The organism is Ruegeria sp. BB7, from assembly GCF_056539365.1.
In genome coordinates, this window is the sequence record NZ_JBQFUV010000008.1 from 1 (window position 1) to 57096 (window position 57096).

The 57096-nt window shown below is 57.7% G+C and carries 53 protein-coding genes and 1 tRNA gene; 16 read left to right on the forward strand and 38 right to left on the reverse strand.

Translation table 11 applies throughout. The annotated features are described in order from the left end of the window. A partial coding sequence (locus ACR0D7_RS13030) for a calcium-binding protein (RefSeq protein ID WP_480679393.1) occupies positions 1-1475 on the forward strand: 1475 nt, incomplete at its 5' end. Positions 1476-1917: 442 nt separating this feature from the next. Here the strand turns inward: ACR0D7_RS13030 and ACR0D7_RS13035 are convergent. The 10 genes from ACR0D7_RS13035 to ACR0D7_RS13080 form a co-directional block, all read right to left on the reverse strand. Beyond that, entirely contained in the window at positions 1918-2088 is a 171-nt protein-coding gene (locus ACR0D7_RS13035) for a hypothetical protein (protein ID WP_480679394.1), read from the reverse strand. 89 nt (positions 2089-2177) lie between these two features. Next, positions 2178-5270 (reverse strand): efflux RND transporter permease subunit, encoded by a 3093-nt coding sequence (locus ACR0D7_RS13040; RefSeq protein ID WP_480679395.1) that lies wholly within the window; start codon positions 5268-5270, stop codon positions 2178-2180. Continuing rightward, positions 5270-6367 (reverse strand): efflux RND transporter periplasmic adaptor subunit, encoded by a 1098-nt coding sequence (locus ACR0D7_RS13045; RefSeq protein WP_480679396.1) that lies wholly within the window; start codon positions 6365-6367, stop codon positions 5270-5272. Before ACR0D7_RS13045 ends, ACR0D7_RS13040 begins: the two co-directional genes overlap by 1 nt. A 301-nt stretch (positions 6368-6668) precedes the next feature. After that, positions 6669-7811, reverse strand: coding sequence for an NnrS family protein (locus ACR0D7_RS13050; RefSeq protein ID WP_480679397.1), 1143 nt, complete (start codon positions 7809-7811; stop codon positions 6669-6671). Positions 7812-7831: 20 nt separating this feature from the next. Next, complete coding sequence (gene ubiV / locus ACR0D7_RS13055; RefSeq protein WP_480679398.1) at positions 7832-8743, reverse strand: ubiquinone anaerobic biosynthesis protein UbiV; 912 nt, start codon at positions 8741-8743, stop codon at positions 7832-7834. Between the two features lie 5 nt (positions 8744-8748). After that, a complete protein-coding gene (gene ubiU / locus ACR0D7_RS13060) occupies positions 8749-9747 on the reverse strand; it encodes a ubiquinone anaerobic biosynthesis protein UbiU (protein WP_480679399.1) in 999 nt (332 codons plus the stop codon). A gap of 17 nt (positions 9748-9764) precedes the next feature. Beyond that, positions 9765-10274, reverse strand: a complete 510-nt coding sequence (gene ubiT / locus ACR0D7_RS13065; protein ID WP_480679400.1) for a ubiquinone anaerobic biosynthesis accessory factor UbiT — start codon at positions 10272-10274, stop codon at positions 9765-9767. Positions 10275-10277: 3 nt separating this feature from the next. Then, positions 10278-10466: a hypothetical protein gene (locus tag ACR0D7_RS13070; protein WP_480679401.1), complete on the reverse strand. Its 189-nt coding sequence runs from the start codon at positions 10464-10466 to the stop codon at positions 10278-10280. Beyond that, positions 10463-10939, reverse strand: a complete 477-nt coding sequence (locus ACR0D7_RS13075; protein WP_480679402.1) for a hemerythrin domain-containing protein — start codon at positions 10937-10939, stop codon at positions 10463-10465. Before ACR0D7_RS13075 ends, ACR0D7_RS13070 begins: the two co-directional genes overlap by 4 nt. Next, on the reverse strand, positions 10940-11476 hold the full coding sequence (locus ACR0D7_RS13080; protein ID WP_480679403.1) for a DUF2478 domain-containing protein: 537 nt from the start codon (positions 11474-11476) through the stop codon (positions 10940-10942). A 250-nt stretch (positions 11477-11726) separates the two neighbouring features. On the opposite strand from ACR0D7_RS13080, the gene ACR0D7_RS13085 reads away from it, so the two are divergent. Together ACR0D7_RS13085 and ACR0D7_RS13090 are read left to right on the forward strand one after the other, a co-directional pair. Further along, positions 11727-12140, forward strand: coding sequence for an Rrf2 family transcriptional regulator (locus ACR0D7_RS13085; protein WP_480679514.1), 414 nt, complete (start codon positions 11727-11729; stop codon positions 12138-12140). A 161-nt stretch (positions 12141-12301) separates the two neighbouring features. Further along, a complete protein-coding gene (locus tag ACR0D7_RS13090; protein WP_480679404.1) occupies positions 12302-13120 on the forward strand; it encodes a DUF2189 domain-containing protein in 819 nt (272 codons plus the stop codon). A gap of 143 nt (positions 13121-13263) precedes the next feature. On the opposite strand, the gene ACR0D7_RS13095 is transcribed toward ACR0D7_RS13090, so the two are convergent. Continuing rightward, positions 13264-14274 (reverse strand): AbrB family transcriptional regulator, encoded by a 1011-nt coding sequence (locus ACR0D7_RS13095; RefSeq protein ID WP_480679405.1) that lies wholly within the window; start codon positions 14272-14274, stop codon positions 13264-13266. 123 nt (positions 14275-14397) lie between these two features. Here ACR0D7_RS13095 and ACR0D7_RS13100 point away from each other — a divergent pair, with 123 nt between their 5' ends. Next, positions 14398-15081 (forward strand): GntR family transcriptional regulator, encoded by a 684-nt coding sequence (locus tag ACR0D7_RS13100; RefSeq protein WP_480679406.1) that lies wholly within the window; start codon positions 14398-14400, stop codon positions 15079-15081. 18 nt (positions 15082-15099) lie between these two features. Here ACR0D7_RS13100 and ACR0D7_RS13105 read toward each other — a convergent pair whose 3' ends face one another. From ACR0D7_RS13105 to pdxR, 4 genes are all read right to left on the reverse strand, one after another. Next, complete coding sequence (locus ACR0D7_RS13105) at positions 15100-16101, reverse strand: HupE/UreJ family protein (protein ID WP_480679407.1); 1002 nt, start codon at positions 16099-16101, stop codon at positions 15100-15102. After that, positions 16098-16919 carry a peptidyl-prolyl cis-trans isomerase gene (locus ACR0D7_RS13110; RefSeq protein ID WP_480679408.1) on the reverse strand — a complete coding sequence of 274 codons (822 nt, stop codon included), beginning with the start codon at positions 16917-16919 and terminating at the stop codon, positions 16098-16100. Before ACR0D7_RS13110 ends, ACR0D7_RS13105 begins: the two co-directional genes overlap by 4 nt. 144 nt (positions 16920-17063) lie before the next feature. Next, positions 17064-18989, reverse strand: a complete 1926-nt coding sequence (locus ACR0D7_RS13115) for a DUF3604 domain-containing protein (protein ID WP_480679409.1) — start codon at positions 18987-18989, stop codon at positions 17064-17066. A 132-nt stretch (positions 18990-19121) separates the two neighbouring features. Then, positions 19122-20525 carry a MocR-like pyridoxine biosynthesis transcription factor PdxR gene (gene pdxR, locus ACR0D7_RS13120; RefSeq protein WP_480679410.1) on the reverse strand — a complete coding sequence of 468 codons (1404 nt, stop codon included), beginning with the start codon at positions 20523-20525 and terminating at the stop codon, positions 19122-19124. Between the two features lie 93 nt (positions 20526-20618). Between pdxR and ACR0D7_RS13125 the strand changes: the two genes are divergently transcribed. Both ACR0D7_RS13125 and ACR0D7_RS13130 read left to right on the forward strand, forming a co-directional pair. Continuing rightward, on the forward strand, positions 20619-21269 hold the full coding sequence (locus ACR0D7_RS13125) for a pyridoxamine 5'-phosphate oxidase family protein (RefSeq protein ID WP_480679411.1): 651 nt from the start codon (positions 20619-20621) through the stop codon (positions 21267-21269). 9 nt (positions 21270-21278) lie between these two features. Beyond that, the gene (locus tag ACR0D7_RS13130) at positions 21279-22037 is read left to right on the forward strand and encodes a pyridoxine 5'-phosphate synthase (RefSeq protein WP_480679412.1); all 759 of its coding nucleotides are present in this window, start codon (positions 21279-21281) and stop codon (positions 22035-22037) included. A 58-nt stretch (positions 22038-22095) separates the two neighbouring features. On the opposite strand, the gene ACR0D7_RS13135 is transcribed toward ACR0D7_RS13130, so the two are convergent. Then, positions 22096-24330, reverse strand: a complete 2235-nt coding sequence (locus ACR0D7_RS13135) for a CHASE2 domain-containing protein (RefSeq protein ID WP_480679413.1) — start codon at positions 24328-24330, stop codon at positions 22096-22098. 106 nt (positions 24331-24436) lie between these two features. Beyond that, positions 24437-25426, reverse strand: a complete 990-nt coding sequence (locus ACR0D7_RS13140) for a FecR family protein (RefSeq protein ID WP_480679414.1) — start codon at positions 25424-25426, stop codon at positions 24437-24439. Between the two features lie 315 nt (positions 25427-25741). Between ACR0D7_RS13140 and ACR0D7_RS13145 the strand changes: the two genes are divergently transcribed. Further along, positions 25742-25831, forward strand: a tRNA-Ser gene (locus ACR0D7_RS13145). Between the two features lie 289 nt (positions 25832-26120). On the opposite strand, the gene ACR0D7_RS13150 is transcribed toward ACR0D7_RS13145, so the two are convergent. Continuing rightward, positions 26121-26750 (reverse strand): response regulator transcription factor, encoded by a 630-nt coding sequence (locus ACR0D7_RS13150; protein WP_480679415.1) that lies wholly within the window; start codon positions 26748-26750, stop codon positions 26121-26123. Positions 26751-26969: 219 nt separating this feature from the next. Between ACR0D7_RS13150 and ACR0D7_RS13155 the strand changes: the two genes are divergently transcribed. From ACR0D7_RS13155 to ACR0D7_RS13175, 5 genes are read left to right on the forward strand one after another with little or no spacing between them, the layout of a single operon-like run. After that, positions 26970-28211: a pyridoxal-phosphate-dependent aminotransferase family protein gene (locus ACR0D7_RS13155; RefSeq protein WP_480679416.1), complete on the forward strand. Its 1242-nt coding sequence runs from the start codon at positions 26970-26972 to the stop codon at positions 28209-28211. Positions 28212-28239: 28 nt separating this feature from the next. After that, positions 28240-29436, forward strand: a complete 1197-nt coding sequence (locus ACR0D7_RS13160) for a malate--CoA ligase subunit beta (RefSeq protein WP_480679417.1) — start codon at positions 28240-28242, stop codon at positions 29434-29436. Then, positions 29436-30323, forward strand: coding sequence for a succinate--CoA ligase subunit alpha (gene sucD / locus ACR0D7_RS13165; protein WP_209508187.1), 888 nt, complete (start codon positions 29436-29438; stop codon positions 30321-30323). Before ACR0D7_RS13160 ends, sucD begins: the two co-directional genes overlap by 1 nt. After that, positions 30323-31294, forward strand: a complete 972-nt coding sequence (locus ACR0D7_RS13170; protein WP_480679418.1) for a 2-hydroxyacid dehydrogenase — start codon at positions 30323-30325, stop codon at positions 31292-31294. The genes sucD and ACR0D7_RS13170 overlap by 1 nt, the downstream gene beginning before the upstream one ends. Positions 31295-31332: 38 nt before the next feature. Continuing rightward, entirely contained in the window at positions 31333-32310 is a 978-nt protein-coding gene (locus tag ACR0D7_RS13175) for an HpcH/HpaI aldolase/citrate lyase family protein (RefSeq protein WP_480679419.1), read from the forward strand. A 67-nt stretch (positions 32311-32377) separates the two neighbouring features. Here the strand turns inward: ACR0D7_RS13175 and ACR0D7_RS13180 are convergent, their stop codons facing one another. From ACR0D7_RS13180 to ACR0D7_RS13275, 20 genes are all read right to left on the reverse strand, one after another. Next, positions 32378-33280: an FAD:protein FMN transferase gene (locus tag ACR0D7_RS13180; RefSeq protein WP_480679420.1), complete on the reverse strand. Its 903-nt coding sequence runs from the start codon at positions 33278-33280 to the stop codon at positions 32378-32380. Further along, complete coding sequence (locus ACR0D7_RS13185; RefSeq protein ID WP_170575101.1) at positions 33277-33792, reverse strand: nitrous oxide reductase accessory protein NosL; 516 nt, start codon at positions 33790-33792, stop codon at positions 33277-33279. Before ACR0D7_RS13185 ends, ACR0D7_RS13180 begins: the two co-directional genes overlap by 4 nt. Next, the gene (locus tag ACR0D7_RS13190) at positions 33789-34610 is read right to left on the reverse strand and encodes an ABC transporter permease (RefSeq protein WP_480679421.1); all 822 of its coding nucleotides are present in this window, start codon (positions 34608-34610) and stop codon (positions 33789-33791) included. Before ACR0D7_RS13190 ends, ACR0D7_RS13185 begins: the two co-directional genes overlap by 4 nt. 8 nt (positions 34611-34618) lie before the next feature. After that, positions 34619-35500: an ABC transporter ATP-binding protein gene (locus ACR0D7_RS13195; RefSeq protein ID WP_480679422.1), complete on the reverse strand. Its 882-nt coding sequence runs from the start codon at positions 35498-35500 to the stop codon at positions 34619-34621. Then, entirely contained in the window at positions 35490-36746 is a 1257-nt protein-coding gene (locus ACR0D7_RS13200) for a nitrous oxide reductase family maturation protein NosD (RefSeq protein ID WP_480679423.1), read from the reverse strand. The genes ACR0D7_RS13195 and ACR0D7_RS13200 overlap by 11 nt, the downstream gene beginning before the upstream one ends. Positions 36747-36748: 2 nt before the next feature. Further along, positions 36749-38656, reverse strand: a complete 1908-nt coding sequence (gene nosZ, locus ACR0D7_RS13205) for a TAT-dependent nitrous-oxide reductase (RefSeq protein ID WP_170381874.1) — start codon at positions 38654-38656, stop codon at positions 36749-36751. 15 nt (positions 38657-38671) lie between these two features. Beyond that, entirely contained in the window at positions 38672-40795 is a 2124-nt protein-coding gene (locus ACR0D7_RS13210) for a 4Fe-4S binding protein (protein WP_480679515.1), read from the reverse strand. A gap of 44 nt (positions 40796-40839) precedes the next feature. Then, positions 40840-41178, reverse strand: coding sequence for a hypothetical protein (locus tag ACR0D7_RS13215; RefSeq protein WP_480679424.1), 339 nt, complete (start codon positions 41176-41178; stop codon positions 40840-40842). Between the two features lie 255 nt (positions 41179-41433). Next, positions 41434-41697 carry a hypothetical protein gene (locus ACR0D7_RS13220; RefSeq protein WP_480679425.1) on the reverse strand — a complete coding sequence of 88 codons (264 nt, stop codon included), beginning with the start codon at positions 41695-41697 and terminating at the stop codon, positions 41434-41436. Continuing rightward, positions 41654-43177 carry a cytochrome D1 domain-containing protein gene (locus ACR0D7_RS13225; protein WP_480679426.1) on the reverse strand — a complete coding sequence of 508 codons (1524 nt, stop codon included), beginning with the start codon at positions 43175-43177 and terminating at the stop codon, positions 41654-41656. The genes ACR0D7_RS13220 and ACR0D7_RS13225 overlap by 44 nt, the downstream gene beginning before the upstream one ends. A gap of 76 nt (positions 43178-43253) precedes the next feature. Next, complete coding sequence (gene nirJ / locus ACR0D7_RS13230; protein WP_480679427.1) at positions 43254-44468, reverse strand: heme d1 biosynthesis radical SAM protein NirJ; 1215 nt, start codon at positions 44466-44468, stop codon at positions 43254-43256. A gap of 4 nt (positions 44469-44472) precedes the next feature. Next, positions 44473-44955: a siroheme decarboxylase subunit beta gene (gene ahbB, locus ACR0D7_RS13235; RefSeq protein ID WP_170575111.1), complete on the reverse strand. Its 483-nt coding sequence runs from the start codon at positions 44953-44955 to the stop codon at positions 44473-44475. Next, complete coding sequence (locus ACR0D7_RS13240) at positions 44952-45401, reverse strand: Lrp/AsnC family transcriptional regulator (protein WP_480679428.1); 450 nt, start codon at positions 45399-45401, stop codon at positions 44952-44954. Before ACR0D7_RS13240 ends, ahbB (ACR0D7_RS13235) begins: the two co-directional genes overlap by 4 nt. Continuing rightward, a complete protein-coding gene (gene ahbB, locus ACR0D7_RS13245; RefSeq protein WP_480679429.1) occupies positions 45398-46387 on the reverse strand; it encodes a siroheme decarboxylase subunit beta in 990 nt (329 codons plus the stop codon). The genes ACR0D7_RS13240 and ahbB (ACR0D7_RS13245) overlap by 4 nt, the downstream gene beginning before the upstream one ends. A 3-nt stretch (positions 46388-46390) precedes the next feature. Then, entirely contained in the window at positions 46391-47536 is a 1146-nt protein-coding gene (locus ACR0D7_RS13250; protein WP_480679430.1) for a cytochrome D1 domain-containing protein, read from the reverse strand. After that, on the reverse strand, positions 47533-47856 hold the full coding sequence (locus tag ACR0D7_RS13255) for a c-type cytochrome (protein ID WP_170381882.1): 324 nt from the start codon (positions 47854-47856) through the stop codon (positions 47533-47535). The genes ACR0D7_RS13250 and ACR0D7_RS13255 overlap by 4 nt, the downstream gene beginning before the upstream one ends. 49 nt (positions 47857-47905) lie before the next feature. Continuing rightward, positions 47906-48667, reverse strand: a complete 762-nt coding sequence (cobA, locus tag ACR0D7_RS13260) for a uroporphyrinogen-III C-methyltransferase (protein WP_480679431.1) — start codon at positions 48665-48667, stop codon at positions 47906-47908. 190 nt (positions 48668-48857) lie between these two features. Next, positions 48858-49259: a cupredoxin domain-containing protein gene (locus ACR0D7_RS13265; protein WP_170575117.1), complete on the reverse strand. Its 402-nt coding sequence runs from the start codon at positions 49257-49259 to the stop codon at positions 48858-48860. A 53-nt stretch (positions 49260-49312) separates the two neighbouring features. Beyond that, the gene (locus tag ACR0D7_RS13270; protein ID WP_480679432.1) at positions 49313-51100 is read right to left on the reverse strand and encodes a NapC/NirT family cytochrome c; all 1788 of its coding nucleotides are present in this window, start codon (positions 51098-51100) and stop codon (positions 49313-49315) included. A 122-nt stretch (positions 51101-51222) separates the two neighbouring features. Continuing rightward, on the reverse strand, positions 51223-52899 hold the full coding sequence (locus tag ACR0D7_RS13275) for a cytochrome D1 domain-containing protein (protein ID WP_480679433.1): 1677 nt from the start codon (positions 52897-52899) through the stop codon (positions 51223-51225). A 234-nt stretch (positions 52900-53133) separates the two neighbouring features. Here ACR0D7_RS13275 and ACR0D7_RS13280 point away from each other — a divergent pair, with 234 nt between their 5' ends. From ACR0D7_RS13280 to ACR0D7_RS13295, 4 genes are all read left to right on the forward strand, one after another. After that, positions 53134-54315 carry an NnrS family protein gene (locus tag ACR0D7_RS13280; RefSeq protein WP_480679434.1) on the forward strand — a complete coding sequence of 394 codons (1182 nt, stop codon included), beginning with the start codon at positions 53134-53136 and terminating at the stop codon, positions 54313-54315. A 99-nt stretch (positions 54316-54414) separates the two neighbouring features. Beyond that, positions 54415-54864, forward strand: coding sequence for a c-type cytochrome (locus tag ACR0D7_RS13285; RefSeq protein WP_170381888.1), 450 nt, complete (start codon positions 54415-54417; stop codon positions 54862-54864). 16 nt (positions 54865-54880) lie between these two features. Next, a complete protein-coding gene (locus ACR0D7_RS13290) occupies positions 54881-56281 on the forward strand; it encodes a cbb3-type cytochrome c oxidase subunit I (RefSeq protein ID WP_170575123.1) in 1401 nt (466 codons plus the stop codon). Between the two features lie 2 nt (positions 56282-56283). After that, a complete protein-coding gene (locus ACR0D7_RS13295; protein ID WP_170381890.1) occupies positions 56284-57093 on the forward strand; it encodes a CbbQ/NirQ/NorQ/GpvN family protein in 810 nt (269 codons plus the stop codon). The last annotated feature ends 3 nt before the right edge of the window (positions 57094-57096 follow it).

Here is a 57096-nt window from a genome sequence, read left to right on the forward strand (position 1 = left end):
CCTACATCTACAGCCTCGGTGACGGCAATGATGTGATCTCGGACTTCAGCTATCAGAACGTCAACGACCGGCTGGTCTTCACGGACCAGAACGCTGATGATGTGACCTTCTCGCGGAATGCGGGTGCGGACCTGGTGATCACGTTGAGCGATGGCGCGACGGTCACGGTGACCAACCACTTTGACAACACCCGGGAAGATCTGGAGCTCATCGAGTTTGCCGACGGCACCGTGCTGGACTTGCAGGGCATCGCTCAGAAATCGATCAGCGACCAGAACGGTGCTGGCGATGACGTGGTGCTTGGCTCTATCGGCAACGACACATTCCAGGGCGGAGTTGGCAACGACACGCTGAAGGGCGGTGATGGTGCGGATACCTACATCTACAGCCTCGGTGACGGCAATGATGTGATCTCGGACTTCAGCTATCAGAACGTCAACGACCGGCTGGTCTTCACGGACCAGAACGCTGATGATGTCACTTTCTCTCAGAACGCTGGCGCGGACCTGGTGATCACGTTGAGCGATGGCGCGACGGTCACGGTGACCAACCACTTTGACAACACCCGGGAAGATCTGGAGCTCATCGAGTTTGCCGACGGGACCGTGCTAGGGGTGCAAGGTATTCGGTTAAAGGCCCTAGACGGCGGGTCAGGAAATGACTCTCTGACCGGGTTTAGTAGTGACGATATCATGCATGGAAATCTGGGAGATGACTATCTCTTTGGCTCTTCCGGAAATGATACGATCCACGGAGGTGACGGCAACGATGAAGTTCGTGGAGGGGTCGGTAACGACACACACTACGGCGGTGCAGGTGATGATTTAATCGTTGCGTGGGACGGTGATGACCTTGCTTGGGGCGGCACCGGAAATGATGAACTGTTTGGCAACAATGGCAACGACAATCTCCACGGCGACGAAGGAAATGATCGCATTGACGGCGGAGACGGCGACGATAACCACTATGGCGGGACCGGTGACGATGTTCTGGTCGGCAACGTTGGCGCGGACTTGTTCGACGGAGGCGATGGCGTGGATACCCTTGAGTTCTCCTACACGAGCGATGACGTTACCCTGGACCTAATGCAAGGCACGGCAACGTTTGAGAGCGGCTTTGTTGAACAACTCCTGAACATAGAGAATGTGATCGCTGGGTCCGGCGACAATGAAATTATAGGGACGGATTCAAAGAACAGTCTGGATGGTGGCGCTGGCAATGATACTCTGACTGGCGGCGGCCATGCAGACAATTTCGTTTTCAAATCGAATTTTGGAAATGACACGGTTACCGACTTTGAAGATGATGTCGACCTGATACAAATTGACATTGCCGGTGTTGGTATAGAAGACCTGACTGTATCTCAGGATGGGACGGACACCAGAATTGATGTGAGTGGCCATGGTTCCGTCAGATTGACAGAAATCGACAGCGCTTTGATCACATCAGATGATTTCCTGTTCCAAATTGCTTGAACTAAGTATGCGATTTTCAAAAACACGACGAGGAGCCTAACGGCTCCTCTTTTTGCGTTTCGGGTATCAAGTTGGGTCAGAAATGCTTGGCGTTTGGGTTGGAAATGAATGACGGGATTGGCCTGTTTATTGAGGTTTTGGCTGTCGATTGAGTCAAATATCAGTGACGTTCCTCAGTAATTTCCAAAATTTCAGCGAATGGCGTTTGACAGGTCAAACCCTTGCGATTTTGGGTTCATGTCACGTTGGAGGGTCTCATTGGATTTGAATCGGTACCACCGGTATACGCTCCATAGACGTACCACCAGTATACGCTCCATAGACCAGGTATTCATCTTTTCGATCGAATAACAATTCGCTAGCGCATCCAAGGAGCTTTGCTCAGGGTTCAACTGGCGTTTTGCGTCATTGGCAACACAACTCAAAAATTAACTTTCCGTCCTCACTTTGGAGTTTCGCCAAAGTAGCCTCCAAAGAACGCGATCATTGCGAGCAACACACCAACCAGTATCGCGATGACTAGAAGCGCTCCACTGCCTTTGGCGAAATATCCCAGCGAAATCAAACCAACCACGAAAATGCCAACTAAAAAGTACAGTACTGTATTGTTCAACTTAACCCCCCGGAATTAGCTGTCTAAGTTAAAGAACTACCTGTTTCGCGAACGCAAAATCCGACACAAAGACCGTTTTAATGGCGACGTCAAACGATCTTGGCTGGTTGTCGAATGCCATTCAGTGTGGCGAACAAGACCGGTACCAGTATCATTGTGAGCATCGTACCCACGGTCAATCCGCCCATGATCGTGACGGCAAGACCAACCCAGAATACGTCCGGCAGCAACGGTATGACGCCCAGAACTGTCGTCGCTGCGGCCAGTACGACGGGACGCAATCTTGAAGCGCCGGCATTCAAAACGGCGTCGTAACCCAGCTGGCCTTCGGCCAAGTTATCGTTGATCTGATCAATCAGAACGATCGCATTTTTGATCATCATACCCGCCAAACTCATGCCTCCAAGTAGCGCAACAAACCCAAACGGTGTGTTCGTGAGGAGCAAGCTTGGAACGATCCCTATGAGTACAAATGGCACTGTCAAGAAAATGGTCAGCGGCCTGCGGTACGAGTTGAAAAGCCCGACCACGATAAGGGCCATAATCGAAAACGCGGGTATCATTCCCGGGATCAATGACGCTTGCGCTGACATTGTGTCCTCGTACTCTCCACCCCATTCCATGCTGTAGCCCTGCGGCAGGTCTGCTTCCAAGGCGTCAAAATCGGCGAGAACTGCAGCGCGATAGCTTGGTAGTGTGACACTGTCAATCGGATTGGCCTGAACGGTCAGAACACGGCGCCGGTCACGGCGATTGATCGTGGGGTCTTCTGGCTGGATATTCACGCTACGAACAACCTGGGCCAACGGGACAGGTTCGACGGAAAACGGTGACTGCATTTGCAGCAGTTCAAAGTTGTCCACGGCTGCCACGTCTTCCGCCCCAGGGCGCACTATGATTGGAAGCAGTTCGTCGCCTTCGCGGTAGAGCCCAACCGATCGGCCATCAAAGGCCCGTTTCGTCGTATTACCCAAGTCTTCATAGGTGATACCTGTCCATCGCGCTCGGTCCTGATCATAGTCGGGAACTGTCTTCAGGACACGGTTGCGCCAATCCGTGCGCGTCACTTTGGTCCACTGATGCTGATCCAGTATTGCAACGGCCCTGTCGCCAATTTCGCGCAAAGTCTCCGGATCGGCATCCGCCGGACCGATAATGCGATTTTCGAATGCCCAGGTATTGCTGGGACCGACGCCGAACTGGCGTGTGAAAGAAGTCGCCTCGGGCATATTTGCCGATATCCAGAGCGAGATCGCTTTTGTCATTTCGGGGATGTCACGATAGTCGTCGACGTTCACGATGACTTGCCCGTAGGATGGATTGGTGCCTTCGGGGTCTACTGGTAGGTAGAATCGCGGAGGGCCGGCGCCAATGAAGCTGGCGATACCTGTTACGCGTTCATCCATTTCCACCTGCTCTTCGATACGCCTGATGGCTTCAGAGACTGCCTCGATCCGAGTTCCCTCAGGCGCGTAATAGTCGATCATGTACTTGGTCATGGACGAGGTCGGGAAAAACAACTGCGTCACCGAACCAAAACCAATCCCGGCAATGACCAGTGCTCCCACCGCCACTCCGATCGTCAGATAGCGAACCCGGATCGCTGCCGCCAGAAAGCGGCGGTAAATGGCATAGAAGCCTGTATCGAAAGTCTCGCTGCTTTCTCCTTTTGGTTCCGGCAGCAAAGCAACGCACTGCAAGGGTGTGACCGTCATTGACAGCAACCAACTGACCAAGAGTGCGATGCCAACGACCGAGAAGAGCGTGCGGCAGTATTCTCCGGCGCTCTCAACAGAGGCAAAAATCGGGTAGAACGCCATAACCGCGACGAAAGTGGCCCCAAGCAGCGACATGGCAGGACGGGTTGCGGCGTCAATTGCTGCTTTCGCGCGGTCCATTCCCTGCGACATCCGGACCATTGCGCCATCCGCAACTACAATCGAATTGTCGACCATCATACCAAGCGCAATGATCAACGCCCCCAGAGACATTCGTTGAAGATCGATGCCCAGTGCTGCCAATGGAATGAAGGTGGCAAGTATCGTCAGGATCAGCCCACTGCCGATGATGAACCCCATCCGAATGCCCATTGCCAAAGTCAAAACGACCAGAACGATTGCGACGGCTTGGCCAAGGCTCACCAGAAAACTGCTTACCGCGAGGTTTACGTCATCGGACTGCCAATGAACCCGTTCGACTTCAATGCCCACAGGCAAACCCGCGATCAGTTCTGATACTCTCGCGTCTACAGCCTCGCCAACGCTGACAACGTTGACGCCAGACTGAAATGATATTGCCAAGCCAATAGAGGGCAGGCCGTTGTAGCGCATCATTGTCGTTGGCGGATCGGCATAGCCTTCCTTCACTTCAACAATTTCACCCAGCCGCAGCAGCTCAGGCCCCCGTATTTGACCGCTTTGGGCCTGATCCAGACCACTTGGCCGAACGACCAGATCCGCGATATCGGTTGGGCTGGTAAAGGTCCCGCTTGGCGCAATGCGCATACGGTAGTCACCGATATTGACCCGCCCTGCGTCCACAATTGCGTTCTGGGTCTGCAACGTGTTGAGAATAGTCTGAGCCGAAACACCAAGCGCGGCCAGGGCTTCCTCTCTTGTTTCCAAGTAGATGACCCTGTCGCGTTCTCCCCAAAGATCAACGCGCCCTACACCGTCGATCAACGACAACTCTCGTTTGAAATCTTCTGCGAAACCATCAAGCTCCTGAGCGGAAAACCCATCCGACGTCATAGCAAGCAAAAGACCAAAGACGTCGCCGAAATCATCGTTGATGGCGGGGCGACCCGCGCCTGGGGGCAGGTCTGTTTCCACGTCTCTGACTTTACGGCGCAGCGTATCCCAGATTTGTGGTAATTCGTCTGACCAATAGTTCGGCCGGATCTCGACTTTGATGGTCGACACGCCGGCGCGACTTTCGCTCGAGATGTAATCAATTTCCTTTATTTCTTGGAGCTTTAGCTCAATCCGTTCGGTTACCTCCTGTTCAACCTCTTCAGGACTAGCCCCAGGATAGGGAGTAGTTACTACCGCTGTCTTGATGGTGAATTCGGGGTCTTCCAACTGCCCAAGGCTAAAGAACGCTGAAATGCCGCCCAACGTGAGCATGATAACCGTGAACCAAATGAACTTGGCGTTGCGGATCGAAAACGCAGCGAGGCCCATTACTCCGCATCCTCAGAAAGTAGCGAAACCTTCTGACCCTCTCGCAACGAATTCGCTCCGGCAGTGACAACGACATCGCCAAATTCCAGACCTTCGCTAACCGCAACCCCTTGTGATCGCGGAGTGCCAAGCACAACCTTTCGCGCGGTCACACTTTCTGAATTGGCATCAAACACCCAGACGTGTGGGTCGGTTTCCCCTTCAGGCACGAAGACTGCGCCGGCAGGTACCATGATCGCATCAAATGGCTCGTACCCTTCCTTTGGTTGGCCGCGGACACGCCCTGCCATGCCCGGAAGGACAAGTGCGTCTTTCGGTTGATCCATGATCAACGTGACGGGGAAGGTTCGGGTCGTCGCCGAAGCCTCTGAACCAATCTCACTGATTTCTGCCGGTAGAACCACGTCACCCAAAGCATCGAAAGTGACAGTTATGTTCTCAATATGCGGGATCAGGGCGATGTAGCGTTCTGGGATGTCGATCACCACTTCGATATGCTCGGCATCCAGAATACGCAGAACCGGAGTCTGGGCTGCAACCTCTTCAAAATCTTCAATGTATTTCGCGACCACACGGCCATCAAACGGCGCCGCGAGGCTTGTATAGGTCAAGTCAAGCGTTGCCCTATCCAGCGCACCTTGCACAGAATTGATGGCCGCCTGAGCTGATGTTTCACCCGCGACAAAGCGATCAAGCGTTGCCTGTGCGGCAACTTCTTTCTCAACCAATGATCGCTGCCGATCTGTTTGCAATTTAGCATTGTCGAAGGTCGCTTGCGCGCTTGCAAGCTCTGCCGTAAGTCGGTCAACCTCAGCTTGGTAGGGAGCAGGATCCAGCGCCGCGATTACGTCACCTTTCGTCACAAGGTCACCAACCTGAACGTCGACGCCGACAACATTGCCCGGCACGCGGAACGCCAATGACACTTCGCGCGCAGCTCTGGCTGTTCCGACAAAGTAACGGTCATGTAAGCTGGATAGATCAGAAATCTCAGTAGCTCTGACAGGCCGGATAATTGTTGTAGTCGCTTCTTCTTCCTTCTCCCAGCAGCCTGCAAGCGTCGAGAAGGCAAAAAGCCAAACAGATAATCTCTTCATTTCCCCCTCCCGTGCGGCCCGCTTTCCGCTCGGTGTTTCTGCGAAGGGGGCCTAATTTGCAAAATTGGCGCTAAAAGCTGTTTGAATTGTACGCACTTATCAAACAAAGTCAAAAACCAGAATTTGTGTAAGCGCCGACCCACAACCAGCAAATTACGATGGCTATAAGTGCGATTGCTGACAGGTAAGCCTTTGGATAGCGGCCATATCGCGTTTCCACAGGCTGCCTGTCCTTCAATCTGCTGAACACGATCTCGATGCGGTTGCTCCGCTTGTGGCATCGCGGTCGGAGCCGTCCGAATTACTCATCAATGGAACGTTTTGGCCCGCTGAAGACTGGTCGGGGGACAGGACGGAGCAGTGCCGCGCCGTGCCGAAGCAAGACAATGGACCAGGCTATGCACCAAATCAGCGGCGCGTCAGCGTGCCCTTGCGTATCTACCGGGATAAATACTCGAATAACGGCAGCCGTCCACAAAAGCGCGAATCCGCATTGGTCGATCAAAGCCGGCCGTAAGCGATTGCCGCGCCGTGCCACAGCGCGCGAAGCGACGGCATAGATCGAGCATGCGATTGCGCCAGCAGTCAGCGCATGCAGAGCCGCGCTGTCTGACAGCGTCCAGACATTTGCCCTACTGAGCGCCACTAGAAACAAACCCAGAGGCAGCCAAGAGTAGGCCAGAGTCAGCATGCTCAGCAAAGAATCCTTGAAGGTTTCTGCAGACAGCCAAAGCAACAATCGGGCGACTTCGGATGTGGCGGTGATTACCAGACATGCAACTATCCAGTCGGATGCGATTCCAAGCGTGTCCAGCAAGAATGCAACGAGAAGTGCCAACGCAGAGGGGTACCCGCAAAGCTTTGCTAACTTGTAGCGCCATTCGTAGGAAACGGTGCAACTCAACCGGTTCCAGGAAAAGCCCGCAATCATGCGGCCGCCCACTATCTGCAATAGGATCGCAAAGCCCAGAACCGGAATGGACGGCAAGATGCCTCCACGGAGCACTGTGATCTGGATACCGGTCATCGCCAGCGCAAAAAGCGCAAATCCGACGCTTTTTGCAGAAACGGATCGCAAGGCTGCCCGCGCGAGGGTCAGTGTCACAAAGCCCATAAAGGCAGCAGTTCCTGATACGACCAAGGCGGGCTCTGTGCCAATTGCACCTGCTGCTGTCAGCCGGGCCAAGACCCAAAGCGCCAAAAGGAGAGCAGTATCCCGGCTCGACATACGAGCCCCATTGGACCAACTGGGCATCGCAGTCAGCGCGTAGCCTGCAAACATGGCTGCGGCAAAACCAAACACCATCTCATGCCCGTGCCAGGCCCACCGGTTACCAAGCGGCGAATGCGCCAGGTCAATCCCTGCGCCCCAGTTGACCAGCCCAACCCCGACGATTGCCCAGGTTGCGCCAGCCAGAAACATGGGGCGATGGGGTGCCGTCATTGGACGGTGTCCAAGAATGATTATGCCGGACTGGCGTTGGCTATGCGGCGGTATCCGGCCTCTCCGTAAAAGAAGCCGTTGCTGAGCGGAGTCTTATCGCAAATCTGACGCAACATGGCCTCTGCCTCGGGTAGATCGAGGCTGCCGTCCAATGCGCTACGGTAGGACTGCGCGACTGCCACCATGTCCACCGCTTGCGGCATCAGGCGCAAATGGGTGACACCGTTACCTGTCAGCCGTGTTACTTCCCGCATCAAGTCGACATAGCTTTCCGACTGGGTCTGGATACCGTTCACCCGCAGGATTGGCCGATCGTCACTGGTGGTCAAAGGCATCCCGTCAGTGTCGTCTTCGCAGACAAACTGACAGTTGTCCTTAGTGCGACCGTGCGCGCGCGCGTGGTAGCAGCGCGCCGATACGGCCAGTGAGGCGCGGCCGAAAACCTGAACCTCGACGCCAAGACCCAGATCGCGAGCAGCCTGCGTCGCTACGGCTATGGCAGGGGCTGGCAGCTCGGTCGGCAGGACGACATGGGTTGCCCCCTGATCGGCCATCCATTTGATCGTGGCCTCGTTATAGGCATTCATGAAAGGGCCGACACGATGGGGCTGTTTGCCGCGTGCATATAACCCTGCGGCGTTGTTGATCTCGATCTCGTGACTGTCCATTGTGGCCAGATCTTCGGTCGCTTTTCGCTCGCGCTTGAGCATCACTTCGGCAAGCGAAGACAAGATAACCCGTTTGCCCGCGCGCTCCAGCCGCTCAATGATGGTTGGTAGTTCAGCCTCTTGGAAAGGTGCGCGCTTGGAGCAAATGACTTCACCCAGATACACCTCGTCAACGGGTGCCTCATCCGCGATGCTGGCGTAGAAGTCGCGTCGCCGCTCGGCGGACCAGTGATAGGCGATCGGGCCCAGTGTCAGTTTTGTCATTTTCATCACCGCCATTTCTTTGTCTCAAAGGCGCCCTGTGTCTGCTTCTGCCCTTCGGTCAGTGCCACGAGGTCGGCGATATTCGCCTCTCGGCCCGCGCGGATGTCATCCACCGCCGCGCGAAAGGCTTTCACAACATTGCGCACATAACTTTTTGACCGTTGCCGCCCTTCGATCTTGAAGGCATGAACGCCCGCTTCGATCAGCTCGGGCAACAGGCGTGAAAGGTTCAGGCTGATGGGTTCTTCAAAGGCGTAATACCCTTCGGGTCGGTGCGGCGCGGCATAGCGACCCTTGCAGATTGTGGGATAACCTGCTTTTTCGTCCGGGCCGAAACAGTCGATGGTAAAGCCCGCAAGCTGCGAGGACATCGACCCGTCATCGTGGCGGGCATATTCGACGTCCGAGGCCGGGGAACACACGCCGTCCATATTCGTCGATTGCCCGGTCAGATAGTTGGTCAGGCTGCACCGCCCTTCCACCATCAGCCCGTGATTGCCAAAGATGAAGGTTTCGATCTCGCAGGGGATTTCTTTGCGAATTTCGCGGATCTCGGGGATTGTCAGAATGCGTGGCAGGACAACGCGTTTAACCCCGAAGTTCTCGCAATAGTAACGTATGGCCTCGGGGCTGGAGGCTGCGGCCTGTACTGACAGATGTAACCGAATACCGGGATGGGTGCGGGCGATATAGTCAGCGACGCCCATATCGGCAACGATGAACGCATCGACGCCAAAGCGCGCACCAGTATCGGCGGCCTGCCTCCAGAGGTCGACCTTACCAGCAGGCGGATAGGTGTTGAGAGCCAGCAGAACCTTGGCCCCCTTCGCATGGGCATATTGGACGGACTCAGCCAGTTCCTCCGGTGTAAAATTCAGGCCCGGAAAGTTGCGGGCATTGGTGGCGTCTTGGAAGCCGCAATAGACGGCGTCGGCACCAGCATCGACGGCGGTGCGTAGGGCCGCTGGTGTACCGGCGGGACAGATTAGTTCGGCAAGGCTCATGGTTGGCCTGTATCCTTTCAGGTTGCGGGGTATGAACGGCGCAGTCGTGCCAGGATCGCGCGGCCCGGTGCGCCAAACATGTTGGCGGTTTCTTCGGCGATGGAACCGTCGACATCGTCGAGCGCATTTCTCAGCCTCACCACAGCTTCGGTGTCGCCGGTCACCTCGAGATCGCGCGAGAAGAAGGCTGCATCACCGTCCTCCTCTGAATCGACCAACTCTAGCAGCAGCATGAAGCGTCCACGGATCGCTGCCCCGGCAACGGGTGCAAGATCGCGCGGAACGGCGCGGAAGATCAGCGCTTGTGGATCAGGGCGAAGATGCAGAGCAAAGGGCAACTCAACCGGGTCGATGATGTAATCAGTTTTTTGATGCGGCCCGAGCCGGGCAAAAAGCGACGGGTGGCTTTTGGCGACACGCCGCACCACCCGCGACAGGATCGGCTGTACAATTGCAGCCGACAGCCGCGCCACCGGGCGCTGACCCGGCAAACGCGGGCGATGAACGGGGTCTGTGTTGGCGGTCATTTCTTAGGTCTCCCCTGCAGTCGACAGGTCGGTCATTTCCACAATCGGTCCGTCATAGGGTTGCGAAAAGTTGGTCAGTAAGTTCGCTGCGGATGGTGCAGTGACGATCAGCGCTGGGCGCGGGGCCGGGGTTAATTCAGGCATCACCGGTTCCGCTTCGAACAGTGAAGAAAATGTATTCTTGCCGTTCATGCCCGGGACTCGATGCGCGGGAAAAGCACCTCGTTTTCAAGGTACATGTGTTCGTCGAGATCTTCGACCAGCTTGCCGAGGCCGACATAGAGGCGGCGCCAGCTTTGGCAGGCGTATTTCGGGAGGCGGAAGCCATGAGTTATAGCGGCGATGCGGTTCAGCGCGGCCTCGTGATTGCCATGGGCTTTGCGTAGGTCTGGGACGGCCTTGGCCGCGCAGGTCGGGTATCCGGTCTGCAGTGCAGTGAAGACGGTTTCCTCTTCATCGCGCATGTGATCCTCGAGTTCTTCGAACATCACCTTAAGCGCATGGCTCAAACCATGCGGTGTGTTTGGGTCGGTCGCATGGGTCGTCTCGACTTTGCAGGCCAGAGCAATCAGATCGGGCATCTCGCGCCGGTGTGTGTCATGGTAGCGGGTCCAGATGTGATCAATCAGCGCGGCTGTTGGCGCCTGAGTTGTCGGATCGTGCATTTACGCCCCCTCGATGCGTGACGCAGCAGGCTTGACCACTGTCAGGCACCAGGCCAGAACTTCATTCTCGTTGGGTGTTAGCGCTGTTGCCATGCCGCCCGCGAAGTGTTCGAAAGCCGCGCGATGAGCGTCGGACACACCGGTCAAGACCGGTACGTTGCGCGACAGGGCCTCGACGATCAGAGCGCGAAAACCGCGCCCTTCGGCCTCGCTGACACCGAACTTGTTCAGCACGATCAAATCAACCTCGCCTGCAACCAGCCGTGCGGTCGCTGTACCAACAGCCTCCTCCAGCGCCCCGGCATCCATCCGGCAGGCTGTGGAGCCAGCGCCAAGATCTTGCGTGATCCGGGCGATCGGCCCATCAGGCAAAAGCCATAAATCGCTGTTGCAGTTGGAAATCCCACTGGGTGTTTCTTGTCGGCGCAGGGCACCGCCAAGCCGGACCCCCTCAGCCTGCAAACGCTCGACCACTGCGGAAAGCAACTGATCTGTAGCACCTCGACCCGTGGCCGAAACACTCGCCAGTCTCATCATCTGCCCAGCCTCTGTTGGGCGCCCTTCGCCAAGGGGGGCAGTGGGGAGGGGATTTCTAGAGGCGTCTTGTGGTACTGGGTCAAAACAGGACCGACCTGAGTGTCGATATTCTTTTGTGTAAGGGTGGCTGCATCCTGTTTCACGGCCGATCCTTTCGCTTTCGAGTCGTCTGGTGACATCGAATTGGTATTTGATTTGCCGAATACTCTCGGTTAATACGCATTGCAAATACCAAAACAGGATTGCGACCTTGCGCCTCACTTCTTTTACCGATTACGGGCTGCGCGTATTGATGCGCTTGGCTGGCGCGCCAGATTGCGCCATGACGACCAGCGAACTCGCGGCTGAGTTCCAGGTGTCACGCAACCACCTCGCCAAAGTGATTTCTGCTCTTGCTGGGGCGGGTTATCTTGAGACGCGGCGCGGCGGCAGCGGTGGTGCAATCTTGGCTTGCCCACCAGAGGAAATACGACTGGGCGAAGTTGTGGCCTTTCTGGAATCCGGCCAGGTACTGGTTGAGTGCTTTTCGCCGGGTGGTGCTGCTTGTACCTTGACGCCAAACTGCCGTCTAAAAGCGCGATTGGCGCAAGCAGAAGCGTCCTTTATAGCCGATCTCAACCGTAGTACTTTGGCCGATTGCGTCTATCATCCCGATATTTTGTGACTACCAAGTTACGGATCTTGGAACAAATTCTGTCATTCCACCTCCCTTGCCCATATGCCTCAGCTGATGCAAACTTGCATATTAAGGAAGGATGTCTGTTTCACCGCTGCATCTGTCGGTGAATGGACCAGCGCGGCACCATGCATTGAGAGGAATGTGTCATGACATCCAAAACCGCAGGCCCCCCGCCACCCGAAAATCTGACGCCGCCGCAGCAATCCATGCCTGAGGTCAATAGGCTGACGTCAGGTGATATTACCGCATCGCTGAAGGCTGGGTTTTCCGACTTTTTGGCTCGCCCCGTAATGAGCGGTTTCTTCGGGCTGTTCTATGCGGTTTTTGGAATCTTGTTGGTTTGGAGCCTGGTCTGGCTTGGTAAGATCTGGTTGATCATTCCCGCCATAGTGGGCTTTCCGTTGATCGCACCGTTCGCCGCAGCGGGGCTTTATGAAATGTCCCGCCGGTTGCAGAAAGGAGAGGGTTTCGGCTGGTCTGAAATCCTCACTGTCATGGCCAATCAACGCAAGCGCGAAATGGGCTGGATGGCCTTTGTCACCCTGTTCATTTTCTGGGTGTGGGTTTATCAAATCCGGCTTTGGCTGGCGATCATTCTGCAGGATGCATCCTTCTCGGATTTTGACGGGTTCTTGAACATTGTATTCTTCACACCGCAGGGCTGGACCTTTCTGGCCGTTGGCACCTGCGTCGGCGCCTTTTTGTCGGCTGTCCTGTTCTCGGTGACTGTCGTCGCCATGCCAATGCTGCTCGACCGGGAAACAAATTTTGTGTCCGCAATGCTCACGTCCCTTCGCGTTGTCGCGGAAAGCCCGGTGGTCATGCTTGGCTGGGCGGCGATCATTTCGGTCACGATGCTGTTGTCGCTGGTCTCGGCCTTCTTGGGCCTGATCTTCACCCTGCCGATCCTTGGCCACACCACGTGGCATCTCTATCAGCGGGCCGTGTCGTCGGCGGAGGAGTGATTTATCCAGCCACGACCCTGAGCAGGGTTTACGCACCAAGTATTTTGATACCCGCTTGAACCCCTGTCTTTTAGTCTCCAGTCAGGGACCGTTCGCTGGAACGGTCAAATTATAAAGCTGCTGCTGGGCTGGCCGGCAGTGTTTCATGCAGACCAGCGCCGGATAAGATTGGCTACAATGGGTGCGCCGATAATTACCAAAACGATCCTCGTAAGATGGTGGGTAATAACAAAACCCAGATCAGCGCCCGAGACAATGGCCAGAACAGTCATCTCAGCCTGTCCGCCGGGGGCGAAGGCTAGGAAAGCCTCGAGTGGTTGGCCGAGACCCAACGTTGTGACAGCAGCTGTGAAGGCGGCTGCCAGTACTGCAAGGACGATGACATAGGTCAAGCCTGCCGCAATGATCCTGCGCAGTTCGTCCCACGTGACGCCCGCGAATTTCACACCGATTGCGCAGCCAATGAAAAACTGTGCGGCCAATATGGCTTCGCGCGGGGGACGGGTATGGATGAAATCGCCCAGCGACAGAGCTGCAGTCAGGATCATCGGGCCGAGAATGGATGCTCCGAACAGGCCAATCCGCTCGCCGCCTTTCCAGCCAACAAAGGCAGCCAGAACCATCAGCGCCAACTCGTGCACTGGTAGGTCGCGCGCGGGCTCTCCAATTGGGTTGGTTAGCTGCGCATCGTAAAAGACGGTCAGGAATAAAGGGGTCAGCGTCACGATGATTAATACTCGGGTACCGTGGATCAGGGACAGGGTGCGCGGATTGGCTCCAGCCTCGGTGCCGAAAATGATCATGTCCTGCAATCCGCCGGGCACAGCAGCGTAGAAAGCGGTCGTGGTGTCGAAACCCCAGATTTTGCGAAAGAATGGTACTCCGACCAGTACGATCAGCAGGATGAATAAAGGGACCAGCGCAATCGACGCTGCCATCCTTGGTAATTCGTCAGTTAGCGCCGGTGTAATCGATGCCCCAACCGCTACGCCCAGTATGGTACGGGCCGCGACCGAAACCCGCCCAAACCCCTCCAGGGGGGCATGGGCGAGGGCTGCAATCAGGCACGTGCTCATCGGGCCGAACAGAAAGGGTAGCGGAAGGTTCAATGCCCAGAATGCAACCGCCCCCAGAATCGCAAGGCCAAGCGTCAAGGCTCGCTTTGTCAGAAGGGAAGATGTGATGTTCTGGGTGAGCAAGGCGGTGGGTCCGGGGTTGTTGACTCGATAAGTATCCAAAAGTATACAACAGGATACAAAAAGACAAGAGAGCCCTTGATGACCACTCAGAACGACCCGCTACAATCTGGACCGCAAGGCAATTCTGCGTATCAGCGCCTGCTGGATGAGATTCGATGCGGTACTCTTCTGCCAGGTGAACGCCTGCGCGAGATTGATCTGTCCGAGCGTCTGGGCGTTAGCCGAACGCCCGTCAGAGAAGCGATCAGACAACTTGAGGCGGACGGGCTTGTCGTCCACGTACCGAGGCAGGGCGCTACGGTTCGCAGTCTCGATTACGCCGAAGTAATGGAGCTCTATGAGATGCGTGCCGTGCTCGAAGGCACGGCGGCTCGTCTGGCGGCGCGGGCTGCGTCGGACGTTGAACTGGATGAATTGGACGTACTGAACGATCGGTTGGCCGAGGCGGGCACAGGCCCTGATGCAGTGCGGATCAATCGCACCTTCCATGCCACGCTGCTGGACTCAGCAAAGAACCGGTTTCTCGCGAAATCCATGTTGTCGCTGCAAAAGGCGCTGCTGATCCTTGGGCCTTCACAGTTGTTGGATAGCGACCGGGCCGAGGCGGCGGTTGCAGAGCACCGACGCATCATGATCGCTTTGAAAGCCCGTGATGGTGCAGCAGCCGAAACAGAGATGCGGGCACATATTCACGCAGCCCAACGAATGCGCATCCGCGCGCTGCAGGAACGCGACCGCACAATCGATGAAACCAGCAGGTAGACACGATTTGGCCGCGTGTCAAAACCCACTGACACGTTCAACCAACCAGTAGATTGACACGCAACCAATGGCATAGCCGGTTACCGGTCTGATGATCGCGTGAAAACCAGTTGAACAGGATCGCGAGACCCTGCGCCAAAGGTAAATAGCAACCGATAGGACCGAAATGAAGGCAAGCTGGCCCGCTTCGACGCCAAGGTTAAAGGCGAGAAGCGCGGTCGGGATGTCCTGAGAGGGCAGCCCAATCTCAGACAGGGCGCCCGCGAAACCCAGCCCATGCAGCAGACCAAAGCAAAAGCAGACGATCCAAGGAAACTGCTCGGACAGCCGGAGCTGGCCTTCTTTGTGTTTGATGATTTCCAGCGCCAGAAATACAATCGACAGGGCTATTACGGCCTCAACCGGCGAGGCGGGCACGCGCAGGACCCCAAGTGTAGCCAGTGCCAGAGTGATTGAATGAGCGACGGTAAACGCCGTTATCGCCCCGATCAATCGCCACGGATCGCGCACCAGAATGAACAATGCGACAACAAATAGAAGGTGATCCCAGCCCTCCAAAATATGTTCGAAACCAAGCTGAAAATAGCTGAGGAAAACGGAAATCGTTGTAGGGGTCTCAGGCAAGGTCAGTGTCGAAGTGTCTGGTGTGAACCGCAATGTCGTGATTGCCGTGTCCAAGGGTTGAACCCGTAACAGAACGTCATTGTTTTGACGCTCAAGCCCTTTGATTGAGACGGTTTGACCAGCAATCTCAGCCTCGCAATCGGCGATCCAGGTGGACACCCAAGCGACCGTGTCAAAGACCGGCTGTGTCCCTTGTCTTGGGGTGCAAGGTTCAGGCAGGATCGCGTCGATACGCATCGGCTGGCCATTCACGTCAGGAATACGCCAAAGAACTTGCCATGTATTAGGGGACAACTGACGCAGGTCCAGATACCCCGGATCAAGTGCGTGGGCGGTACTCATGTTCGGGCAGCACAGCAGCCAAATTGCCAATATGAGGTTCAGGAATGCCTTCATTCGCCAAAATCCGGCTTCTCAATGCGGTACTGCCCGGCAAGGTGTTCGTATTGTGCCAGTGACAAGTCCTCGGCCGTGTCGCGGCGCCAGGCCAAGACAACCGCCTCACGGATATCCGCGAGCGGTGGCAAGGAACCTTCGCGGGTTTCCGTAACCCTGACCATGTGCAGCCCATATCCTGATCGAACCGGCCCGACCCAGACACCGACTTCCAAAGGCTCGAGCCCGGAATGGAACCCCGGCCCAAAGGTTGCATCTATTGCTTTTGGTGCCGTTAGCGGCATCGCCTTGGGCATCAGGGATGGCACGCCGACAGTCACCCAATCTTCACCGGCTTTCAGCTTGGATATCGCAGCCTCGACCTCATCCGGTTCTGGAGTTTCTCCCAGATATATCTGTTCAAAGGCCAGCCGTGGCGGCGTCGCAAAGCGCGCAGGGTTCGCCACAATATAAGCCTCAAGGATAGAATCCTCAGGCTCGACGGCGGAAGCAATCGCGTCGGCCAGAAAATCCATCTTTTGGGCCAACCGCGCGCGGATCACCTGATCCCCGCGATCCAGCCCGAGTTTACGAGCTTCGCGCACCAATACCTCTTCGCGTACGGCACCGTCGATTAGGGCCTGCAACTCGTCACTATTGGGTGGGCGTTTCCAGGTGTTTTCAAAGCGTGCGATCAGCAGGTCGACGTCGTTGTTATCAAAGACAATTACCTCGGGTGGCGCGCCACTGTTTTGGTTTGGTGAAACAAGGGCAAACCAGCCAAAGATAGCGGCCCCGATCAGTATGAAATGGAACAAAGGTTCTTTCAAAAAGCGCATGAACAGTCCTGAAGGCTCTGCAGACCAGCTACAATCCTGGGATTGAGTTTTTGTGTAGGTCAAATGGCTGCACATTCGACCTTGTTTCTAATCTCGTCGTGGGTTTTCGGGGGGGGGCGAGAGGCCCGCCCCCAACCATATGCATTATTCACTGGCCGGAGTGTACCAGATCGGCGACGAATAAGCGCGTTCCTGATGGGTCAATACCGCGTTCTCCGGCAAATCGATGCCATAGCGCAGCTTGTCGTAAAGTACCCAGCGAGGGGTGGGGATTTCCAAAACCCGCGCATAATAGAAGGCGCGCTCATCAGGGTTGAACGCGGGATCTGTCCATACGGTGATCAGTTCAGAAGCACCGATGGAGTTGCTCCAGCTTGCACTTTCCAAATCAACGGTATTGCCGACCTCGGGAAGTTTGCCATCGGCGTCCAAAGCGCGATCGTCTGACCATGCAACGTTGTAGACCTTTTCCTGAAGTTCACCATTCGCATCCAGCCAGCCTTTGATCACCTGAACCCGGTCCAAGTTCGCTCCGATTGGGTCGCGCAGGGCGCCGATCAGGAATTTCGGGGCACCGTCGCCCTCGCGTGGGCGCAGGTCGCTGCCCATGGGAACGCCTTTGGTATAGCCGATATCGGCGAGGAAGCGGGTCTCAAGGTCTGTATCATCAAATTCCCACCCACCGAAGAAACGCAACCCGATCCGTGGACCCGTGGTGGCATAGGTCTCCCGCCGCTTGAACGCATCGAAAATGGCTGAGCGCGTGTTTTCTGTGGCCCAGACGGCGGTGTAGCCAGAGGCGACCAGCAGATCCCCAGGGATATTGCCCAAATCGTTCGCGATAAACGGATGCTGAATGCGCGTTGCGGATGGCTCTACGCTGACCGATTTGCCAAAGAAGTTGTCTTCTTCTGCCGTGGCGAGCGAGGTATGGCTGTCCGTCGCACCGCCCATGCCAAACTTGTAAGGGTTCACGCCGAATTTCTCTTCCAGCATCAAACCGCGCTTCAGGGCTTCGCGTGCATATTCGCCTGCCAGCATATCTTCGGTTTTCAGCTCGGTGATGTCGAGATTGCCAACATCCCAGTTCTCGTAATCTGCAAACGGGTCATCCGGGCTGAGGAAGGGGTGCGCCTCGCCGTCGCCCTTGATTTGAGTGACTTCGTAGTGGGGCTCCCACCTTGCGCGGTTCTGAACGTATTCCTCATCGACTTTGCCGTCGTGATAGGTGTCTTCGGTCGGGAACATCCAGCCGTTTGACAAGTTGCCGTTGTGGGCAAAAGCCACCGCTCGGCCGCCGGTTTTGGCCTCATAATCTTCCAGCCAAGCATACAGCGCCTTGGGGTCGGTATCGCCATAGGGCGGTTGCGTAACTGGCGGGACGACCTGTAGCGCGCGGATCGGCCCGTCGCGCAACATGACATTGCGGTGCAGGTTGAACCCCTTGGGGACTGAGGTCCATTCAAAGCCGATGAAGGCGGTGAAATTGCCCGGATCGTTGTGCCGTTCTGCTGCCAAAACGATATGTTCCCAAGTAAAGGCAAATGCATCAGCACCGGGGCTGTAGGATTCCAACAAAATCTCAGGCAGGGTCATTTGCGAGAAGTTCGTGATAATGTCGAAGGCCGCTTTTCCGGCCTCTTCACCGCCCGCCTTATAACCTTCGTACCATTCCAGCCCTTTGGGGTCAGAAATTACTCCAGGCTTGCCTGCTTGCAGATCGGGTGCAAATCCCATCAGGTCCGTGTGATCGGTCAGCACCATCCAGTCCAGCGGTCTGGCCAGCCTGACGGGTTGACCCGTGGATGAGATGACCTGTTCCCCCTTGGCAAACCGCCATGCTTCGTCCGGTAGCAACGTGTTGCCAAAGGCCCCGGCATCCAGTGAAAGACCGGTATGCAGATGGGTGTCGCCCCACAGCGGGCGTTCCGGAAAGGAACGATTGGCATAGGGCGAGAATGGACGCGCGGGAAAGGTGCCCTCAGCGGCTTCTTTACTGGGGACCGCGTCAGCCAAGGCGCTGGCCGGGATTAAAACCAAAGTTAACAAACAGGCAGACAGTCGAAGCATGTGAATCTCCCCTTTCACAGACACCGCGATTCCAAGTTTTGGAATAAGCATAGATAAATTTTATATTTTGAATGTATCACTAAGAATCGTTCACGTGTGAAAAACTTTGCCACCTTTCCACCAGTAGCGTTGTCAACAATCTGAGCGAAGGAGTGAGATCAGCCGCGCAGCCGCGTTCGCGAGCGTGTCTTCGTCAAAGGCCGCGTATCCGAGCAACAGGCCCTGCATCTTTTCAGGTAGGGCGCAGTGGGCCGATAGAGCATTGATACGCAGCCCAATATTCTCGGCGCGTTTACTTATTTCAATATCAGAAACGCGATCAGCCAAGAGGGCTTGCAACCCCACGCATAGATGCATGCCGGAGGAGTCGGGCTGCAGGTTCAGCAGGTCGGAAACTGGTGCAAGGGCATCAAGAAGATGGTTCTGCCGCCGTGCGTAGGTACGCCGCATTCGTCGCAGATGCATGGCGAATTCCCCGCTGTTCATAAAGGTGGCCAAGGCAGGTTGCGGGATCAGCGATGCGCGTGGCCCGACGCAGCCAAGGTAAGCGCGGGTTTGGGGCAGAAGCCTTTTGGGGACAACCAAATAACCGATCCGCAGCGCTGGGCTGACAAGCTTGGAGAAGCTGCCCAGATAGATCGTGTTGGTCAGACCGTCCAGTCCGGACAGGGATGGCAAGGGTTGCCCACGATAGCGGAATTCGCTGTCATAGTCGTCTTCGATCACCATCGCTCCGGCTTTGCGCGCCCAGTCCATCAGCGATACCCGGCGGGACAATGGCAGGCTGACCCCGGTCGGATAGTGCCGAGAGGGGGTGACGATCGCAGCATGAGTGCCCGCTGGTATCCGCGTCGAACTCAGGCCGTTCTCGTCGATGCGAATTGGATTGCCCGTGTTTCCAGTATCGGCAAGGATCGTTCGCAATGTGGGCCAGCACGGATCCTCAATCGCGATCTTTTTGCCGGATCCAAGCAGACCATGGAAAATAACCTCAAAGGCTTCCCGCGCGCCTGACGTGATCATGACCTGCCCCGGATCACAGTTCAGGTGGCGCCATGCTGCAAGGTGGTCAGAGATCGCCTCGCGTAGTGGATACCACCCTAGTGGGTCTGGGCGCGCCAGCAGCTCGGGCGACGGGTTGCGCCAGGCGCGCTCAAGATGGCGGGCCCATTGCCTGTTTGGTAGCAAAGATTGATCTGGCAGACCGGTTTGGAAAGGCCGCCAGTTTTCAGTTGCCGGGCTGGCCGGGCGCGACATCGGCTGAGGTTGGGACAGGTGAGTGATTTCACTGGCCACATAGGTTCCGCTGCCTTGTCGGGTCGTCAAGTACCCTTCGCTGATCATCTGATCATACACGGCTTGCACTGTGGTACGCGAAATCGACAGCTCTGATGCAAGAGTGCGACTGGCGGGTAGCCGCGCGCCAACCAAATCAGGAGATGCGGATATCAGGTTGCGCAATGCCTCAAGCAGTTGCGCCTGAAGCGTTGTTTTATGGGACGCATCCAGAGAAATCGCAAACAGGTCGCGATTCAAATTGGACTTAGAAAAAACACTAGAATTGGACATTTGAAAACAACCAATATCCGGGCATCAGGGTTACAGCAAGAACAAACCCGAGTTATTAAAATGACCGAGACACTGACAGTTACCGACAGAAGCCGCCTGCGTCGCTCACACGATCGGGGCCATTTCGACCGCACTACGATCAACGCAATCTTGGACGCGCAACCCATGTGCAGCGTGGGATATGTCATAGATGGCAAGCCCTTTGTCACGCCGACGTTGCAGTGGCGCGAAGGCAACCGTGTCTATTGGCACGGCTCTTCCGCCAGCCGCGCGCTGCGCAATTCGCGCGATGCGCAGGTTTGCCTTTCAGTCGCAATTCTGGACGGCTTTGTGCTGGCCCGGTCCGGCATGCACCATTCGGTCAACTCTCGGTCGGTCACACTGTACGGCACAGCGGTCAAGATCGAAGACCCGGCGGAAAAGCTTGATAAGCTTGGCCGGTTTGTAAACGGGCTGTTTCCGGGGCGCTATGAAGAACTGCGGCCTGACCACGCGCAGGATTTGAAGGCAACCATGGTACTGGGCATGGAAATCCTAGAAGGCAGCGCCAAGGTGCGCACGGGTGGCCCCGTTGATGAGGAAGAGGATTATGACCTGCCGATCTGGGCCGGGGTTATTCCGGTTCATACTGCGGTCGGCGATCCGATCCCTGACCCTCGGAACATTGACGGCGTATCGGTTCCTGAGCCTGTACAAACATTTCGGCTGTAGGGCAGGATCATGGCGGACCTTTCTGTAAATCTGAATGTAGCAGCCCTGCTGCGCAACCGACGAGATCATCCCTGGCCGGACATCGTGGACCTCGCGCGGATCGCCTTGAAAGAAGGTGCGGCTGGGGTGACTGTTCATCCCCGGCCAGATGAACGTCACACGCGGCCCGGAGATGTGTGGGCCTTGCGTAATTTGCTGGATACAGAGTTTCCAGATCGGGAGCTGAATGTCGAAGGCTACCCGGATGCACGGTTCTTATCGCTGGTGCATGAGGTGCGGGCAGATCAGGTCACTCTGGTGCCGGATGGTCCGGCGCAGGCGACCAGCGATCATGGCTGGGATTTCAGATCGCATCGCACGATGCTAGCCGATGTAGTTGCCACGCTCAAGGCGAACGGCCCCCGGGTGTCTTTGTTCGCCGACCCGGACGCGGACCAGATGGCCCTTGCCGCCTTTACGGGGGCGGACAGGGTCGAGCTGTATACCGGCCCCTTTGGCGGGGCTCATAGCGACTCGGCCGTTGAAGCGCGCGAACTGGATCAACTCGCTGCTGCGGCGGCCGCAGCCGAGGCGCAAGGTCTGAAGGTCAATGCCGGGCACGATCTGACGGTCTCCGGTATAGGCAAGCTGATCGCCCGGATTCCTTCGATTGCCGAAGTGTCCATCGGCCATGCGCTATTCTGTGACGCACTTGCCTTCGGGATGGCCGAAACCGTCCGCCGGTATCTGGAGACTTGTGCATCCGGGCCCGAAACACGGCGCGCGTAGCCTTTCGGCAGTCAAACGGTATCCAAATCGCGTTTGCTTGTGCCCGCGGATCGTCGTTTTATGCAGACGGTTTTCTTTCGTTTTCTTGATGGCTGAATATCAGCTGGTTTGACTGGGTGTCGGATCGGAAATCCGCAGCTCGACCAGGCAAGGCACGGTAGAACCTTCGCAAACCAGGTTCGATATGCTGTGCCTGTGCAACACAGTCGGCGCACATGTCTTCGATCTGATCGTGCGGTTGGCGGTTGCGAATGGCGGCAATCATCTTTTTGTGTGTCGCCTCAAGTTTCTGGAATGCGGGCGCGTCTAACGTCTCTTGGCCGCCTACCAGGACGTAGACAGGTTCCAGGTCAGTTCTGCCTTTGAGGTCCACATAACCAGCTTCGAGCATGGCCATGACATTGCGGGTATTCTCATAAACCGCACAGGATACCAGAATATCATAGTCGACATGGCGACAGCTTTGTTCGATCCGGGCGGCGACATTTACCACGTCACCGATGACGGTGTAGTTAAACCGGCTTTTTGAGCCGATATTCCCCACACAGGCCTGCCCCGTGGCGCAGCCCGTTGCCAAGGCAATTGGCGGCCTGCCTTTCATAACGCCAGAAGCATTGAAATCCACCAGCGCCTCTCGCATCAACAGCGCGGCTGATGCAGCGCGGCAGGGGTGGTCCTCGACCGGGACCGGGGCGTTCCAAAAAGCCATGACCGCATCACCGATGAATTTGTCGATAGTACCTCTCTCTCGCAGTATCTGATCTCCGATTTTCGAGAATAGCTGGTTCAACAAGGTTACCAGATCGGTTGCCGATACGGTCTCGGACAGGGGCGTAAAACCTCGGATGTCCGAGAACATCACCGTGATTTCCTGGGTCTCGCCACCCAGTTGCAGTTGATGGCCCGACATCTCCATTTCATCCAGAATCTCGGGTGCCACATAGTGCGAAAAGGTTTGCCGGATTGCCCGCTTTTCACGCTCGGTCGAAATGAACAGATAGCCCGCCAACAAGCCAAAATTTGCCATGCCTCCCAATAGTGGAAATGTGACGTCGAACAGTACCAGTTGGTTCTGGAAAGCCATCCAACTGCTGCCAAGGACAACAGCGGCCGAGACACCGCCCGCCACGAACGAGGCAACCGCGCCAAATCGGGACATGACAACCGTGACCACTATTCCCAAGCTGACGAAGGACAGCAATTCAAGAGCGGCGGTTACGTCCGATCGGCTCAGCATTTCACCTGTCAAAATCTGTTCCAAAAGCTGTGCATGGATCGATACGCCCGGAACGGATTCACCTAACGCCGTCTGGTGCATGTCAAATAGACCAGCGGCGGACGTGCCGACCAGAATAATGCGGCCCTCAATCTCGGCGCGCAGATTGGGATTGTCCGTTGCCTGCATGATATCGTTGGCGGACAAATACAGGTTTGGGTTGTCCCGCCTGTACCGAACCCAAATCTCACCGTTTTCGGTGGTCGGCAGTCGGAAATCACCAACCTCGACCGCCAGCATGATGCCTGCTTCGTCCTGCGCGCCCTCTGCAATGATAACGGATTCACCTAAGGCGACCCTGAGCGCTTCGAGCCCTAGCCCCGGCAAAGTCCCGTCCGGCCCTCCCCAAAGGATGGGCACACGGCGAATGATCCCCATGCCGCCCAAGGGTGAGACATTGACACCACCGATACCTGCAGCCGTCTGATCCAACGGTGGGGCAGGCGGTGTCCAGTTGGGGACGCTGACCAAGCCGGATGCCGGGCTTTCGCCGATCTCGATTATACCCGCCATCGGTGTGACGGGCCTGCCTTCGAGCGTTGGCCGCGCAGCTGCGCCCAGAACGACGGGCCAGTTGCCAATCTCCAAGCCGAACAAGACGTCGTTGTCCAATTTCGCGGCGTGTCTCTTGACCGTCAGTATGTCCGCAAGAGCGGGGTCATTTAACAATCGAGAGGGGGAGAACCGATCGGGCTCGACGAACAACATATCGAACGCTATGGCGGCTGCCCCGTATTCGCCGAGGTTTTTCACCATCTCTGCCAATAGGGTTCGGGGCCAGGGCCATTGCCCCCATTTGGCCAGCGATTGCTCGTCAATATCGACAACTCGTACTGGCAGGTCCGGGTTGTATTCTCGGGGCGACAAGCGCTGTAGAATGTCGAAATAGGTCAGCCGGGCTATTCGCACCGGATATGGATCAAGTACTCTGATAAAACACCCGAACAATATCAGTCCGAGCCCCACTAACTGAAAGGCTCGTCGCCGCCCTGCACGCTCCTTTGGCTTACCGATCACCTTTGCCTCCGATTGCATGGGCGTACTTGGCGCAGGTTTGCACAATGCCTCCCGTCGTTAGGCCCTTATCTGACGTTCAACGCCGTTACTGGCGGTGGCGCATACGTCATCCGGCATTTCCCTTTTTGCCCTTGCCCCTTCCCTTGGCGCCGTCGCGACCTTTACCTTTGCCCGGATTCCCTACGCCTGAAGCGTTTCGTGACTGGCCGCCGGGGTTGCTGCCGTCCTGATGGCCGGACTTATTGGTTTTGGCAGCGGGCTCTGCTGATGGTGGTTCGTCTGGTGGTTCGCTCGGCGGCTCGGATGGCGGCTCCGCCTGGAAGGCCACCTTCTGGGGTGTAGCGCGAGTTGGTGGGGGCGCCTCAGCCTTTTCTATTGGTATCGGTACGGATTCTGCCGCGCACCCGGCAAAGTCCACTTGCAGCGGTGGCTTCAGGCCCGCCTGCGATTGAATGAACGGGAACCCGCTTTTCAATGCCAGCTCATAGTGTTCCTGATCTACAGGACGACCGATATTGCCCTGCTGGGAAGTGGCAAACATACTGCATTGTCGCCCGGTTGTTCGACACGAGCCGCGCGCACCGCACATGCGAACTGTACCTTCCAAAACCAGCATGGCGCTTTGCATCTCGGAAACGACCCACATGTCGAAGGTCGTACCGCGAACAGCCATTGTCGCCGTTGGTGTTTGAATGGAGTAGGCGCGTTTTCTGCTCTTGCCGGAAATAAAACGAAAACTGCCACCCAATGCCTGAACCGCAAAATTTTTGGCCTTTCGATTGCTTCGCAGCATGGTCACGTCCAGCTTCATGCGTGCATTCGGACCGATCGCAATCTTGGTTTCGTCTACAAATACCAGTTGAACCAGTCCGGTGCCGTTGGTGGAAATGGAATCGCCGGATACCACTTCCATCCCAGCCCGCACTGGTTGGGATTTCCCCGAGCGTGTAATCTCAGCACCTTGCTTGACGCCGATGACTTTTCCGATGTTGGCCAGGGCCTGCGAAGGCAAAAGCAGTAGACAACAAATCACGAATAACGATTTTAACCAGGTCAAACCTAACTTCCTTCCCCCAAAGGTAAGTACAGAGCGCATTGCGCTCACCGCTCGGTTTGTGCCTCGATATATTCAGAGTATTGAATTTAAAAATAATAAGCTCATGCAAATATGCCTTAAATTTCGCGCTTTTGGCAAGTGATCTGTGTTTTTCGGGCGGCGTGCGAGCTGAATGACGAATGCTTGGTCACGCAAACCAGAGCCGTAGCGCCGCTTGTGTTTGTGTTTCCAATCCTGAAAGTGGCCTCAAAAACGGCCGCTATGGCCTGACGAATAAGAAAGATACGAGAAAATTGAACGGGGTATAGAAAATCGCCTTGTATCCGGGTGACAGGCAGGGATATACCGGCCAGCGGAGACGTGGCCGAGTGGTCGAAGGCGCTCCCCTGCTAAGGGAGTAGGCGGGAAACCGTCTCGAGGGTTCGAATCCCTTCGTCTCCGCCATATATCATTGAGTTTAAATGATATTTAATGACGTTATTGGCAATTCCCGCCTGAATACCCATCACCCCAAATGCGCTTGGTTGCCGCTCTTTGCGATGGATGAATCAGTTATACTCGCCCGACAGTTCAAATAGATCGTTGTATTGGGGCGCTCTGAATCCCTTCGCCTGCGTGCAAACTGTCCGGGTGCATCGGAAACGATGATGTTTCCTCAGAGAGACCTGGCAAATCGACTGGTACCAACAACGCAATGCGCGCTCCGGTTGCCTTTGATGGTCGGCACTTTCACTTATCCCCCGGAAAACTGAGAGGAATAATAATAGGCGATGGCCTGCGTTCGGTTTTTAACACCCAGTTTGTCGTAAATGTTCGACAGGTGAAATTTGACGGTATTCGTGGAAATCTGAAGCTCTCGGGACAGGTCGCGGTTTGACATGCCCTGCGACAGTGCTTCGAGTATGGTGCGCTCTTTTCGGGACAGGCTTTGGATCGGGTCCTGTTGCATCTTGCGGATATCAATGAACGGGAACACCATTTTTCCTGCCGCCACATCGGCGCAGGTTTCCAGCAGACCTTCGACCGCCCCGGACCGTGCGGCAAAGCCTGCTGCTCCGGCCTGCATCGCCAGGCGAGGAGTGTCGCCTGTTGCCTCACCATAAACTACTAAACGAGGGGCGTTGGCCTGTTCGCGCAGAACCTCGATCAGCTTCGCAGCACCCAGAACGGGAAGGTTCCAATCCACCACACCAACCTGAACGGGGACTCGCATCACGGTTCCCAGGAACCCTTCGGCAGTGGCCGAGGTCGCGACAAGAGAGAATCGCGGGTCGCGCTCAAAAATCTCGGACATGGCTGAAAGGACCAGTGGGTTGCCGTCGGCCAGCATGACGTCGATCTGAGTAGTTTGGGTCTCAACCATCTGTTATTGCCCTGAATTTCGAAAAAACTACCCATTCGGATAGGACAGAAACTTGTATACTTTGGTATTTTTACCAAAATGGGTAGTTAATATCCCACCCAAATGGCCATCCTAAAGCAGTAGTAAGTTACGTTGTGCGTTCGGGCAAGCCCCGGTTTTCTGTCCAGCAACGAAACGTATCGGACGCGCTGTCCGACCAACTGCTGAGGATGTCTAACGATGACTTTCCAGATTTTCCCTCCGCTCGAGATCCCCGAGACGCTCGCTGCAGGTCCGGGGCCGGGCAATACGGATGCCCGCGTTCTGCACGCATTCACAAATGCAGGTGTTGCGGATCACATGCAGGGTGATGTCCTGCGCGGCATGATCGAGTGCAAGCATATGCTACGCAATATCTGGGGCACCAAAAACGCCTATACTTTTGCCGTTGCCGGCACCGGTTGGAGCGCGCTGGACACCATGTTCTCTGCCGTTATGCCCGGGGACAAAGTGGTTGCCTTCACAAATGGCACCTTCTCGGGCATCGACGCGCTGACCCTGCGGATCAAGGCCGCGACACCTGAAGAGCACGCCGCCAATCCGCTGGACCCACAAGCCGCCAGCGTCACTGTGATCGAGGTTCCGCACGGCCAGCCGGTAACCGGTGAACTGATCGACGCCGCTCTGGCAGAGCATCAGCCGAAATGGGCCTTTATGGCGCATTGGGAGACCGGTTCGGGCCGTATCAACGACTTGCGCGGGTTCTCGGATGCTTGCGAGCGTCATGGTGCCATGGGCTTGATCGATGCGGTTTCGTCTCTGGGTGTCGATGACTTTTCGATCGACGATTATCCGGGCATCGCTGGTTGGGCGTCCTGCCCGCAAAAGGGCCTGTGCTGTTTGCCACTGACCTACGCGCCTGTCAGCTTTACAGGCGCCTATATCGAAACGCTGAAAACGACCGGTGCCTACACCTATGTTCACAACCCGATTTTCGAGGCCCGCCACTGGGGGATCATCGATGGTGCGGATGTGGAAAAGGGCACATATCACCGGACCCATTCGGGATATGCTGTCGCTGCATTCCATGAATCGCTGCGCCTGACCCTACAAGAAGGGTTGGCGAAACGGTCAATGTCTTACCGCACCCACGAAAAGGTCCTGCGGGACGCCATGATCGAGATGGGCTGCGAGGTAACCTCGGACATGCCCAGCCTCGTCGTGTTAAACCTGCCGCCGGACTTGGCGGGACGTGAGATGGAACTGGTGCAGAATTGCCGCGCCCGTGGCTTCGGTATCTGGCCCACGCTCAGCGCACCGGTGCAAGTTCGTATCGGTATCCTCAATCAGTTGAACCGCGAGGCCGTCAGCCGAATCGTGCGTCTGTTCGCCGAGGCCCTGCGTGAACTGGGTGCCGAGGTCGATCAGGACGCAGTCGAGGCTTTGCTGGAAAGCCGCTACGGCACGTCGATCGCCGCTTAATCACGCTGCATGAACGGGAGGATTGCAGATGGATATCCATGAATACCAAGCGAAAGAGCTTCTTTCGAATTTCGGTGTCGATGTGCCTTCTGGCGCTTTGGCCTACAGCCCTGAACAGGCGGCCTATCGGGCGCGCGAACTGGGTGGCGACAAATGGATCGTCAAGGCTCAAGTCCATGCAGGCGGGCGCGGCAAGGCGGGCGGCGTCAAGCTATGCAACACCGAAAACGAAATCTATCAGGCCTGCGATGACCTGTTTGGTCGCAAACTGGTCACGCACCAGACCGGCCCCGAGGGTAAGGGCATCTATCGTGTCTACGTTGAGTCCGCTGTGCCGATTGACCGCGAGATCTATCTGGGCTTCGTCCTTGACCGGTCAAGCCAGCGGGTGATGATCGTGGCCTCGTCCGAAGGCGGGATGGAGATCGAGGATATTTCGGCCGACCGCCCGGACAGCATCGTGCGTTCCATCGTCGAGCCGGCGGTCGGGTTGCAGGAATTCCAGGCGCGCGAAATTGCGTTCAAACTGGGGCTGGAGCCGAAGCTGGTGCAGCAGATGGTGCGCACTCTGCAGGGCTGCTATGCCGCTTTCAGCGATCTGGACGCCACCATGGTCGAGATCAACCCGCTGGTCATCACCGGCGATGATCGGGTTCTGGCGCTGGATGCCAAGATGAGCTTTGACGACAACGCCCTGTTCCGGCACCCGCAAATCGCCGAACTGCGCGACAAAAGCCAGGAAGACCCGCGCGAAAGCCGTGCGGCGGATCGGGGTCTGTCCTATGTCGGGCTGGATGGCAATATCGGCTGCATCGTCAATGGTGCTGGTCTGGCCATGGCCACGATGGACACGATCAAGCTGGCCGGGGGTGAGCCCGCCAACTTCCTCGACATCGGCGGTGGCGCCTCGCCTGAACGTGTGGCCAAGGCGTTCCGACTGGTTCTGTCAGATGACAACGTGCAAGCGATCTTGGTTAACATTTTTGCCGGTATCAACCGCTGTGACTGGGTGGCCGAAGGGGTCGTACAGGCGCTGAAAGAGCTTGAACTCGATATCCCGGTTGTTGTGCGACTGGCTGGAACAAATGTCGAAGAAGGCCAGAAAATCCTCGCGAAATCCGGCCTGCCGATCATTCGCGCCACAACACTGATGGAAGCCGCAGAACGCGCCGTTGGTGCATGGCGAAACGATCTGTCCCAAAACACCAAGATGAGGGCTGTGTAATGAGCATTCTTCTCGATCGTGACTCGCGCGTTATCGTGCAGGGCATCACCGGGCGCATGGCTCGGTTCCATACCAAGGACATGCTGAACTACGGCACCAACGTTGTCGGTGGTGTCGTGCCCGGTAAGGGCGGAGAAACCGTTGAAGGCGTTCCGGTCTTCGACACCGTCAAACAGGCCGTTGAAGCCACCGGTGCCGATGCCAGCCTCGTCTTCGTGCCGCCGCCATTTGCCGCTGACTCGATCATGGAGGCCGCAGATGCCGGTATCCGCTATTGCGTCTGCATTACAGACGGTATTCCTGCGCAGGATATGATCCGGGTGAAACGGTACATGTACCGCTATCCCAAGGAAAAGCGCATGGTCCTGACCGGGCCGAACTGCGCAGGTACGATCTCGCCCGGCAAAGCTCTGCTGGGGATCATGCCGGGGCATATCTATCTGCCCGGCCATGTGGGGATCATTGGTCGATCGGGGACGTTAGGCTATGAGGCCGCTGCGCAGTTGAAAGAGCGCGGGATCGGCGTTTCGACCAGTGTCGGCATCGGCGGAGACCCGATCAACGGTTCGTCCTTCAAGGACATCCTGCAGCGGTTCGAAGAGGATGAAGATACTCACGTCATCGCCATGATCGGCGAAATTGGTGGACCTCAGGAAGCTGAAGCAGCGGAATACATCCGTGACCACATCACCAAACCGGTGATTGCCTATGTCGCCGGTCTGACAGCTCCGAAAGGCCGGACCATGGGCCACGCGGGCGCGATCATCTCGGCCTTTGGCGAAAGCGCCAGCGAGAAGGTCGAAATCCTGTCCGCTGCCGGTGTGACCGTGGCCGAAAACCCGGCTGTCATCGGTGAAACAATCGCTCGTGTAATGGAGGCTGCGTGATGGTCAAACCCTCGGTCCTTGTCACCCGTCGCTGGCCTGCTGCCGTCGAGGCGCAGCTGGCCGAGAATTACAATGTCGTTCTGAACACAGGGGACAAGCCTATGTCCCCGGCTGACATCCGGCAGGCACTGAAGTCCTATGACGCGGTGCTGCCCACTGTCACCGACACGCTCAGCGCCGAGGCACTGGATGTGCCCGGAGCACAGACAAAAATCCTCGCCAACTATGGTGTTGGCTACAGCCATATCTGCGAGCCGTCAGCGCGTGAATTGGGCATGACGGTAACAAATACTCCTGACGTGCTGTCCGAATGCACCGCTGATGTCGCCATGACCCTGCTTCTGATGGTGGCGCGCCGGGCGGGTGAAGGTGAGCGTGAACTGCGGGCGGGTGGTTGGACCGGCTGGCGGCCCACGCATTTGATCGGCACCAAGGTCAGCGGCAAAACGTTGGGCATCATCGGTTATGGTCGCATCGGTCAGGAAATGGCCCGTCGCGCCCATCACGGGTTTGGCATGGGCGTTCTTGTGTACAACCGGAGCCAAGTATCGCCGGGCTTGCTGGCCCAGTGCAACGCGACCCAAGTGGACACAATCGACGAACTGTTGCCGCAGTGCGATTTCGTGTCGCTCCATTGTCCCGGAGGGGCTGCGAACCGGCACCTGATCAATTCACGTAGGCTCAGCCTGATGAAACCGGACGCCTTCCTGATCAACACCGCTCGTGGTGAGGTGATCGACGAATGGGCTCTGATTCAGGCCCTGATGTTCGACATGATCGGCGGTGCGGCGCTGGATGTGTTCGACGGCGAACCCCGGATCAGCCCCGATTTGCTGCAATGTGACAATCTGGTGATGCTGCCCCATTTGGGCAGCGCCACTAAGGAAGCGCGTGAGGCGATGGGGTTCCGTGTGCTCGATAACCTAAGTGACTTTTTCCAGGGCCGCGAACCGCGTGACCGGGTGATCTGACACCGAACCGACAAAACTCTGAACCAAGGATCAAACGCATGAGCTTTCATTCAATCGACCAGGCCCCCGGCCGCCTGAACCGCAGTGAACTGGCCGTTCCCGGTAGCCAGCCGGGCATGTTCGAAAAGGCAGCTAAATCGGATGTGGATGTGATCTTCCTTGATCTGGAAGACGCGGTCGCACCTGATGAAAAGGAACAGGCGCGTAAGAACATTATCGAAGCGCTGAACGATATCGACTGGGGCAACAAAACCATGTCGGTGCGGATCAACGGGCTCGATACTCACTACATGTACCGCGACGTGGTGGACGTGGTCGAACAGGCCGGAGAACGTCTGGACCTGATCATGATCCCCAAAGTGGGAACCGCTGCAGACGTTTATGCCGTCGATATGCTGGTGACACAGATCGAGGACGCCAAGGGCTATAAAAAGCGGATCGGTTTCGAGCACATCATCGAAACGGCGCTTGGCATGCAGAACGTGAGCGAGATTGCGGCGGCATCAAAGCGCAACGAAAGCCTACATTTCGGCGTTGCGGACTATGCTGCGTCGACCCGCGCGCGCACCACGATCATCGGCGGCGTAAACCCCGACTATTCGGTCCTGACCGACCCCGACGCTGACGGAGGCCGCATGACCCATTGGGGGGACATGTGGCACTACGCTCTGGCCCGCATGGTCGTCGCAGCACGCGCCAATGGTCTGCGCCCGATTGATGGGCCTTTTGGCGATTTCCAAGACCCCGAAGGCTATCGTGCGGCTGCGAAACGCGCCGCCGTTCTGGGCTGCGAAGGTAAGTGGGCCATCCACCCTAGCCAGATTGCGCTGGCAAACGAAGTCATGTCCCCATCGGATGCCGAGGTGAACAAGGCGCAGCGCATTCTCGTTGCAATGGCCGAGGCCGAAGCTTCGGGCAAAGGTGCCGTATCACTGGATGGCCGCCTGATCGACTATGCCTCGATCCGTCAGGCCGAAGTGTTGGTTGAAAAGGCCGGTCAGATCGCAGCGGCTTAAACCCTTGGCAAGCTGAACCTGTGAATGCGAGGTCGATCCGGCCTCGCATTTTTCATTCTCGGCAAGTTTATCCGACCATCTCAAGCACGGCCCCGGGAAAGGATGCGATCACGGCATCCATCTGAGCCCGTGGCAACAGGCACAGGGCCGTTGACAGGCCATCGGCGACCGCCGCGGTAGGCGCAGAAACGGATACAACCTGCTTGGGGTGATGTGATCCATTGGTGCTGAGAATATGCCCCTGTGTCTCTGTCAGCATGACGCTGTTGGTGTCGGATGTCGCGACGGCTCTGTCGCGAAGTCGGATCGTCTTCTGAACCTCGCCAGCCGAACCTGCAAGACCGACTTGCCAGGCTTGACCGTCGTTCCGGTGCCCGTGGGCTGCGATTTCCCCCATGTTCACAAGTACATCGCGCAAACCATGCGAAGCAAGCAGGGCGCTGATGCGATCGGTAATGGCCCCTTGCGCCACGCCATTCAGGGTCAGGGCCGACAATCCGGGACGAGAAAGGTTGATCACCTCTGCCTGAACCGAAACGCGATCCCAGCCCACCGTTTCCAGTGCCTTCGTCAAGTCGGCCGGGTTTGCACTAGAGGCAAGTGCGCGCCAAACGGGCTGAATGGAGGGATCGAACAGGCCGTCGGAAGCTTGATGGAGGGCCGAGCACAGGCTGAGAACGTTCAGCAGATCAGGGGAAGGTGCCAGCAGATGCCCATCATGGTTCAAACGGCTGATTTCAGAATTGTGACGGTAGAGGCTAAAGATGTTCTCCAGCCGGTTTACCTCGGCCTCGACGGCAGAGAAAATTGGTGCGGCTTCTGCGGTGGTTAGCCCCTCTAAGCGCAAGCTGGCCTCAGCCCCCAATGCAACGCCGCGCCAATGCGCCACGGGGGCTGTTGCGGCTCCGACAGGAAAGGCTGCGCAAGCGGCCGTCATGGTCAAGAACCGGCGACGCGAGAGAGAAGTCATGAGGGGGTCTCCAGTATCAAGTCCAGATCCACAGGGCCAAGCACCTCGGTATCCGGAATCTCAGAGAGAGGTAGGGAAGTTCCGCCATATTGGCCGATAAAGGCTTTGGCATCGGTGGGATTAGCAAAGGGAACAACCTCGCGCGCGCCCATACCACCGGCGACATCGGCCCCGACCACAAAGGTTGCGCCATCGGCGTCGATCCAGTTGGAAATGCCCGGCTGCCGCCAATTCGGGGCGACGCCCATGTCGCTGACATAGACGGCAGTGATTTTGGCATCACGCTCGGGGCTTTTGAGATAGGCCACCATGTCGCGCACCTGCGCAAAGAAAAGCGGGGCTGGGTAGCCGTCCAGATGAATCTGCCCCTTTGGCCCGCCATGTTCGGCGATGTTCATCTGGCAGAAAAAGCTGAGCGCATCCGGGGTCAGATCGACCGGGTCCGGGGCCTCGGCCACTTCTTCCTTGCAGGCGGCCAACGCGATCAATGCGATCAGGGCAAGATGTTTCATGGCTCGACCCTCCGAAACGCGAGGCGGGCAAGGGCAAAGCCGAGCACTGGCCAGATCAGCAGCGAAGCAGGCGCGGCCCAGACGGGCAGGGCCTGTGCGGCGCCGGTCATGCCAGAGGCCATCGCAACGCCTTCAGTTGCGGCGATGTTCCACAGACGGAATGCGTCGGCCGGGTTGGCTACCATCACCCATGGAAAGACGGATTGGGTGAAGGTGCCGCCCTTGTCCATGACGACGGCCCCCAACAGGCCAAGATCATAGAGGACGACAAAAACCAGCCAGAGCCCGGCCGACAGACCTGCTGCTGCCGTGGCGCCCCTCGCCAGGGCAGACAGCAGGTAACCCAGCGCCAGAAACACGGCGCCCAGCAGGATCGAGGTGAGGATGAGACGCACCAGAGCCATCAGGCTTTCCGGTCCGGCCCCGCCAAAGAAGGCGGCCACTGCGCCAGCAGTGCCGAAACCAACGGTCATCGCAAAGGCGAGGGCAGCGAGGTGCGCAGTATACTTGCCCAACAGGATTTCTCCGCGCCCTGCCGGGTAAGACAGCAGCAGCGACAGGCTGCCTCGGTCCACGTCACCAGCGATGGCGTCGAAGGAGATCATCAGCGCTAGCAAGGGGGCGAGGTAGACCGACAAGGTGGTCATCGACGCAACCGAGACAGTGAGCATGTCGACGCCCAAAGTGCCGGTTGGGGCGCTGCCAGCAAAGGTCAGCGCCAAAGCGAACAGCACCATGATCAGCGTGGCGACCAGCAGCCAGCGGTTGCGGCGCAGGATCAGCATTTCAGTGCGGGTGATAGCGAGGAAGCGGGTCATTGCATCTCCTACTGAGCGTAATGGCGATAGAGGTCTTCCAGCTTGGGCGGGGTCATTTCCACATCCGCCACCGCATCGCCCAGTCCGGCGATGCGGCGCAGGGCCTCCATCTTGTCGTCGGGACTGCAGAGTAGTTCGACCGACGCGCCGTTGATCCGATTGCCTCCCAGTTCTGCGGCCAGCGCTTCTGGATTGTCACTGGCGCGGACCTTCAGGCGGATCGGCAGACCCGCCAGCGCTGAGAGGTTGTTCAGAGTGTCATCAGCCACCATCCGGCCCTTGCGCATGATAGCGATACGATCGGTGCGGGCTTCGACTTCGGTCAATGCATGTGAGGCGATGAGGACCGCCGTACCCTGTGCGGCCAGCTCATCAATGATGGCATAGAGATCCTGCCGTGAGATCGGGTCCAAGCCCGATGTCGGTTCATCCAGCAGTGCGACCTTCGGCTGACCCAGCAGGACCTGCGCCAGACCCAGGCGCTGCCGCATCCCTTTGGAATAGGCTCCGATCCGGCGATCCAGCGCGTCGCTCAGACCGACGCGCTCCAGCAAGGCAGGCACATCGGCTTTGGCTCCGGAGAGCTGCGCGAACAGGGTCAGTTGCTCGCGGCCCGTAAGCGCCGGGTGAAACGACACCGCTTCGGGCAGGTAAGCCGTTTCGCGCCGTGCCTTCGCGCTGCCGGGGGCGGCGTCTCCGATCCGAATGGCGCCGCCGTGGATCGGCGTTAGGCCGAGAATGGATTTGATCAGAGTCGACTTGCCCGCGCCGTTATGACCCAGCAGCGCAACGCGCTGACCGGGGGCAAGAGACAGGGTGATATCGTCAAGAACGCGGGTTTTACCCCGGTCCTTGAATACATGGTCGATTGACAGGGCCTTATCCGTCATGAGGCACCTTTTTCATAGCTGGGGGTTCAGGGGCTTGCATCAATGGGTTGCTGTCCATCACACCACCCGGCAGAAGCGCCGGGAAGGCCGATTGCGACCAGCGCACCAGCTGCACGGCAGGGGAGCCGAGCAGCAGTTTGGCTGCGGGTTGGGTCCACAGCACATGGTCCATACTGTCATTGGGGCGATAGGGGGCATCGGCGATACCATTGCCATCCACATCAAAGGCGGCGAAATCGGACCAGTAGTTTCCGCGCCCGTCTTCGGACCACTCAACCCATTTGGTCGAAACGTATTTTACCTGGGTCCGGTTGCCGACAAAGGCGTTGCCAAGAATACGGTTGCGTTCACTACCGGCGGTAAAGTGAATGCCGATGCCGCAACCCTGGAACCAGTTGTCGGTGAATTCGTTCTTGTTGGAGTTATAGAGGAAGGTGCATTTTTCCTTGGCACCTTTCACCACATTTCCGGTGATAACGCTCTTGTTGGCGTAGTTCAGCATCACGCCATGTTCACGATCCCCGATCGAGACATTGTTAGCGACGGTCACATTGGTCGTGAACATCACCGCATAGCCCAGATCGTTGCCGATCGAGACATTGTCGCTGACCACCGAATTGTCGGCATACATGTAGTGCACGGCGAAACGCAGATCGCGGAACAGGTTGCCGGTGAAGGTATTTTTCTTGGACGAGTTCACAAAGATCCCATCACGTCCAAAACGAATGTCGTTATCTTCGACCCGCGCACCCGGCGCGTTCCAGACGTAAACGCCATTACCACGGTCGTTCATTCGCCGGTCTTGCCGTCCTTCGATCCGGTTGCCGCGTACGATGCTGCCTTTGGCACCATGGATGTCGATGCCATAGAGATTGCCCAGCAGCACGTTATCCTCGACCACTGGCGCGTGGGCCGTCTTGGTTAGTTGGATGCCGCTGTCGATTCCGTCATGGTCCGAGCCTGAGCCGATCACCGTCAGCCCGCGCACTGTCACGCCCGGCCCGGTCACGGTAATGACGCTGCCTTTGCCTTGTCCGTCAATGGTGGCCTGTCCCAGCCCATCAATCGTGATGGGCCGGTCCAGCACCAGCGTTTCAGAGTAAACGCCGGGGCTCAGGCGGAGGGTGTCTCCATCCGCCGCCTGCGCCAGTATCTCGTTGATGGCCCCCGCCCGGTTGGGCACATCCCAATCCGCCGCCCAAAGGGGCGAGCCGAGCAGGAGCGGTATGAGCAGGGACCAACGCATTGTTATGCGCTCCGCGGCTCAACAAACATCCGGCCGCGCATTTCCATGTGAAGCGCGTGGCAGAACCACTGGCAATAGAACCAGTGTACGCCCGGACGGTCGGCGATGAACGTGACCGAGGCGGTCGCCTGCGGCCCGATCTCCATTGCGATGCCAAAGTTCGACAGGCACAGCCCGTGGGTCACGTCGTCCACGTCATCCAGGTTGGTGACGTAGAGCGTAACCTCGTCGCCCTGCTTGACGGTGAACTTCTCAAGGCTGAACACCGGCGCGGTCGAGGTCATGTAGACGCGGACCTTGTTGCCGTCACGGATTGGTTCCTCGGCCCCTTCTTCCAGATCGACACCGTCAGCCTCGGCCTGTTTGCGCGCATCTTCCCACATCGGGTCGTTGCGATCCCAGACGTTGACCGGGTTCACCTTGGACCGGTGAACAAGGATCGAGTCATGCGGTTCCGCAAAAGTCGGGCCGTCATGGACCACCTTCATCTTGTCGCCCGAGATGTCGATCAGCTGCTCGTTTTCAGGCTTAAGTGGACCCACGTTCAGGAAGCGGTCTTTCGAGAACTTGTTCATCGAAATCAGCCACTTGCCATCAGCTTCGGCGGTTTCACCCATTGAGGTCGAGTTGTGGCCCGGCTGATAGTGCACGTCCACCTTGTCAACGATCGGATCAACATCCGCACCGGCATAGGCTTCGATCGCCTTGGCGATGTCCCATTTCACCACCTGGCTGTCCAGGAACAGGGTGGTGTAGGCGTTGCCCTTGCCGTCAAACGCGGTGTGAAGCGGGCCGAGGCCCAGCTGCGGTTCCGCCACGATGGCCGAGCGCGGATCGGCGTTGTCGGCAAACAGCGCGTCGACTTTTTCCACGTCAATCACGGATACGGTCGGCGACAGCTTACCGTTGATCATGATGTGTTTCTTGTCGGGCGCGGCGTTCACGCCGTGCGGCGAGTTCGGGATCGGGATATAGCGGGTCAGATTACCGCCAGCTTCCTTGCGGCCATCGACGACCTTGACGCCGTTCAGTTCCTGATAGTTCCCGGCAGCCACGGCCTCTTCAATGGCCTTGAGGTTGAACACGACCACATGGTCCAGCTCGTTCTCGGTCATCTCGGCCAGGTTCATGCCCATTTCCGAGTTATACGAGGTCGAGAACGCGTATTTGCCCTGATAGTCGCAGTCAGTGTTGTCGAGGTTACCCGAAACCATCACCTGCCATGCGATTTCCATCGTGTCACCGTCAATTGCGGTGAAGATGTTCACGTATTGCGACGGATCGTCGAGGATCTGGCCGTCATTGACCAGCGGTGCCTCGTGCTCACCATTGGCAAAGATGTAACCGGTGCGCGGGTATTTCTGCGGACGCAGGCCGTGGATGTCATGCGCGTTCGGGATCTCGATGATCTTGTCGCATTTCATCACGTCGCAACGCACGCGGGCCACGCGGGTGTTGGCCTTGTCGTTCATGAACAGGTAACGGCCGTCATAGGTGCCGTCTGTGAAGGACATGTGCGGGTGGTGCAGGTCGCCGTTATCGTAGGTGACCTTGCCATTTGCGGCCAGGTATTCCTTGGTTTCTGGCAGCAGGCCTTCTGTCAGGATCTTCAGCGACTCGTTGGTCTGACCCCAGCCAGTGGCCGAGCAGCGGTTGAACACCGGAATACGCATCAGTTCGCGCATCGACGGTACGCCGAGGATACGCACCTCGCCGGTCTGACCCGAGGACCAGAAGCCGTAATATTCATCCAGCTCACCGGGCTCCAGCGCGGCGTTTGCGGCGGCACTGGCTTCCTTGGCGGTCATTAGGGTCGAGCCCAGACCGGTCCCGGCAATCACGGCGCCAGTTGCGGTTGCACCCAGCATCCCACGGCGTGTGATATTCAGTTTGTTTTCATTGTCCGACATGATCGTTCCTCCTTTTTAGGAAACGGATTGCGGTTTGGCGTTCGGATGGTTCGCCGGTGGCTGTCCGAGTGGGGTCTTCATTTGGACCGACCCTGTCTTGGCCCGCCGTTTCAACTGGCGGATAACGACGGGACATTTCGTCTCGGACTGGTAGAGCACCTGACAATGCAGGCAGGTGACGCACTCGTTCGGATTGATCTCACCGGTGGGGTGGATCGCCTGAACGGGGCATTCGTTGGCGCAGGTCTGACAGGGGCTGCCGCAATCGGGATAGCGGCGCAGCCAGTCGAACATGCGAATACGGGCAGGGATCGCCAGCGCTCCGCCCAGCGGACAGAGGTAGCGGCAGTAGAACCGTTCGATGAACAGCCCGATCCCCAGCAGGAGCAGCGCAAAGACCACAAACGGCCAGTCGCGCATGAATTTCAGGATGATCGCGGTCTTGAACGGCTCGATCTCGGCATATTTCTCGGCCAGCGGGATCGAGACAAAGCTGAGACCGAACAGCCCAAGAAAAATCATGTATTTCGCGGGCCACAGGCGTTCGTTCAGACCCCAGGGCAGGGTCCATTGCGGAACCTTGAGGGCGCGGGCGAGTTTGTTGGTCAGTTCCTGCAGCGCACCAAACGGGCAGAGCCAGCCGCAATAGGCACCCCGGCCCCAGAACAGCAACGCGGCGGCGACGGCGAACCATTGGATAAAGACCAGCGGATCCAACAGGAAAGCATCCCACGAGAACCCGGTGCGCAGGCTGCCCGCCAGCGCCATCAGGTTCACCACGCTCAACTGAGCGTTGGCATACCAGCCAATGAAGAACAGCGTCATGGTCAGATATCCGATGCGGAACCAGTAGAAGACGCGCGCATTCATCGTCGCGTGGAACTGGAAGAAGAAAGTGGCAGTCAGCACCAGCAGCATGACGCCCAGCACCGCAATCTCGACCGTGCGGTCTTTCCATATACGTTGCCACAGGGCCGCTTTGGCAGCGGCCTCTCCGGTTGCGTCATCGACCACCACAGGGGCAGTGACGGGCAACAGGTACTGTTCGGGCAGCTTGTAGCCCAGATCGAAGGTCAGGAAGGTTTTTTCAACTGCGCCGACGGCACGCTGTACTAGCAGTTGCAGGCGAAACGGCTCGGTCGGATCAAATTCGGCGTCGGCTGGGATTTTGAAGATGTCCAGTTCGCTGAAGCTGGGCGCATCCGGCGCGTCAACCTCACCCAGACGGCGCTGTTGGCGGTCGAAGAAGCGGACCGAACTGTCGCCTTGGATCAATTGAATTCGGTCAAAGATACCGCCGCGTACATAACCCGAGCCTTTGAAGCTGTAAGCCCCACGACCCAGCACAAGAATGGCGTGTTCGCCCTCGTCCAGCCAGTTGGTCAAGTTCTGATATTCAGCCTCTCCCAACAGCGACTTGCCGATCGACGGAACCGAAACCAGCGCCATATGCATGTCGATAAAGGTATCATCCGGCTCGCCCGGTTCCGGGCGCTTGATCGCGCGCTGATCCCCCGTCGCCTCGAAGGCGGCATTGACCTGACCAATATCCAGCGTCAGCCTCCGGATTGAACCGTCTCCGGAGAGGGTGGTCCAGTCATAGATGGCATTTTTCGCCATATCGACTTCGCGTTTTGGCCCATCCGACTGCACCGGAGACAGACCGCCCAGCCCCAGCGCACGGGCTACTTTGATGCCGCCACGTACAAGGCTGTCGTCGATCACCATGATGGTCACGGTCGCGCCCGAGATGATGTCGAGGTCATGCCCCTCACCCCCGGTCTCGGCCTCACGCTTGAGATCTAGCCCAGCGTAACCCTCGGTCAGCTCAACCATACGCGAATTGGGAATGCCGATCAGAACGATAGGCTCCGAGTGCTTGACCAGTTTGACCCCGGTCAGCACCGCATCATCATCAATGGCGGCGACCACGTGGATGGGTTTGCCGGAATACCCGGTGGTTCCCACAAAATCAGAGGTCAGGAAGGCCCATGCAACGGTCTCGCGGCCTTTCAGAATGGGGGCAACGGGCACGTCATCGCGCACCGGACCAAAGGCATCGGCACCGGGAACCAGATCGGCGGGTTCAATTTCGGGCAGGAAGCTGGCCAGACTGTCGGCATGGGCGCTGATCGCCATCAGGCAGGACAGGGCAAAGGCTAGCAGGAAATGGATTGCGCGACTTACGACCACGGCGCACCTCCGATTAATTGGGTGGACGCCATGGACGCGCGCAGGGCGCGTTCAGATTCTACTTGGGTCGCACTTGGGGGACCCCGGGTTTCGGGCCACAATCGTTCTATGCCGTTGTCATGTGGCAGATCGTGGAAATCGCAGCTTGCCATATAAACAAAGCCGTCCTGTTTCAGGATAGGCAGGTCCGGCACCGGGACCGCAGATGTGACAGCACACAGGGCGCAATCAGCGCATTTCGGACAGGGCGCGGTTGGGTCATCGGCTTCTTTCTCAAGATCCACCTGAACCCAGACCGCCCCTGTCTCCGAGCAGATCTCCACCCACATGCTTTGTCCGGGACTCGCCAGTGCCGGGCCAAGCAGCTGCAATAGCAGAAGGAGGATGCCCGCACATGCACATACGACGCGGGACGCGCGAACAGCTGAAATGTGCAGAGGGTTGAGGGCGGGCATGGAGAATCCAACTCGGCAATCTTTCCAGAGTCGTATGTTGTCCTCTCGATTCGAAACTTGACTTAAGTCATTTGTTCGCGAACTGCCCCAAATTTAATTTTAGGAAGTTTTTGGAGAAATAGCAGATGGTTAGTCGTCGGCTTCATCCATCAATCCGCGCAGCCAGCGACCGGCCAGCCAGGACGCAGGGATGCCCAGAGGGATTGACCACAGGATTGCTGTGACGGGTTCGATAACGCCAAACCCGGCGCTGTTGGCGATCAGCCCTGCCAGAAACAGGTTGATGGCCACGGTCAACGCCGTGGCCGGATAAAGCAGAATGGCCAGTTTCCAAACAGGCCATTTGCCTTCAGTGGCTGGTTCCTTCCGAGAAGGTGATTTTGTTCCAGACATTGTATTTTCCAGACGGTTTGCGCATCGGCAGGCGGCGAACCTCTTCCAGCGTCTGCGCGTCATAAACGATCACTGCGCCATCATCTTCCCAGATGGAAACCAGTGCGTGGCGGCCATCCTTGGTGAACTCGACATGTGCCACGGTTTTGCCGGGCGCTGGGCGCAGAGTTTTAACGATCTCAAGGCTTTGCTTGTCGATCACATGCATGGCGTCCTTGTTGGGTCCAAAGAACACATCGGCCCAGACGTAAGGCGAATTCTCATGGCTGCGCATGAAGAACCCGGGTCCCTCGGTCTTGATCCGTTTGACGGTTTCCCATGTCTGCATATCGATGACCGACACGGTGCCGTCGGTCAGATGCGGCGTGGCCATTACGGTTGTATCGCCATGTTTCCAAGTTATGCCCGAGCCCAGATGCGGCATGCCCGGTAGGTCCAGATCAGCCACCTTGTGACCAATCACCAGATCAATTACCTGACCACCTTTGCCGTCGCGGGAGGCGCCCATGACGTATTCGTAGCTCTGGTCGAAAAAGAAATCGTCCAGATAGTCCGGCGTGGTGATCTTGCGCACCGGGAAGGGGTCCGGGTTCTTGAACTGACCCTCGATGCGGAAGTCATGCCCAATGCCGGATTGCGGCGGATTGGCGCCGTAAAAGACCTCCCAAATCTCGGGTACGTCTTTCAGAGCCAGCACGAAGCTCTCACGCGGGGGCGCCTGATAGACAGCCGAGACACGGCTGGGAACGCCCTTTTTACTTTTGATCTCAACGACCTTCGCAACCGAGAGGTCCTGCGTTGACAACAAGGTCAGGCTGTTCGGTAAATAGTTCGCCACGGCCACCCATTTGCCATCACCAGACATGGCGATGTTGCGGCTGTTCAGGCCCGCGCGTACGCGGCCCACCTGTTTCAGGGCCCAAATGTCGTATTTCTGGACCCAGCCATCGCGGGACATGATGAACACATAGCGCCCATCGGGGCTGAACTTTGGTCCACCATGCACGGCAAAAGGCGTCTCGAATCGATCCAGAACCTCGAACGTATCACCGTCCAGAACGCTGACATGGTGGTCACCGGTCTCAACCGCCAACGTGATATTCATCGGATCGCTGTCCCAGACAGGTGCGTTAACCGGAACATAGTCCTCATCCAAAGTACGGCTAGCCATGATATCGGCCTCGCCCCATTCTGGGTCAGTTTCCAGCGGAGATTTCAGCCAACCCGCCAGCTCCTCGATCTGCAACGCGTCCAACTCATGCGAAAAGGCGGGCATCTGAGTGGCCGTACGCCCTTCGGCAATCACAGCAGCCACACGGGGGCCACGCATGCGTTTCAGCGTCTCGGGGATCAATGCGGGGCCGACCCCACCCAAACGGTTTTCGCCGTGGCAAGACGCGCAGTGTTCAGCATAATCCGAAGGTGCATCCGCCCATGCCGCTCCTATGCTCAAGACCGAACAAAGCGCTCCAATCTTCATCTTTTCCAAAATACTCCCGCCGGAGGCTCCCACAGTTTTCACGGGCGCCACGGCTGAAGGGACAGAACAGTCGATTTTAAAAGAACTGATGCGCAGGATCATGACGTTTCCCCCGGAACGGCGTGACCTGCAGACGTTCGCCTGCGCCCTCAACGCCGATTTCTTGATTTGTCAGATAACAGGCCGGATCTTCGGCCCAGGGATCGCCGGTCAATTGCAAGGCCCGGATACGGGTGTTGCCACCGCAGACATCTTTCAATTGGCAAGCTCCGCAGCGTCCCTTTAGCGGGCGCGGGCGGGTGCGCAGCATGGACAGCATCTGATCGTCGCTGGTCCAAAGCTCAGAGAATGGCTGGGTTTTCACATTGCCGACCGTGTAGTCGGACCAATAGGTATCGGGATGCACGCGGCCCAGATTGTCGATATTGGCCACGCCCAGACCGCTGGAGTTGCCTCCCCATGCCGCCAGATGCTCGCGAACATGGGCAACTTTCGCATCGTCGAAACGCGCGCGGACCCAGTTAAGGAAATATCCGGCGTCGGCATCATTGTTGCCGGTTACGATGTCCAGCGGGCGCCCGCCTGATGCGGCCTCCCACGCGCGTTCAAGCAGCAGATCCAGACCGTTGCGGGTTCGAAGGTGTTCAGCATCTTCGCCCCGGTTCTTGTCGCCACGGCCTGCATAGACGAGGTGGGACAGGTAGAACTTGTCGACGCCTTCGTCATCACAAAGCTTCAACAGATCAGGCAGGTGATGCTGTGTGCCTTCGGTCAGGCAAAAACGCAGACCGACTTTGATGCCGCGTTTCTTGCATTCGCGTACACCGCGCAATGCGTCTGCAAAGGCGCCTTCGACACCGCGGAACCAGTCATTCGTTGCTCCGATCCCGTCCAGTGAAATGCCGACGTAGTTGAATCCTACATGGGCGATCATGTCGGCGGTTTCGCCGTGAATCCGTGTGCCGTTGGTGGACAGCGCCAGCATCGGCACAAGCTCACGGGCGCGTTTTGCTATATCGAAGAAATCAAATCGATCCAGCGGTTCCCCACCCGAGAGGATCAGGGCCGGGACGCGAAATTGGCCCAGATCCTCAAGGGTTACCATGGCTTGCTCGTGGCTGAGTTCACCCGGGAACGCAACATCCGCCGAGACGGTGTAGCAATGGCGGCATTTCAAATTGCAGCGCCGCGTCAGATTCCAGATCACCACTGGTTTGACTGGTCCGGGCCGGCGTTTGCGTACCGGGGTCGGATTGACGAGTTGGTGCATGTATTCGGTCAGGCGGAACATGGTCTCAGCCTTTCGTTTTCAGGCGCAGCCCGGTCTTTTTCAGGATGCGCGTGGAATAGAGGATATCTTTGGCACGGCAGGCATCGCCCAGAATAGCTGCGATCTCGGCGCGCTTTTCTTCGACTTCATCCCGGTCCGAGCCGTGAACCATGGCGAACAGGTTGTAGGGCCAATCGGGCAAGGCACGCGGGCGCTCATAGCAATGGGTGACAAAGGGCAGCGCGCCGATTTGCGCGCCCAATTCAGTGATGCGGGCATCGTCTACATCCCAGACGGTCATCCCGTTCGACGTCATGCCCAGTTTGTAATGGTTCGGAGCGGCGGCGATGCGACGAATGACTCCGCGGGATTTCAACTCGGCCAGACGGTACAACAGCGCGTCTTCGTCCAACCCCAGTGTTTTGGCCACCTGCGCATAGGGCGCGGACACTAGCGGCAGGCCACCTTGCAGTGCCTCGATAATCTCTCTGTCTTTCGCGTCGATCATGCCGCCACCCGGAAGCCGATGAAGAATTCCTGAAGTTTGGGGAATTGCAGGACCGCGATCCCGGTTTCCCGTTCGATAGCCTCGGCTGTGGCTGCGATCCCCTCGGGTGTTTCGGTCGCCAGAACGAACCACATGTTCAGCCGGTGCGTGCGTTCATAATTATGCGCAACCTCGGGGTGCGCATTGACTTTGGTCAGGACGGTTTCGAATTCTTCGACCGGCACCGCCATGGCGCACAGACAGAACGCGCCGCCCATTGCGGCGGCGTCGAAAAAGGGGCCGAACCGGGTGATGATGCGTTCGTCTTTCATACGGGAAAGACGGTTCAACAAGTCACTTTCCGAAATGTTTAGCTCATCTGCAATCACGGCGTATGGGTGATTGGTCAGCGGCAGATCGTCTTGCATCCGGTTCAGGATCGCGCGGTCTGTTGCATCCAGCGTCATGCGGCGGCCTCTTTCGGTTGGATCAGTGCCCCAGTCTGTTTGAAGCAGCGGGTCGAGAACAGTACCTTGTGGCGCGCGCCGGCCATTTCTGGCAGGGCGACCGCGGCCGACAAAACGTCCAGCGCTTCGCTGCGTGACCGGGCGTGGATCATCGAATAAAGGCGGTAGGGCCAGACATCCTCGACCGGGTTACGCTCGTAACACAGGGTCACGCCGGGATGCGCTGCCAGAGCAGGTCCAGCCGTATCGATCTGATCGGCTGGCATGTCCCAGACCACCATCGCATTGGCCGACCAACCCAGCGCCCTGTGTCGCACAATGACGCCAAGACGCGAGATTATACCGGCGCCGTGCAATGTCTCGATCCGTTCCATTACGTCATGCATATTCCGGCCCAACGACCGAGCCAGCGCAGCGTAAGGGTCTGCGACCAGCGGAAGACCTGAACTGAGTGCTTGCAGCAGGGTAAGGTCTCCGTCCTGCATGGCCGTGCGGTCCACTTTGCGGGGGCCGGGTACGTTGCGGGTCTTGCCGGACATGCGGAAGCCCAGATCGACATTGAACGGGCGGACCAATCGCAGATCCAGCACGCGCAGCCCGGTGCGGTGACTGATGCGGGCTAGTGTGTCGTTGACATGCGCGCGGTCAGGGCCAGTGGCGACGAACCAAAGGTTCCACGTATCCTCGCGCTGATAGTTGTGGTTCACGCCAGGTTCAGAATCGATCAGGGCAGCGATCTCCTCCAGGCGGTCTTCCGGTGCGGAAACGGCGGCCAGAGTGCTGGCGGATACCGCACCTGGTGAAATTGTCGCGCCAACCCGAGTAATTCGACCGTTTGCGCGCATGCGGGTCAGACGGTCGATCACTTCGGCCTCTTCAAGACCCAACGCATTGCCCAGAATCTGAAATGGACGGTCGGTGATGGGAAAGTCACGCTGGAAATCGTCCAGCAGGCGGCGGTCGATCGGATCAGTGATGTGTTCCATCCGTTACAGCCCCGTTCTGTGCGCACGTGCGGTAAAGAAAATGCCCGAAGGGCTGTCGGCATCGATCTCACGCAGTTTTTCAAATGTGTGGGTGTCGTAGACCATGACCTTGTTGGCGTCGCGCACGCTGAGCCAAACCTCATGCCCGCGAGGCGTGAACTCCATGTGCAACACTGCGGGGCCGGGTTTGAATTCGTGGATGATCTCTTTGCTGACGCTGTCGATCACCTGAATCGTATCGTTCAACGGATGGGCGAAATTCACCCAGACCTGACGCCCGTCGGGCCGGGCCATGGCAAAGACCGGCTGGCCGTGCGTCTTGGTGCGTCCGGTCTCAGTCAGGGTGTCAGCGTCGATCCACAGAACTTCGTGATGGCCGACAGCAGGCAGAACGAACTCGCGCCCTGTCAGGGCCCAACCTTCGAGGTGAGGCATCTTGTAGACGGGCATTTCTTCCTGTCCGCGTCCGTAATTAGGCAATACGCGGATCGGTTCGGGCGTCTCCGCCCAGAGATCCAGCGCGGTCAAACCGTCTTCGCCAAACAAGCCGGTGATATAGGTGCGGCCATTGGCGGTGATCAGCGCGTCATAGGGGTTTTTACCCATGTCGGGGATCTTGGTGATCGCTGGATCGCCCTTGGCAAAATCGGCAATCCACGTCTGGCCCGTGTCCCACATGGTGAACACAAAGCGACGGCCAGGTGCATCGACCAGACCGATGGTTTTGCTGTCGGTGGGGATGTCCGCGACCATCTCCAGCGTGTCCGCATCAAAGACACGTACGCCGCCTGGTTCGTAATTCGATACGGCCACCAACTTACCATCGTCAGAAATCGCGCCGCCGATGGCGTTGCCCGCCTGCACGACGCGGTTTACGATCTGGCGGGTGACGATATCGACTTTGGTCAGGCCGCCATCGCGTCCGAACACGAAGGCAAAACGTTCATCGGGGGAGTAAACCAAAGAGGCGTGGGACAGATCGCCTAATCCTTCGATCCGCGCCAGCGCGGCCCGGTCTGATTGGTCGACCAGCAGTACCGATCCCTTGGCGCGTTCGATCACAAGACCAAGGTCTCCGGTTGCGGTGGGTTCGGCATAGGCCGCAGTCATCATCAGAGTAGCTGCAAGGCCAAGGATGAGATGTTTCATTGTGCCTCCTGTTCCAGCAGGTAACGAGCGATCCATTCGGCCTCTTCTTCGGTGATCAAAGGCCGCCAGGGGGGCATCGCGGTGTCGGGAATACCGTCTAGGATGACACCGGTCAGAACCTCAGGGTCATAGTGTTCCAGAGTTTCGGACCGCAGATCGGGGCCAAGACCACCCTTCAAGGAAAGCCCGTGACACGATCCGCAATCCTGATGAACAAGCCGTTTCAGGGCGTTGGGGTCGATGGCATCTGCGGCAAAGGCCGAAGTAGCTACCAGTACGGCGGTTGTCAGAACGCTGCGCGCCACCCAACCAGAGCGCATCTCACGCCTGCGCGGTTGGGGGGCTTGCCCTCTGCAACTTGATCCAAGCCTAGCCATGAGCCTGTTCCAACAGGTCCGCCAAGGGCTGTTCTGCATAAAGCGATACGACCTTGCCGATGATGAACAGCGTCGGTGCTTTCAGATTGGCGTCGCGCACATCCGTCGCCAGCTGGTCCAATCGGGACACAAGACGGCGTTCGTCAGGGGTCGTGGCTTTGCCCACGGCCAGAACGGGGGTTGATCCTGGCAGGTTTTCCGTCATCAGCCCCATGGCGATCTGGCCGATATTGGCTACACCCATATAGACCACCAGCGTCGTTTCGGGATCGGCCAGGCGTTTCCAGTCCAGATCCAGCACCTTGTCGGCCTGCCGGTGACCGGTGACATATTGTACCGAAGTTGCCAGCCCGCGATGGGTCAGCGGTACTCCGGTGGAACAGGACGCGCCCTGTGCTGCAGTGATGCCGGGCGCGTATTCGACGGCGATGCCATTGGCCATCAGGTGGGCCGCTTCTTCCGAGCCGCGACCGAAGATCATCGGATCGCCGCCCTTTAATCGGGCAACCGTGTGTCCGGCGTTGGCCTCTTCCACCAGGATTTCGTTGATACGATCCTGCGGCACCGTGTGGCATTTAGGGGCTTTGCCAACCGGGATCAGGCGCGCGTTGTCGGCATGCAGGTTGAGGATGTCTGCCGAGACCAGCCGGTCATAGACGACCACGTCGGCCTCTTGCAGCATGCGCAGGGCGCGCAGGGTCATCAACTCGGGGTCTCCGGGGCCGGCACCAATCAGAAAAACCTTACCGCTCATGTGCAAACTCGCTTGTTCTGAATGTATTCGAACCCGGATTTATTTCGCGCAGTCGGGACGTCGCTGGGTGAGCCGGGCGTGTCATGAGGGCAGGTTGGCTCAATCGTAAACCAACCTCCTTGACATAAGTTAAGGAGCGCGGGTTTTGCGCCCGCGCTCCTTTGATCTTGCCTGTATTTTTTGCCTCGGCTCAGGGTTCTACGGTGATCATGCCGATCATGTTCTGGGTTTCCCAATGAGGCCCGCACAAATAGTCCTGCGGTCCCGGTGTGAGGAATGTCAGGTCGAGCGTCTCCTCTGGGAACAACCGGTCGCTTTCCGGTTCACTACCATCTTTCAGAAGGACCGAATGGCTTGTGCGTTTGTCCACATTCACCCAACGGACCGTGGTGCCCGCTTTTACGGTCAATTCGAAGGGGCAGAAATTGTATTTGTACATGAGCACAACTTCGGCGTCCTCAACCGCCGAGGAAGGTTGACCAAACAGTTCGACATAGCGCTCTTCGGCCTCGGCGCAGATTTCGGCGGACCCATCCGCCATTGCGGGCGCCGCCAAGAGCAGCAGCGCGGGAAGAAGGTGGCGGAGTTTCATCGTCCATATCTCCTTTCCATAATGGAAGGGGCCGGATTGCCCGGCCCCCTCGTTTATTGTTTTACCACGTTGATGTTAGCTGAGTCGTCATCCAGCGCAAGGCTGGTGTTCAGCGTCACATGGTGGAACCGCGCTGCGGCAAAGTCGTCGTGGATGGCAAAGCCGACCGTGTAGGTTTGACCAGCTTCCAGCGGCACATCACCGGGGGCGCCAGAGTTCAGAGGACGGCTGAAGACCACGGTCCATGTACCACCGGACAGCTCGGCCGATGCGGCTATCTCGCCGTCATTCACCACGCGCTGTTCCAGCAGGTAGCCGTTTGTGGCACTGCCATCGGCGTAGACACGCATCAGGTCAAGATAGGTGCCGTCGGCCAGATACTGCTCGATCTGTTCAGCGGCGTGCAGTTTGTCCCAACCACCCATCGGCTTACCGCGGCGACCCTTGGTATCAACCTCGGTGCGGCTTTCGCTGATGTATTTGGTCACCGTGTCCTGCGCGGTCAGACGACCCGCGACATCACCATTGGCGGCGATTGCCTCCGCGCCCGGATCAAAGGGCATATAGGAGTTGTCGGCGTGGCACGAAGCCCAGCAGCCCACCTGTTCACCCAGTTCGATACCGGTGCCAGTGATCATCATGGCGACCTTGATCTGGTTGTCGGGGTCCATCTTGCCACCGTCCACGAAGGGCGCAGGGCTATGACCCGCATCCGGCCATTGCAGGCGAATGTACAGGTTTTCATCGTCATGCGCCGCCTGAACAGTAGCGTCGATCACACCGCGTTTACCGGGGATCGGGGTCGGTTCCAGTTCACCGCCGGCGACAATCTTGTTGCCGATCGTGTCCAGCTCCTTGGCGTGACAGGTCGTGCATTGATCACCACCCTTGGTCAGAGGCCGCGCGCCGCCATGGAACTTGCCGTTCTGGACCCATTCAAACGAGGCCTGGCCGGGATAGAACAGTTTCAGATCCGCACTGGCCACGGCGTTCCAGTCGACGTTGCCTGGGACATCGCCGCCACCGCCGCCTGCGGGCGCCGCGGCTTCGTCTCCGTTTGCCTTGGCGCGCTCTTCGGCAACGGCTGCGTCAACAGCGGCTGCGATTTGGGCCTGTACGGCCTCTTGCTGGGCCTTTTTAGCAGCTTTTTCTGCTTCGGCTTCAGCGGCTTCTTTGGCTTCGATGCGTTCAAGGCTGGCCAGATATTCAGGCGGGATTGGGCGGATGAAGGCCGGGTTGGGGGCTTCCAATTGCTCAAGATACTCTTCCTCGGCCCGATCACGCGCGTCCGAATGTGCAATCCCCTTGTGACAGTCGATACAGGTCTGACCGATCTCCATCGCGTTCAGGTGCTGCTGACGGGCACGGGGTCTCTGGAATTCCGGCATCATCGATTCGAAATCGTGACAGTTGCGGCACTCGCGCGAGTCGGTTTTCTTCATCCGCTCCCATTCGTTCATGGCCAGGTGTACGCGTTTGGCCTCGAACTTTTCGCGGGTGTTAATGGTGCCGACCATCTTGCCATAGAGCTCTTTGGACGCCTTGATCTTGCGGATGATCTTGTGGGTCCAGTCTTTGGGTACGTGACAGTCCGAACAGACCGCGCCCACGCCGGAACGGTTCACGTCGTGGATCGTGCCGGTGTATTCCTCATAAACGAAATCTCGCATCTCGTGGCACGAAATGCAGAAATCTTTGGTGTTGGTGGCTTCCATGGCGGTGTTGAATCCGCCCCAGAAGACGATGCCGCCGACAAAGGCTGCGGCAATGCCGGCCACAGGCATTCCCCATAGGAAATACCGGCGCCAGATCGGTTTTTTCTTTTCCGGTTCGGAAGTCATATCCGGGCTCCGTTTTGGCTGTCTTGTCTGGCCTTGGGTGGCAGGCCGGTGAGTTTGGCTGATGGTCAAACGAGGAAAGGGCGGGCGAGGGGCCCGCCCTTTCCGGTTTTACTGCGAACCCGTTAGGTAACGTGGTTCGACCGGTTGTAGACGTTGAACTTGCCGGTCGGGGCATACAGCCCTTCGATGCGACCGATCTCTTCCAGCGTTTTGGCGTCGAAGATCACGATCTGACCGTTGGGCTCTTTCGAGTCCGACAGGTTCCACTTGGACACCCAGACCTCAGTACCGTCAGCGTTGAATTCGAAGTGAACAGCTGCGCTGCCTTCGTCTTCGGTGATCTGGATCGTTTTCACGATCTCGCCGGTCTCTTTCGAGATGACCTGCACCGATTGCTGAATTTCAGGCTCGGGGTGCTTGGTCTGGTCAGCCCAGATGTAGTCCGAGTTCGGGTGGGTGCGGACAAACAGGCCGGGGCCGTCTGTTTCTACTTCGTAGCAGACCTTCCAGGCATCGTCCGGACGGTTCTCGGGGTCGTTGCCCCAGACAGTCACAGTACCAACACCAAGGTGGGTTGTGCCAGCCACCGGACCACAGTTCGGGTCAACCCAGTTGGCGCCGGGGCCAGGGTGCGGCAGCGCGGCTGTGTCGATCATCGCCTCAAGCTTGTGAGTTTCAGTGTCGACGACAACCATCTTGTTCGACGCGTTCGCGGCGATCTGGAAGTAGCGGCCTGTCGGGTCAAAGAACCCGTCATGCAGGAACTTGGCGCTGTCGATCTTGTCGATCCGCAGGTTGTCCAGATCGGTATAGTCAACCTGCCACAGCTGACCCAATTCCTTGATCGCAACGATCCAGGTTGGCTCGTTCGGAGTTGTGTAGATCGCGGCCACGCGGGCCTCTTCTACATAGTCACCGTCCACGTTTACACCTCGGGTCGATACAACCTTCACAGGTTCCATTGTCTGGGCGTCAACGATTGCAAAGTGCGGCGGCCAGTAACCACCACCGATGACGTATTTGCCGTCGCCGGATACGGCCACGTCGCGTGCGTCATAGGCAATTTTGACCTCCGAAACCAACATATTCTCAGGCTTCTGCCAGAGGTCGATCTTGGTCATCTTGCCGTCGCGGCCCATTGTGTACCAGAAGCGGCCGGGGTTTTCCGGCTCGGTAACGCTGTGGTGCTCGGAGGCTTTCAGAACGTGCACGGCATAACCGGTCGGGATGTGTGTCAGCACTTCTTTGGTGTCACCGTCGATAACGGCCACTTTACCTACGTCACGCTCGATGACGACGAAGAAGTTTTCCCAGTTGCGGCCGTGCAGTGGCTCGGTCGGATAGTCGGCTTCTTCGACATAGACCTTGCGGGTCTCTTTCATCTGCTCCAGCGACATCTCAGGCGGCTTGGGAGCCTCCATCTGGATGTAGGTCGCCATATCCTTGATTTCCTGCTCGGTCATGATGTCCGAGAAGTTGTTCATCCCGCCTTCGGTACCCCAGGCGATGATTTTCTCAAGGCGTTCCTGTCCGAGTGCAAGGGTCCCGCCTTCGGTCACGGTTCCGTCGGCTGCGGTTTTTTTCCAATGTGGCTCAAGGCTCTTGCCTGTGGCGCCTTTGCGCAGAACGCCGTGACAGCCTGCGCATTGTTCGAAATAAAGCTGTTTGGATGATTCAAACGCTTCCTCGCTGAGGGTTGGCTCTTCGGCGAAGGCTGGTGCAGCGACGCTGCCCAGCAGCATCGCCAAACCGGCCCCAAAGGCGCGGCCAGTTTTGTTGTAGCTGATTCCAAGTGACATGATCACTCTCCATTTGCGTGGTGAGGCAGGTCCAAGGGTGAGACATCGCGCGTGGGCGCTCCTTGACGAAAGTCAACACCGGGGGTGTAAATTGACGCGCAGAAGGGAAAAAAGTACTAAATAACTCCCGCAAAATAAGCGTTTTAGACATATGTTTAGGGCGCTTTTGATTTTGGTTAAGTCATGCAAGTGGGCGCGCTGCTAGGGCTGAGAAAACGGTCAAGGAGAGCAGTCATGTCCACCGTCGTCACCCGTGTTCTCGGAGAGGGGTTTCGTGTTTTCTTCCTGTCTGCGGGTCTTTATGGGCTGTTCGTGGGGTTGGTCTGGGGGCTGTGGCTGACTGCGCCCTATCTGGCACCGGATTACGGCATGACTCCACCGATGTGGCATGCCCATGAAATGATCTTTGGCTATGCCACGGCTGCGCTGGGAGGATTCTTCCTGACGGCTGTGCCGAATTGGACAGGTGCGCCCGAAGCGCGCGCTCGCTTTATAACATTTGCCGCTGGACTGTGGCTGGCCGGGCGGATGGCGATTTGGTTTTCGGGGATGCTGCCGCCTGTCTTCGTTGCCGTGGTTGACCTGGCCTTTGTACCTGTTTTGGCAGCCAAAATCCTGACCCAGTTGATCCGGCGCCCGAAGCCGCAAAACATGATTTTCCTCCTGCTGCTGACCCTGATTTGGGTCGCAGACTTGCTGACACATCTGGAATGGATGGGAGTCACGGCGGATACGCTGCAGATTGGATTGCGCGCGGGGCTGTTGTCGCTGTGTTCGATGATTGCCATTCTGGGTGGGCGGATCACCCCGGCCTTTACACGAAATGCTATGAAACGCGCGGGCGAACCCGAGGCAGCGTGGCCGGTTTCAGTTCCAGTCTTGGATAAGGCTGGCATGATTCTGGCGTTGGTTCTTCCACTTAGTGTTCTGGTGCTAGGTGCAGGGCTGGTTCCCGGGATTGGGGCATTGGCTTTAGGAGGTGTGCAGATTCTGCGCATGGCACGCTGGCGTGCGCGCTGGGCTGCGCGGCAACCGATTCTTCTGGCGCTGCATCTGGGGCTCGGAATGTTGGCGACAGGGCTGATACTCTGGGGATTGGCGGTGCTGGGCCTTGGCAACGAGGTCGCTGCACTGCACGTCCTGGGAATCGGCTGCGTCGGCGGGATGACCCTAGCGGTCATGAGTCGCGCAGCGCTGGGCCACAGTGGTCGCGCATTGATCGCGCCGGGACCGATGGTGGTGGCGTATGGGCTGATGGCCGTCGCCACCCTGTCGCGTTGGATCGGTGGCGAATTGAACGGGGGTTACTTGGTCGCGATGTTGCTGTCGGACGGTTTATGGATCTGCGCCTTTGCACTGTACCTGATCGCCATGTGGCCTGCCCTGACGGGTCCTCGCTCGGCCCGGGCGGGATGAATTTTAATTACTTCGGCTGGTCTTGACTTTCGTTAAGGAGACACCATGGCCCAGCCGCCATGTTGGTCAGACTAGCTAATCTGCGCAAAGGAGAGCGCAATGCGAGAAGTCATGACCAAGAGCATGGCCCGCAACATATTCTATGGCGGGTCACTGTTCTTTATCCTCATCTTTCTGGCCCTGTCGGCCCATTCACACTGGTACATCGTGAATTCCGAGAATTCGGCAAAACTCGATGAAAGTGTGGTCCGGGGCAAACATGTTTGGGAAAAACACGCCTGTATCAACTGTCATACGATTCTGGGTGAAGGGGCCTACTTTGCCCCCGAAGTCGCGAATGTGATGACCCGCTGGGGTGTTCTGGACGACCCGGAAACAGCCTTTGAGGCCCTCAAGGGCTGGATGGAGGCGCAGCCGACCGGCATTCCCGGTCGTCGGCAGATGCCGCAATTCAACCTCAGCGACGAAGAACTCCGCGACCTGACCAACTTCCTGATCTGGACGGATAATATCGACGCTCAGGGCTGGCCGCCTAACGAGGCCGGTTGAGAAAGGGAACGGAGAAATGAAATACGAATCCCAAAAAATCGCCTACGCCTACTTTGCGGTGGCAATGGCCCTGTTTGCGATACAGGTGATCGGCGGCCTTCTGGCCGGTCTGATCTATGTATTCCCGAACTTCCTGAGTGAGCTTCTGCCGTTCAATATCGTGCGGATGCTGCACACCAACTCATTGATCGTCTGGCTGATCCTGGGCTTCTTCGGTGCGGCTTACTTCCTGATCCCGGAAGAATCCGAACGTGAGATTCATTCGCCCAAGCTAGCCTATCTGCAGCTGATCATCCTTGTGGTCGGTACGCTGGGCGTGGTTGTGACTTATGTCTTCAACCTGTTCGAAGGCAACTGGCTGCTGGGTAAAGAGGGGCGCGAGTTCCTTGAGCAGCCCAAATGGGTCAAGGCGGGCATCGTCGTGGCCGCGCTGATCTTCCTTTACAACGTGTCGATGACCGTTCTGAAGGGCAAGAAGACCGCCATCACCAACATCCTTCTGTTGGGTCTGTGGGGTCTAGCGCTGCTGTTCCTGTTTGCCTTCTACAATCCGGGCAACCTGGCCTTGGATAAGCAATACTGGTGGTATGTCGTCCACCTGTGGGTTGAAGGCGTGTGGGAGCTGATCATGGCCTCGATCTTGGCTTACCTGATGCTGAAGCTGACAGGTGTGGACCGTGAGATCGTCGAGAAATGGCTCTATGTCATCGTCGCGGCCGCGCTGTTCTCGGGCATCCTTGGGACAGGTCACCACTACTACTGGATCGGTACGCCTGCGTACTGGCAGTGGATCGGTTCGATCTTCTCGAGCCTCGAAGTAATCCCGTTCTTCGCAATGATGGCCTTTGCCTTCGTCATGGTCTGGAAAGGCCGTCGTGACCACCCCAACAAGGCTGCGCTGCTGTGGTCGCTGGGCTGTGCCACGCTTGCCTTCTTCGGTGCCGGTGTATGGGGCTTCCTGCATACGCTGCACGGGGTGAACTACTATACCCACGGTACCCAGATCACTGCGGCCCACGGTCACCTGGCCTTCTACGGTGCCTATGTCTGCCTCAACCTGGCGATCTTCAGCTATGCGATGCCGATCCTGAAGAACCGTGATCCGTATAACCAAGTGCTGAACATGGGTTCGTTCTGGCTAATGACCAGCGGTATGGTCTTCATGACCTTCGTGCTGACATTCGGCGGTACTGTGCAGACTCACATGCAACGTGTGGTCGGTGACTACTTCATGGACGTACAGGACCAGATCGCGATCTTCTACTGGATGCGTCTTGGGTCGGGTGTTGTCGTTGTCCTCGGCGCGCTGCTGTTCATCTACTCGATCTGGGTGCCCCGGAAAGAGATGGTTGAACCCGGCCCGATCGAACGCGACCGGCTGGAAAACGATCCTGACCACGTCGCAGCGGAGTCATGAAGATGGACGGCTCAAGAAACATGGGAATGGGGGCGGCAAACGCCCCCTTCTACCTCGCCCAAGGTGATGAATGCGATGTGTTCACTGCCGCCTACAATAATGACTTGCCGGTTCTGCTGAAAGGCCCGACAGGCTGCGGCAAAACCCGCTTTGTGGCCCATATGGCCGCCCGCCTTGGCCGCCCGCTTTATACGGTCGCCTGCCATGACGACTTGGCAGCCGCAGACCTGATCGGTCGCTATCTTCTGAAGGGTGGAGAAACCGTCTGGGTCGATGGCCCCCTGACCCGGGCGGTGCGTGAAGGCGCGATCTGCTACCTCGACGAGGTTGTCGAGGCCCGCAAAGACGTCACCGTCGTGTTGCACCCCCTGACCGACGACCGACGTATCCTGCCGATCGACCGCACCGGCGAAGAGCTTGAGGCCGCACCCGGTTTCATGCTGGTCGCTTCGTATAACCCAGGATACCAAAATATCCTGAAAACCCTGAAACCCTCGACCCGGCAACGCTTTATCTCGCTGGAATTCGACTTCCCGTCGCCCGAGATGGAAGCCGAAGTTGTCGCCCAGGAAAGCGGGCTGGCGCTGGAGCGCTGCAAACCGCTGATCCGGCTGGCGAATAAGCTGCGCGGGCTCAAGGGTCAGGACCTCGAGGAAGGCGTTTCCACCCGTCTGGTCGTTTATGCCGCGACGCTGATCGCACAGGGCATGTCGACCGACCGCGCCATCCTTGCCGCAATGATCGAACCTCTGACTGATGACGAGGATATCAAACGCGGGCTCCTCGATCTTGTCACGGCTGTCTTTGGGTGAGGC

Bases quoted from the DNA above. Each gene is read 5' to 3' on its own strand.
- ACR0D7_RS13040 (WP_480679395.1), bottom strand. From the start codon at position 5,270: ATGGGCCTCGCTGCGTTTTCGATCCGCAACGCCAAGTTCATTTGGTTC.
- ACR0D7_RS13045 (WP_480679396.1), bottom strand. From the start codon at position 6,367: ATGAAGAGATTATCTGTTTGGCTTTTTGCCTTCTCGACGCTTGCAGGC.
- ACR0D7_RS13050 (WP_480679397.1), bottom strand. From the start codon at position 7,811: ATGACGGCACCCCATCGCCCCATGTTTCTGGCTGGCGCAACCTGGGCA.
- ubiV (WP_480679398.1), bottom strand. From the start codon at position 8,743: ATGACAAAACTGACACTGGGCCCGATCGCCTATCACTGGTCCGCCGAG.
- ubiU (WP_480679399.1), bottom strand. From the start codon at position 9,747: ATGAGCCTTGCCGAACTAATCTGTCCCGCCGGTACACCAGCGGCCCTA.
- ubiT (WP_480679400.1), bottom strand. From the start codon at position 10,274: ATGACCGCCAACACAGACCCCGTTCATCGCCCGCGTTTGCCGGGTCAG.
- ACR0D7_RS13070 (WP_480679401.1), bottom strand. From the start codon at position 10,466: ATGAACGGCAAGAATACATTTTCTTCACTGTTCGAAGCGGAACCGGTG.
- ACR0D7_RS13075 (WP_480679402.1), bottom strand. From the start codon at position 10,939: ATGCACGATCCGACAACTCAGGCGCCAACAGCCGCGCTGATTGATCAC.
- ACR0D7_RS13080 (WP_480679403.1), bottom strand. From the start codon at position 11,476: ATGATGAGACTGGCGAGTGTTTCGGCCACGGGTCGAGGTGCTACAGAT.
- ACR0D7_RS13090 (WP_480679404.1), top strand. From the start codon at position 12,302: ATGACATCCAAAACCGCAGGCCCCCCGCCACCCGAAAATCTGACGCCG.
- ACR0D7_RS13100 (WP_480679406.1), top strand. From the start codon at position 14,398: ATGACCACTCAGAACGACCCGCTACAATCTGGACCGCAAGGCAATTCT.
- ACR0D7_RS13105 (WP_480679407.1), bottom strand. From the start codon at position 16,101: ATGAAGGCATTCCTGAACCTCATATTGGCAATTTGGCTGCTGTGCTGC.
- ACR0D7_RS13110 (WP_480679408.1), bottom strand. From the start codon at position 16,919: ATGCGCTTTTTGAAAGAACCTTTGTTCCATTTCATACTGATCGGGGCC.
- ACR0D7_RS13115 (WP_480679409.1), bottom strand. From the start codon at position 18,989: ATGCTTCGACTGTCTGCCTGTTTGTTAACTTTGGTTTTAATCCCGGCC.
- ACR0D7_RS13125 (WP_480679411.1), top strand. From the start codon at position 20,619: ATGACCGAGACACTGACAGTTACCGACAGAAGCCGCCTGCGTCGCTCA.
- ACR0D7_RS13130 (WP_480679412.1), top strand. From the start codon at position 21,279: ATGGCGGACCTTTCTGTAAATCTGAATGTAGCAGCCCTGCTGCGCAAC.
- ACR0D7_RS13140 (WP_480679414.1), bottom strand. From the start codon at position 25,426: ATGCGCTCTGTACTTACCTTTGGGGGAAGGAAGTTAGGTTTGACCTGG.
- ACR0D7_RS13150 (WP_480679415.1), bottom strand. From the start codon at position 26,750: ATGGTTGAGACCCAAACTACTCAGATCGACGTCATGCTGGCCGACGGC.
- ACR0D7_RS13155 (WP_480679416.1), top strand. From the start codon at position 26,970: ATGACTTTCCAGATTTTCCCTCCGCTCGAGATCCCCGAGACGCTCGCT.
- ACR0D7_RS13160 (WP_480679417.1), top strand. From the start codon at position 28,240: ATGGATATCCATGAATACCAAGCGAAAGAGCTTCTTTCGAATTTCGGT.
- sucD (WP_209508187.1), top strand. From the start codon at position 29,436: ATGAGCATTCTTCTCGATCGTGACTCGCGCGTTATCGTGCAGGGCATC.
- ACR0D7_RS13170 (WP_480679418.1), top strand. From the start codon at position 30,323: ATGGTCAAACCCTCGGTCCTTGTCACCCGTCGCTGGCCTGCTGCCGTC.
- ACR0D7_RS13175 (WP_480679419.1), top strand. From the start codon at position 31,333: ATGAGCTTTCATTCAATCGACCAGGCCCCCGGCCGCCTGAACCGCAGT.
- ACR0D7_RS13180 (WP_480679420.1), bottom strand. From the start codon at position 33,280: ATGACTTCTCTCTCGCGTCGCCGGTTCTTGACCATGACGGCCGCTTGC.
- ACR0D7_RS13185 (WP_170575101.1), bottom strand. From the start codon at position 33,792: ATGAAACATCTTGCCCTGATCGCATTGATCGCGTTGGCCGCCTGCAAG.
- ACR0D7_RS13190 (WP_480679421.1), bottom strand. From the start codon at position 34,610: ATGACCCGCTTCCTCGCTATCACCCGCACTGAAATGCTGATCCTGCGC.
- ACR0D7_RS13195 (WP_480679422.1), bottom strand. From the start codon at position 35,500: ATGACGGATAAGGCCCTGTCAATCGACCATGTATTCAAGGACCGGGGT.
- ACR0D7_RS13200 (WP_480679423.1), bottom strand. From the start codon at position 36,746: ATGCGTTGGTCCCTGCTCATACCGCTCCTGCTCGGCTCGCCCCTTTGG.
- nosZ (WP_170381874.1), bottom strand. From the start codon at position 38,656: ATGTCGGACAATGAAAACAAACTGAATATCACACGCCGTGGGATGCTG.
- ACR0D7_RS13210 (WP_480679515.1), bottom strand. From the start codon at position 40,795: ATGGCGATCAGCGCCCATGCCGACAGTCTGGCCAGCTTCCTGCCCGAA.
- ACR0D7_RS13215 (WP_480679424.1), bottom strand. From the start codon at position 41,178: ATGTGGGTGGAGATCTGCTCGGAGACAGGGGCGGTCTGGGTTCAGGTG.
- ACR0D7_RS13220 (WP_480679425.1), bottom strand. From the start codon at position 41,697: ATGTCTGGAACAAAATCACCTTCTCGGAAGGAACCAGCCACTGAAGGC.
- ACR0D7_RS13225 (WP_480679426.1), bottom strand. From the start codon at position 43,177: ATGAAGATTGGAGCGCTTTGTTCGGTCTTGAGCATAGGAGCGGCATGG.
- nirJ (WP_480679427.1), bottom strand. From the start codon at position 44,468: ATGTTCCGCCTGACCGAATACATGCACCAACTCGTCAATCCGACCCCG.
- ahbB (WP_170575111.1), bottom strand. From the start codon at position 44,955: ATGATCGACGCGAAAGACAGAGAGATTATCGAGGCACTGCAAGGTGGC.
- ACR0D7_RS13240 (WP_480679428.1), bottom strand. From the start codon at position 45,401: ATGACGCTGGATGCAACAGACCGCGCGATCCTGAACCGGATGCAAGAC.
- ahbB (WP_480679429.1), bottom strand. From the start codon at position 46,387: ATGGAACACATCACTGATCCGATCGACCGCCGCCTGCTGGACGATTTC.
- ACR0D7_RS13250 (WP_480679430.1), bottom strand. From the start codon at position 47,536: ATGAAACATCTCATCCTTGGCCTTGCAGCTACTCTGATGATGACTGCG.
- ACR0D7_RS13255 (WP_170381882.1), bottom strand. From the start codon at position 47,856: ATGCGCTCTGGTTGGGTGGCGCGCAGCGTTCTGACAACCGCCGTACTG.
- cobA (WP_480679431.1), bottom strand. From the start codon at position 48,667: ATGAGCGGTAAGGTTTTTCTGATTGGTGCCGGCCCCGGAGACCCCGAG.
- ACR0D7_RS13265 (WP_170575117.1), bottom strand. From the start codon at position 49,259: ATGAAACTCCGCCACCTTCTTCCCGCGCTGCTGCTCTTGGCGGCGCCC.
- ACR0D7_RS13270 (WP_480679432.1), bottom strand. From the start codon at position 51,100: ATGACTTCCGAACCGGAAAAGAAAAAACCGATCTGGCGCCGGTATTTC.
- ACR0D7_RS13275 (WP_480679433.1), bottom strand. From the start codon at position 52,899: ATGTCACTTGGAATCAGCTACAACAAAACTGGCCGCGCCTTTGGGGCC.
- ACR0D7_RS13280 (WP_480679434.1), top strand. From the start codon at position 53,134: ATGTCCACCGTCGTCACCCGTGTTCTCGGAGAGGGGTTTCGTGTTTTC.
- ACR0D7_RS13285 (WP_170381888.1), top strand. From the start codon at position 54,415: ATGCGAGAAGTCATGACCAAGAGCATGGCCCGCAACATATTCTATGGC.
- ACR0D7_RS13290 (WP_170575123.1), top strand. From the start codon at position 54,881: ATGAAATACGAATCCCAAAAAATCGCCTACGCCTACTTTGCGGTGGCA.
- ACR0D7_RS13295 (WP_170381890.1), top strand. From the start codon at position 56,284: ATGGACGGCTCAAGAAACATGGGAATGGGGGCGGCAAACGCCCCCTTC.